General features: G+C 63.3%; 50 protein-coding genes and 3 tRNA genes (2 of these 53 running past the window's edge). 44 read left to right on the top strand and 9 right to left on the bottom strand.

Annotated features, from left to right (window positions below; genetic code table 11):
• The 4 genes from FCS99_RS02280 to FCS99_RS02265 form a co-directional block, all read left to right on the top strand.
• Nucleotides 1-892, top strand: the 3' portion of a protein-coding gene (locus tag FCS99_RS02280; RefSeq protein ID WP_325053211.1) for an NAD(P)H-hydrate dehydratase. The gene continues 665 nt to the left of window position 1, outside the view; only the last 892 of its 1,557 coding nucleotides appear in the window; its start codon lies beyond the left edge, outside the window; it ends in the stop codon at nt 890-892.
• Between the two features lie 69 nt (nt 893-961).
• Nucleotides 962-3,241, top strand: a complete 2,280-nt coding sequence (locus FCS99_RS02275) for an NADP-dependent malic enzyme (protein WP_138510113.1) — start codon at nt 962-964, stop codon at nt 3,239-3,241.
• A gap of 65 nt (nt 3,242-3,306) precedes the next feature.
• Nucleotides 3,307-3,786, top strand: coding sequence for a hypothetical protein (locus FCS99_RS02270; protein WP_138510111.1), 480 nt, complete (start codon nt 3,307-3,309; stop codon nt 3,784-3,786).
• 116 nt (nt 3,787-3,902) lie between these two features.
• Nucleotides 3,903-5,336: an MATE family efflux transporter gene (locus FCS99_RS02265; RefSeq protein ID WP_138510109.1), complete on the top strand. Its 1,434-nt coding sequence runs from the start codon at nt 3,903-3,905 to the stop codon at nt 5,334-5,336.
• On the opposite strand, the gene FCS99_RS02260 is transcribed toward FCS99_RS02265, so the two are convergent.
• Entirely contained in the window at nt 5,333-5,962 is a 630-nt protein-coding gene (locus FCS99_RS02260) for a class I SAM-dependent methyltransferase (protein ID WP_138510107.1), read from the bottom strand. The two genes, FCS99_RS02265 and FCS99_RS02260, sit on opposite strands and share 4 nt — an antisense overlap.
• Before the next feature lie 31 nt (nt 5,963-5,993).
• Complete coding sequence (locus FCS99_RS02255) at nt 5,994-7,205, bottom strand: hypothetical protein (protein WP_138510105.1); 1,212 nt, start codon at nt 7,203-7,205, stop codon at nt 5,994-5,996.
• A gap of 140 nt (nt 7,206-7,345) precedes the next feature.
• Here FCS99_RS02255 and FCS99_RS02250 point away from each other — a divergent pair.
• From FCS99_RS02250 to FCS99_RS02205, 10 genes are all read left to right on the top strand, one after another.
• Nucleotides 7,346-7,430 (top strand) — tRNA-Leu (locus FCS99_RS02250).
• 313 nt (nt 7,431-7,743) lie between these two features.
• Nucleotides 7,744-9,294, top strand: a complete 1,551-nt coding sequence (tig, locus tag FCS99_RS02245) for a trigger factor (RefSeq protein ID WP_138510103.1) — start codon at nt 7,744-7,746, stop codon at nt 9,292-9,294.
• A 208-nt stretch (nt 9,295-9,502) separates the two neighbouring features.
• Nucleotides 9,503-10,132, top strand: a complete 630-nt coding sequence (locus FCS99_RS02240) for an ATP-dependent Clp protease proteolytic subunit (RefSeq protein ID WP_138510101.1) — start codon at nt 9,503-9,505, stop codon at nt 10,130-10,132.
• A 168-nt stretch (nt 10,133-10,300) separates the two neighbouring features.
• Nucleotides 10,301-11,572 (top strand): ATP-dependent Clp protease ATP-binding subunit ClpX, encoded by a 1,272-nt coding sequence (gene clpX / locus FCS99_RS02235; RefSeq protein ID WP_138510099.1) that lies wholly within the window; start codon nt 10,301-10,303, stop codon nt 11,570-11,572.
• A gap of 155 nt (nt 11,573-11,727) precedes the next feature.
• Entirely contained in the window at nt 11,728-14,133 is a 2,406-nt protein-coding gene (gene lon, locus FCS99_RS02230; RefSeq protein WP_138510097.1) for an endopeptidase La, read from the top strand.
• Between the two features lie 305 nt (nt 14,134-14,438).
• Nucleotides 14,439-15,593: a prephenate dehydratase gene (gene pheA / locus FCS99_RS02225; protein WP_138510095.1), complete on the top strand. Its 1,155-nt coding sequence runs from the start codon at nt 14,439-14,441 to the stop codon at nt 15,591-15,593.
• A 59-nt stretch (nt 15,594-15,652) separates the two neighbouring features.
• A complete protein-coding gene (locus FCS99_RS02220) occupies nt 15,653-16,309 on the top strand; it encodes a TetR/AcrR family transcriptional regulator (protein WP_138510093.1) in 657 nt (218 codons plus the stop codon).
• A 69-nt stretch (nt 16,310-16,378) separates the two neighbouring features.
• Nucleotides 16,379-16,454: transfer RNA gene (locus FCS99_RS02215), tRNA-Val, on the top strand.
• 151 nt (nt 16,455-16,605) lie between these two features.
• Nucleotides 16,606-18,189, top strand: a complete 1,584-nt coding sequence (locus FCS99_RS02210; protein WP_138510091.1) for a L,D-transpeptidase family protein — start codon at nt 16,606-16,608, stop codon at nt 18,187-18,189.
• Nucleotides 18,190-18,193: 4 nt separating this feature from the next.
• Nucleotides 18,194-19,183, top strand: coding sequence for a D-Ala-D-Ala carboxypeptidase family metallohydrolase (locus FCS99_RS02205; protein WP_171036207.1), 990 nt, complete (start codon nt 18,194-18,196; stop codon nt 19,181-19,183).
• Here the strand turns inward: FCS99_RS02205 and bioD are convergent.
• Nucleotides 19,180-19,830 (bottom strand): dethiobiotin synthase, encoded by a 651-nt coding sequence (bioD, locus tag FCS99_RS02200; RefSeq protein ID WP_138510087.1) that lies wholly within the window; start codon nt 19,828-19,830, stop codon nt 19,180-19,182. The genes FCS99_RS02205 and bioD overlap by 4 nt on opposite strands.
• Nucleotides 19,830-21,005, bottom strand: coding sequence for an 8-amino-7-oxononanoate synthase (gene bioF, locus FCS99_RS02195; protein ID WP_138510085.1), 1,176 nt, complete (start codon nt 21,003-21,005; stop codon nt 19,830-19,832). The genes bioD and bioF overlap by 1 nt, the downstream gene beginning before the upstream one ends.
• 74 nt (nt 21,006-21,079) lie before the next feature.
• On the opposite strand from bioF, the gene FCS99_RS02190 reads away from it, so the two are divergent.
• A complete protein-coding gene (locus tag FCS99_RS02190) occupies nt 21,080-22,345 on the top strand; it encodes an adenosylmethionine--8-amino-7-oxononanoate transaminase (RefSeq protein WP_138510083.1) in 1,266 nt (421 codons plus the stop codon).
• Between the two features lie 99 nt (nt 22,346-22,444).
• Nucleotides 22,445-22,521, top strand: a tRNA-Asp gene (locus tag FCS99_RS02185).
• Between the two features lie 403 nt (nt 22,522-22,924).
• Here the strand turns inward: FCS99_RS02185 and FCS99_RS02180 are convergent.
• On the bottom strand, nt 22,925-23,779 hold the full coding sequence (locus FCS99_RS02180) for a metal-dependent hydrolase (protein ID WP_138510081.1): 855 nt from the start codon (nt 23,777-23,779) through the stop codon (nt 22,925-22,927).
• Nucleotides 23,780-24,116: 337 nt separating this feature from the next.
• Between FCS99_RS02180 and FCS99_RS02175 the strand changes: the two genes are divergently transcribed.
• Nucleotides 24,117-25,589, top strand: a complete 1,473-nt coding sequence (locus tag FCS99_RS02175) for a DEAD/DEAH box helicase (protein ID WP_138510079.1) — start codon at nt 24,117-24,119, stop codon at nt 25,587-25,589.
• Here the strand turns inward: FCS99_RS02175 and FCS99_RS02170 are convergent.
• The 3 genes from FCS99_RS02170 to FCS99_RS02160 form a co-directional block, all read right to left on the bottom strand.
• Nucleotides 25,586-26,419, bottom strand: coding sequence for an EAL domain-containing protein (locus FCS99_RS02170; protein WP_138510077.1), 834 nt, complete (start codon nt 26,417-26,419; stop codon nt 25,586-25,588). The two genes, FCS99_RS02175 and FCS99_RS02170, sit on opposite strands and share 4 nt — an antisense overlap.
• Before the next feature lie 60 nt (nt 26,420-26,479).
• The gene (locus FCS99_RS02165) at nt 26,480-28,039 is read right to left on the bottom strand and encodes an AbgT family transporter (RefSeq protein ID WP_138510075.1); all 1,560 of its coding nucleotides are present in this window, start codon (nt 28,037-28,039) and stop codon (nt 26,480-26,482) included.
• Between the two features lie 73 nt (nt 28,040-28,112).
• Nucleotides 28,113-28,811 carry a DUF599 domain-containing protein gene (locus tag FCS99_RS02160; protein WP_138510073.1) on the bottom strand — a complete coding sequence of 233 codons (699 nt, stop codon included), beginning with the start codon at nt 28,809-28,811 and terminating at the stop codon, nt 28,113-28,115.
• A gap of 139 nt (nt 28,812-28,950) precedes the next feature.
• Here FCS99_RS02160 and FCS99_RS02155 point away from each other — a divergent pair, with 139 nt between their 5' ends.
• The 23 genes from FCS99_RS02155 (at nt 28,951) to FCS99_RS02045 (ending at nt 51,082) form a co-directional block, all read left to right on the top strand.
• Nucleotides 28,951-29,397, top strand: coding sequence for a hypothetical protein (locus FCS99_RS02155; RefSeq protein WP_138510071.1), 447 nt, complete (start codon nt 28,951-28,953; stop codon nt 29,395-29,397).
• Nucleotides 29,398-29,657: 260 nt separating this feature from the next.
• On the top strand, nt 29,658-30,026 hold the full coding sequence (locus FCS99_RS02150; protein WP_138510069.1) for an NADH-quinone oxidoreductase subunit A: 369 nt from the start codon (nt 29,658-29,660) through the stop codon (nt 30,024-30,026).
• 6 nt (nt 30,027-30,032) lie between these two features.
• On the top strand, nt 30,033-30,596 hold the full coding sequence (locus tag FCS99_RS02145) for a NuoB/complex I 20 kDa subunit family protein (protein ID WP_138510067.1): 564 nt from the start codon (nt 30,033-30,035) through the stop codon (nt 30,594-30,596).
• 9 nt (nt 30,597-30,605) lie between these two features.
• Complete coding sequence (locus FCS99_RS02140) at nt 30,606-31,208, top strand: NADH-quinone oxidoreductase subunit C (RefSeq protein ID WP_138510065.1); 603 nt, start codon at nt 30,606-30,608, stop codon at nt 31,206-31,208.
• Between the two features lie 4 nt (nt 31,209-31,212).
• Nucleotides 31,213-32,418: an NADH-quinone oxidoreductase subunit D gene (locus FCS99_RS02135; protein ID WP_138510063.1), complete on the top strand. Its 1,206-nt coding sequence runs from the start codon at nt 31,213-31,215 to the stop codon at nt 32,416-32,418.
• Nucleotides 32,415-33,080 (top strand): NADH-quinone oxidoreductase subunit NuoE, encoded by a 666-nt coding sequence (gene nuoE, locus FCS99_RS02130; protein ID WP_138510061.1) that lies wholly within the window; start codon nt 32,415-32,417, stop codon nt 33,078-33,080. Before FCS99_RS02135 ends, nuoE begins: the two co-directional genes overlap by 4 nt.
• A 3-nt stretch (nt 33,081-33,083) precedes the next feature.
• Nucleotides 33,084-34,397: an NADH-quinone oxidoreductase subunit NuoF gene (gene nuoF / locus FCS99_RS02125; RefSeq protein WP_138510059.1), complete on the top strand. Its 1,314-nt coding sequence runs from the start codon at nt 33,084-33,086 to the stop codon at nt 34,395-34,397.
• A 59-nt stretch (nt 34,398-34,456) separates the two neighbouring features.
• Nucleotides 34,457-34,861, top strand: coding sequence for a hypothetical protein (locus tag FCS99_RS02120; protein ID WP_233352624.1), 405 nt, complete (start codon nt 34,457-34,459; stop codon nt 34,859-34,861).
• Nucleotides 34,858-36,951 carry an NADH-quinone oxidoreductase subunit NuoG gene (gene nuoG / locus FCS99_RS02115; protein ID WP_138510056.1) on the top strand — a complete coding sequence of 698 codons (2,094 nt, stop codon included), beginning with the start codon at nt 34,858-34,860 and terminating at the stop codon, nt 36,949-36,951. Before FCS99_RS02120 ends, nuoG begins: the two co-directional genes overlap by 4 nt.
• Before the next feature lie 3 nt (nt 36,952-36,954).
• On the top strand, nt 36,955-38,028 hold the full coding sequence (gene nuoH / locus FCS99_RS02110) for an NADH-quinone oxidoreductase subunit NuoH (RefSeq protein WP_138510054.1): 1,074 nt from the start codon (nt 36,955-36,957) through the stop codon (nt 38,026-38,028).
• Nucleotides 38,029-38,033: 5 nt separating this feature from the next.
• Nucleotides 38,034-38,522, top strand: coding sequence for an NADH-quinone oxidoreductase subunit NuoI (gene nuoI / locus FCS99_RS02105; protein WP_138510053.1), 489 nt, complete (start codon nt 38,034-38,036; stop codon nt 38,520-38,522).
• A gap of 38 nt (nt 38,523-38,560) precedes the next feature.
• The gene (locus tag FCS99_RS02100; RefSeq protein ID WP_138510052.1) at nt 38,561-39,172 is read left to right on the top strand and encodes an NADH-quinone oxidoreductase subunit J; all 612 of its coding nucleotides are present in this window, start codon (nt 38,561-38,563) and stop codon (nt 39,170-39,172) included.
• Nucleotides 39,172-39,480 carry an NADH-quinone oxidoreductase subunit NuoK gene (gene nuoK, locus FCS99_RS02095; protein ID WP_138510553.1) on the top strand — a complete coding sequence of 103 codons (309 nt, stop codon included), beginning with the start codon at nt 39,172-39,174 and terminating at the stop codon, nt 39,478-39,480. Before FCS99_RS02100 ends, nuoK begins: the two co-directional genes overlap by 1 nt.
• Nucleotides 39,481-39,486: 6 nt before the next feature.
• Nucleotides 39,487-41,694, top strand: coding sequence for an NADH-quinone oxidoreductase subunit L (gene nuoL, locus FCS99_RS02090; RefSeq protein ID WP_138510051.1), 2,208 nt, complete (start codon nt 39,487-39,489; stop codon nt 41,692-41,694).
• Nucleotides 41,695-43,209 carry an NADH-quinone oxidoreductase subunit M gene (locus FCS99_RS02085; protein ID WP_138510049.1) on the top strand — a complete coding sequence of 505 codons (1,515 nt, stop codon included), beginning with the start codon at nt 41,695-41,697 and terminating at the stop codon, nt 43,207-43,209.
• A gap of 12 nt (nt 43,210-43,221) precedes the next feature.
• Nucleotides 43,222-44,664 (top strand): NADH-quinone oxidoreductase subunit NuoN, encoded by a 1,443-nt coding sequence (gene nuoN / locus FCS99_RS02080; RefSeq protein ID WP_138510048.1) that lies wholly within the window; start codon nt 43,222-43,224, stop codon nt 44,662-44,664.
• A gap of 7 nt (nt 44,665-44,671) precedes the next feature.
• Nucleotides 44,672-45,424, top strand: a complete 753-nt coding sequence (locus tag FCS99_RS02075; RefSeq protein WP_138510046.1) for a biotin--[acetyl-CoA-carboxylase] ligase — start codon at nt 44,672-44,674, stop codon at nt 45,422-45,424.
• A gap of 17 nt (nt 45,425-45,441) precedes the next feature.
• Complete coding sequence (locus FCS99_RS02070) at nt 45,442-46,224, top strand: type III pantothenate kinase (RefSeq protein ID WP_138510044.1); 783 nt, start codon at nt 45,442-45,444, stop codon at nt 46,222-46,224.
• Complete coding sequence (locus FCS99_RS02065) at nt 46,221-47,903, top strand: ribonuclease J (protein WP_233352622.1); 1,683 nt, start codon at nt 46,221-46,223, stop codon at nt 47,901-47,903. The genes FCS99_RS02070 and FCS99_RS02065 overlap by 4 nt, the downstream gene beginning before the upstream one ends.
• 170 nt (nt 47,904-48,073) lie before the next feature.
• Entirely contained in the window at nt 48,074-48,490 is a 417-nt protein-coding gene (gene mce / locus FCS99_RS02060; RefSeq protein WP_138510043.1) for a methylmalonyl-CoA epimerase, read from the top strand.
• Nucleotides 48,490-48,834 carry a DUF1467 family protein gene (locus FCS99_RS02055; RefSeq protein ID WP_138510042.1) on the top strand — a complete coding sequence of 115 codons (345 nt, stop codon included), beginning with the start codon at nt 48,490-48,492 and terminating at the stop codon, nt 48,832-48,834. Before mce ends, FCS99_RS02055 begins: the two co-directional genes overlap by 1 nt.
• Nucleotides 48,835-48,869: 35 nt before the next feature.
• Entirely contained in the window at nt 48,870-50,471 is a 1,602-nt protein-coding gene (locus FCS99_RS02050; RefSeq protein WP_138510040.1) for an AbgT family transporter, read from the top strand.
• 56 nt (nt 50,472-50,527) lie between these two features.
• Nucleotides 50,528-51,082, top strand: coding sequence for a hypothetical protein (locus tag FCS99_RS02045; RefSeq protein ID WP_138510038.1), 555 nt, complete (start codon nt 50,528-50,530; stop codon nt 51,080-51,082).
• Nucleotides 51,083-51,155: 73 nt separating this feature from the next.
• Here the strand turns inward: FCS99_RS02045 and FCS99_RS16375 are convergent, their stop codons facing one another.
• Nucleotides 51,156-51,293, bottom strand: coding sequence for a DUF1203 domain-containing protein (locus FCS99_RS16375; protein ID WP_407658268.1), 138 nt, complete (start codon nt 51,291-51,293; stop codon nt 51,156-51,158).
• Nucleotides 51,294-51,401: 108 nt separating this feature from the next.
• On the opposite strand from FCS99_RS16375, the gene proS reads away from it, so the two are divergent.
• The 4 genes from proS to dnaE all read left to right on the top strand — a co-directional run.
• Nucleotides 51,402-52,736, top strand: coding sequence for a proline--tRNA ligase (proS, locus tag FCS99_RS02035; RefSeq protein ID WP_138510036.1), 1,335 nt, complete (start codon nt 51,402-51,404; stop codon nt 52,734-52,736).
• Complete coding sequence (locus tag FCS99_RS02030; protein ID WP_138510034.1) at nt 52,729-54,066, top strand: lipoprotein-releasing ABC transporter permease subunit; 1,338 nt, start codon at nt 52,729-52,731, stop codon at nt 54,064-54,066. The genes proS and FCS99_RS02030 overlap by 8 nt, the downstream gene beginning before the upstream one ends.
• The gene (locus FCS99_RS02025) at nt 54,059-54,748 is read left to right on the top strand and encodes an ABC transporter ATP-binding protein (RefSeq protein ID WP_138510032.1); all 690 of its coding nucleotides are present in this window, start codon (nt 54,059-54,061) and stop codon (nt 54,746-54,748) included. The genes FCS99_RS02030 and FCS99_RS02025 overlap by 8 nt, the downstream gene beginning before the upstream one ends.
• A 704-nt stretch (nt 54,749-55,452) precedes the next feature.
• Nucleotides 55,453-57,671, top strand: partial view of a DNA polymerase III subunit alpha gene (gene dnaE / locus FCS99_RS02020; protein WP_138510030.1) — the 5' portion only. It continues 1,228 nt past the right edge of the window; the window shows 2,219 of its 3,447 coding nt (coding positions 1-2,219); it begins with the start codon at nt 55,453-55,455; its stop codon lies off the right edge, out of view.

Here is a 57,671-nt window from a genome sequence, read left to right as displayed (position 1 = left end):
CGTGACACCCCTGGCCCGGCTCAATCACCCCGATTTGTGGTGGGCGAGCCTGCCCGCGGCGTCGTCCGCGGATCACAAGCATGCCCGCGGGCGCCTCGTCGTCTTCTCCGGCGGGGCCAGCGCAACAGGCGCGGCCCGGCTGGCCGCCCGCACCGGACTGCGCAGCGGGGCCGGCCTGGTCACGCTGGCGACACCGCCATCAGCATTGCTCGTCCAGGCGAGCACCAATGAAGCCGTCATGGTCAGGCGCTGGCCGGAGGCGGAAGCGGCCGGCGATTTGCTGCAGGAATTGCGGGCCCATGCCGCCGTCATCGGCCCGGCCCTGGGACTGGATGGGCAATCGCGCACCACGGTCCTGTCCAGTAGCGCGGCCGCGTGCGCCCGCGTGCTCGATGCCGACGCGCTGACCGATTTCGCCGACGCGCCGGAGCGCCTGTTCGACACCCTCACACCCCGCGATGTCCTCACCCCGCACGAAGGCGAGTTCCGGCGTCTCTTCCCGGACCTGGATGATGGCTGGGGCCACAAGATTGCCCGTGTCGCGGCGGCGGCGGAGCGGGCGGGTTGTACCATCCTGCTCAAGGGCGCCGATACCGTGATTGCCGCGCCCCAACGCACCCCCGTCATCAACCGGCATGCCGACCCGGCGCTCGCCACGGCGGGCAGCGGGGATGTGCTGGCCGGCCTGATCGGCGGACTGTTGGCCCAGGGTGTGCCCGCCTTCGAGGCCGCCTGCGCAGCGAGCTGGCTGCATGGCGATTGCGGCCGCCATTTCGGGCCCGGTCTCATCGCCGAGGATTTGCCCGAAATCCTGCCGGCCCGCTGGCAGGCCCTGCAGCGCGAACAGCACAGACAGGCTGCACTCAGTCATCTTCTGGCGCATAGGAGCTAAGCGCCGGCAGGGGCTTGGCGATTGGTCCGGCTCAGTTCATCTTCGCCCGCTTGTTGAACGGATATTCCGATGGCTTCTGAATCCACGCTTCCCCCGAACCAGCAACTCGACGCCGACGCGCTCGCCTTCCACATGAAACCCGTGCCCGGCAAGCTGGGCGTGGCGCCGACCAAGCCGATGGCGACCCAGCGCGATCTGGCCCTGGCCTATTCGCCCGGTGTGGCCGCGCCGGTGCGGGCGATCGCGGAAGATCCGGAGACGGTCTACGACTACACCTCCAAGGGGAACATGGTCGCCGTCGTGTCCAATGGCACGGCCATTCTGGGGCTGGGCAATCTGGGGGCTGCTGCGTCCAAACCGGTGATGGAAGGCAAGGCGGTCCTGTTCAAACGCTTTGCCGATATCGACGCGGTCGATATCGAGGTCGACTATACCGACCCGGACAAGTTCATTGATTGCGTCCGCGGTTTCGGGGACACGTTCGGCGGCATCAATCTGGAAGATATCAAGGCGCCGGAATGCTTCGAGATCGAGCGGCGTTTGCGTGACGAACTCGACATCCCCGTCTTTCATGATGACCAGCACGGTACGGCCATCATCGCGGCCGCCGGCCTGATCAATGCCTGCGATCTGACCGGCAAACGGTTCGAGGATCTCAAAGTCGTCCTGTGCGGCGCGGGCGCGGCTGGTCTCTCCGTCCTGGAACTCATCGAATCCATGGGCGTGAAGTCGGAAAACACGACCGTCGTGGACATTGAGGGTGTCGTCTACACCGGTCGCCCGGGCGGGCATGAGCGCCTGATGAAACACGCCATCGACACGGACAAGCGTACCCTGGCCGAAGCGGCGGAAGGCGCGGACGTCCTGCTCGGCCTGTCGGCCGCCGGTGTCTTCACCAAGCAGATCGTCGCCTCGCTGGCGCCGGACCCGATCATATTCGCCATGGCCAATCCGACCCCGGAAATCACGCCGGAAGAGGTGAAGGATGTTCGGGACGATGTGATCATGGCGACGGGCCGGTCCGACTATCCCAACCAGGTCAATAACGTCCTCGGCTTTCCCTATATCTTCCGCGGCGCCCTGGATGTGCGGGCCCGTACCATCAATGAAGAAATGAAGATTGCCGCGGCACAGGCCCTCGCGGCGCTGGCGCGCGAGGATGTGCCGGACGAAGTGGCCAAGGCCTACCAGGTCGAGCGGCTGCAATATGGCCGCGACTACATCATTCCGACCCCGTTCGATCCGCGCCTGATTTCCTTCATTCCACCCTTTGTCGCCCAGGCCGCCATCGACAGTGGTGTCGCGCGCCGGCCCATGCCGGAGAGCGAGGCCTACCGCCAGGTCCTGGCCCGCCGTCTCGATCCCACCGCCGCCCTGCAGCAGCGGGTCGCCGGCTCCATCCGGGGCGATCAGAAAACCATCGTCTTTGCCGAGGGCGAGGAGCCGGCCGTCATACGCGCCGCCTATGGCTTCCAGACCCAGGGGCTGGGCAAGGCCATCCTGGTGGCGCGCGAGGATGTCGTCGCCGCCAACATGAAGGAGCTGGGCATTCCGGCGGGCTCGCTGGAAGTGTGTAATGCGCGCCTGTCCGAACACAACGAGCTCTACGCCAACTTCCTCTATGAACGCCTGCAGCGCGACGGCTATCTGCGCCGCGATGTACAGCGCCGGGTCAATAATGACCGGAATGTCTTCTCCGCCTGCATGCTGAAAATGGGGCATGCCGACGGCATGGTCACCGGCGTGACGCGCCATTCCAATGTCGTCCTGAAAGATGTCGAACTGGTGCTTGATCCGCTGGAGAACAGCCGCACGGTTGGCGTCACCGCGGCCGTGACGCGGGGGCGCACCCTGGTGATCGGCGATGTCTCCGTGACGGAATTCCCCGATCCGGAGGCCCTGGCCGAGATCGCCATCGCTACCGCCCATTCCGCGCGTCGCCTCGGCCTGACGCCGCATGTCGCCTTCCTGTCCTATTCCTCCTTCGGCAACCCGCCGGGCGAGCGGACTGCCAAGATCCAGCATGCCGTGTCGATCCTCGACGAGCTGGGCGTCGACTTCGAGTATGAGGGCGAGATGGCGGCCGATGTCGCGCTCGATCCCGACCACCACCAGCTCTATCCCTTCTCGCGCCTGACCCAGCCGGCCAATGTCCTGATCATGCCGGCCGTCCACTCCGCCTCCATCGCGGTGCGCCTGCTCAAGGCGGCGGGCGGGGCGACCGTGATCGGCCCCATGCTGGTCGGGCTGGAAAAGCCGGTCCAGATCGCCCGTCTCGGCGCTTCGGTCAGCGATATCGTCAATCTCGCCGGCATCGCCGCCTTTGATCTCAACAAGGGACTGGCCTGATCACCCGGTTTTAAGCCTTGGCGTGTAGTCTGCCCCCGTGACATCTCGCTCACGGGGGAAAGACCATGCGCAAACTGATGACAGCCGCCCTGGCCCTGGCAGGCCTATCCTCGTCGGCCTTGGCCGACGACACATCCGTGGAGGCGCTGGTCGGGCTGACATTCCCCGTGACGGTCGCGCCCGCCGGGAATACGCCGGAGTATGCGGAACAGGTCTTCTCGGTCCAGTTCGCCCCGAATGGCGAGATGCTGGTCACGCCACCTGCGGGAAATCCGGTCAATTCGGGGCCTCCCAGCACTTATTCGGTCGAGGCGGTGGATGACAGCGGTGACAGCGTGACCAGCTATCAGCTGACGCTGAATCTGAGCCTGATCTACATCAAGGATGTGCAGGAACCGACCGGTTCCGTGCCCACCCCCACGCCGTATTCAAGCAGTGCGGACTGCCGGTTCGACATGCAGATCGAAACGCGCCAATTCAGTTATGTCTATTGCGCATTCGCGTACCTGCCGGATGGTGGCCGGGTGGTCTTCGGCAACGACTAGCGAACGGGTGGCCGTTCGCCCGTCGCAAACAATTCACAGTCATTTGACGGCCTTCGGGTGCAGACAGGCCAGCCGCTTCCTATCTATGCTCCTTCCAAGCGAGTGAGGGACAGCTTATGGCCGGACGGTCTGCACACGACATGACGGATGGTCCGATCTTCGGCCATATCGTCCGGATGATCATGCCGATGAGTTTCGGCATCTTCGCCATGATGCTGGTCGGGATCATCGACACCTATTGGGTCGGCACGCTGGGCACGGCCCAGCAGGCGGCCGTCCAGATGAGCTTCCCGGTCACCATGCTGGTGATGAGCGTTTCCATCGGTCTGGGGGCCGGTGCCGTCTCCGCGGTTTCCCGCGCGGCCGGGCGCAAGGACGGCACATCGATTTCCCGAATCTCCACCGACGCGATGACCCTGACCCTGCTCTCGGTCGGGGCGGTCTCCCTGCTGGGCATGCTGTTTGTCGAGCCGATCTTCCGGGCGCTGGGTGCCAGTGCGACGATGTTGCCGCATGTGGTCGACTACATGACGGTCTGGTTCGCCGGTATCGCCCTCATCGTCGGACCGATGGTGGCCGGCAATATCCTGCGGGCCCTGGGCAATACGGTCGTGCCGTCCATCATGATGATGGCTGCCGCCGCCGTGAATCTCGTCCTCGATCCGATCTTCATTCTTGACGATGTCTTCGGTCTCTTCCCGGGCTTGGGCTGGGGCGTGTCCGGTGCGGCCCTGGCCACTGTGGCCGCCAATGCCGTCACCTTCCTCATGGTGCTCTGGTATCTCGTCGTCCGCGAAAAACTGATCGACTTCAAATGGGAGGATCTGGGCGAGGTCTGGCATCACTGGATGGACATTGCCCGCGTCGGCATTCCCGCCTGCATCTCCAACATCTTCAACCCGGTCGCCATGACCGTCGCCATGTCCGGCCTGGCCATGGCGCGCTTCGGCGACGCCGCTGTCGGTGGTCTGGGGGTGGCCGGTCGGGTCGAGGCTTTCGCCATCGTTCCGCTCTTCGCCCTGTCCGCCTGTATCGGCGCGATCACCGGCCAGAATGGCGGCGCGGACCGGCTTGATCGCGTGCGCGAAGCCTTCCGCAAGGCCTTCCTCTTCTGCATCGCTTGGGGGCTGGGCGTGGCCGCGATCCTGTGGATCGGTGCGGACTGGATCGCCGCCGCTTTCCTGCCGGGCGAAGAAGGCCGGGCGGCGGCTGTCGATTATTGGCGCATCGCCTCGCTGACCATTGGCGGTTATGGCATCACCATCGCGGCCAGTGCCGGTTTCAACGGTCTGGGTCGTCCGGCCCATGGCATGGCGATCACGGCCGGCCGGGCTCTCGGTCTGATGATCCCGCTCGTCCTCATCGGTTCCTTCGTCTTCGACACGCCGCAAGGTGTCATCCTGGGGATTGCGGCCGCCAATATCCTGGCCGGTTCGCTCACCGCGCTGTTTGTCTTCACGCGCGCCAAGATGACGGCCAAGCATGGCAAGGCGCGCCGGCGCAAAACGCCGGTTGTCGAGGAAACGCCTGTGGTGGAAGACCCGGCCTAGCGCCGGGTCAACACGCCCGCCAGTTCCGGCTTGCCGTTCAGGGAGGGGTGGGGGATGTCGATGAAATCCTCATCCTCGGGCCAGATCCAGAACCGGTCGGAGAACAATTCCCGCATCGCGTCCAGCGGACAGCCATAGGGCGGCCCGCCACGCTCCTCCTTCTGCATGAAGAGCGCCAGATACTGGCCGCCCGGCTTCATCCAGCAATGGGTCAGTCCGTAGACATAATGCTCGCGCAGCCGGGGCGGGATGGCGCACAGGAAGGTCTGGTCATAGACCAGGTCCACCGGGTCTTCCGGATACCAGCGCTGATCGCCGGGACGCAGGATGTCGCCCTCGATGAACTCGCCGCTGAGCTTCTCCTTCAGGAAAATGGATTTCTGCCAGGCCATCGCCGTGTCGGACAGGTCTGCCGCGATCACTTTCAGCCCGGCCCGGGCGAAAGCCGCGACCTCCGGACAGCGGCCGCAGCCGGGAATGACGACGGACTTGCCTGCCGCCAGGACGCCCTGATCCATCCACATCCGGGCCGCCGGGTGAAGATCGCCGCGTTCCCAAGGTGTGTCATTGTCGCGGAAACGGGTTTCCCACTCGAAGGCGGGCCGTTCATCGTCTGTCGTGCTCATTTCATTAAATTACGCGGTCTGTTCGCGCGGTCTAGGCCGCCTTGTGCGTCCGGTAGATATCCATCATGGACAAGGCTTGGTTGGGTGCCGGGATCTGCCGGTCCGTGATCACCGCCTGGCCGGAGAAATAGCGAATGCCGGCATCACGGGCGCTTTTCAGCACGTACAAATCCCGCACATCCTGCAGATAGGTATCCGCACCCTGTGCCGCTGCGGCGGCCACGAAACGCTTCAGCGCGGTCGTGTCATGATCCATCAGACCGCTGGAATTGGCATTCGAGGGCGGTTTGCAGCGCCAGCCGAACAGGTCGATCTCGACATCTTCGAAACCGGTCACATCGATCTCGCCGAAGGGCAGTTCCGCCATCAGGCCGACCCCGGTCCGGCCGATCTCGTCCAGCGCCTTGGCCATGTTGGAGACATCCTCGGTCATCCCGTCCATGCGGACGCGGAAGGCGCTGCGGACATTCTCCGGCAAGGCATTGAACCGGCGCAGGATTTCCTCGCGCTCCTCGCGGCTGGCCCAGGTTTCCGCGTGGATGGAGAGATAGATCTGCGTTTGGGATTTGGCCCGGACCGAGCGCATCAACGCATCGAATCCGGCGGTCTGGGCGAGATGATCGATCGCGGTCTGGTCGACCGGCACCATGCGCGTTTCCGCCACCCGCCGTCCGTCCAAGGGGCGTCCGCCGACCCAGACCTTGGGGCGGCTGGCATTGCCCGCAATGACCTGGTTCTTTCCATCCCACACCGGACGGAACCAGGCGGACATGGCACCGTCGGACCTGTCTTCCTCGGCCGGTGTTGAACGGGATACCTGGCGGCGTTCCACCGGCTTGTCCGCGGGTGGCGCCGCCGCAGAGCGGTCGGCCAGGGCGGTGAGGGCACCGGCATCCAGGCGTCCGGAACTGGCCTCGACAGCCAGTCCCTTCATGTCCGGATGTCCCAGAAAGAACTCGCGAAGCCGCCGGGCAACCGCATCCAGCCGTTCCGTGACAGCAGCGGCCGGGTCTGCCAGCACGACCAGAAATCCATCCCCGGCGGGTAGGACAACATCGGCCGGGGACAATTCGCGTTCAATGAGCTGGGTGGCAGCTGTGAAAACGCGCGTCTTGATCCGGGCCCAGGCCTCGCCGGCCTGTTCACGGATCTCGCCGAGCCCGACCAGTTTGAACTGGCCGACATCGAGATCGCTGCGTCCGGCCAGCGCTGCCTTCAGACGTGATTTCAGGTCAGCATTCAAGGCAGTCGGCCCCAACCGGCAGCTTCAGGTTAACCCTGATAACCCCTTGCGGATTAATACGGGATTGAGACGGGTGCGGAGCGGGCGGCGAGCCGTGCTTGCGCAGGCGCACCGCCCATGCCATGAGGCGTCATGGACCTGCGGATGTGGCGGAACTGGTAGACGCGCTGGATTTAGGTTCCAGTGCCGCAAGGCGTGGAGGTTCGAGTCCTCTCATCCGCACCATTCGAAGCCGGTCTGCCGCAGGCAGAGAAATCGATCCCGTGAATCGATTTCAGGCGGAGAATGCCCCGGCAGGGGCCAACGCCCTTTGGGCTTCGGTTGGCAGGCCACCCGGAGCACAAATGCGAGCATTGCGAGCGGGCGAAGAGGTGGCCTCCGAAGCCTTGGCGAAGGAGGGCGGGACGCCTTCCATGCTGCATTCCCTGCATGCGGACCGCTCCACAGCGTTGCACGCCACGAATCCCCATGACATAACGCGCGCTCGTTTTTGCTCGCGGATAGCATCCGCCCGAACTGTAACATCTAAGGCCAACCCATGAACGTCATCGAGAAATCCTCCGAAGGCTTGAGCCGCACCTATGAGATCACCTTTCCGAAAGATGATCTGAAAGCTCGCCTGGATGCGAAGATCGAAGAAATCCGTCCGGAAGTCCGCCTGAAAGGCTTCCGCCCGGGCAAGGTGCCCTCCAGCCACATCCGCAAGATGTTCGGCGAAAGCATCATGGGTGACCTGCTGAACGAGCTGGTCCCGGAAACCACGCAGAAGACGCTCGACGAGAAGAAGATCCGCCCGGCCACCCAGCCGGACGTGAATGTCGTCAGCGAAGCCAAGGACGTGATGGCCGGCAAGTCCGACTTCACCTTCGAGATCTCGCTGGAAATCATGCCGGACTTCGAGCCGGCCGACCCGGCGAAGCTGGAAATCAACCGTCCGGTGGCCGAAGTCGAGGATGCCGAGATCAATGAGGCGCTCGAGCGTCTGGCCAATGAAAACCGCGAATTCTCCGCCAAGAAGGGCGGCAAGAATGCCAAGGCGGAAGAGGGCGATGTCGTCGTCATCGATTTCGTCGGCAAGCTGGACGGTGAGCCGTTTGAAGGCGGTTCGGCCGAGGATGCCCGCGTCGCCATCGGCGATGGCGCCTTTATCCCGGGCTTTGAAGAGCAGCTGATCGGTGCCAAGGCCGGTGAAGAGCGCGAACTGAACGTGACCTTCCCGGAACAGTACCAGGCCGCGCATCTGGCCGGTAAGGACGCTGTCTTCGAGGTGACCGTGAAGGGTGTTGAAGCCCCGGGCGAAGCCAAGATCGATGACGAGCTGGCCAAGCGTCTCGGCCTGGAAGACCTGGATGGTCTGAAGGAAGCCCTGAAGTCCAATTTCGAGCGTGAGCACGCCCAGCAATCCCGCCAGAAGACCAAGCGTCACCTGCTGGATGCCCTGGATGCCGCGCACACCTTCGATCTGCCGCCGAAAATGGTGGAAGCCGAGTTCGAGAATATCTGGCGCGAAATCCAGCACGCCATCGAGCACGACCATCTCGAGGAAGAAGACAAGGGCAAGTCGGAAGACGAGCTGAAGGCCGAGTACAAGGGCATTGCCGACCGCCGCGTGCGCCTCGGCCTGGTCCTCGCCGAGATTGGCCGTCGCAACAATGTCGACGTGACCCAGGAAGAACTCTCCCGCGCCATCAACCAGGAAGCCGTGCGCTATCCGGGTCAAGAACGCCAGGTTGTCGAATTCTACCAGAAGAACCCGCAGGCCGTCGCGCAGCTGCGCGCGCCGCTCTACGAGGAAAAAGTCGTCGACTACATCCTCGAGCTGGCCCAGGTGACCGATGTGACCGTGTCCAAGGACGCGCTCTATTCGGACGAAGACGAGGCCCCGGCGCCGGCCAAGAAGAAGGCTCCGGCGAAGAAGAAGGCCCCGGCCAAGAAAGCCGAAGCCAAGGCGGAAGACGGTGAGAAGAAGTCGGCTGCCAAGAAAAAGGCTCCGGCCAAGAAGGCGGCTGCCAAGTCTGACGACGCCGAGAAGAAGCCGGCCGCCAAGAAGAAGTCTCCGGCCAAGAAAGCGGCCAAGAAGGACGCCTGATCAGGCCGTCATCCAGACCCGTGAAAACGCCGGTGCCACCCGCACCGGCGTTTTTCATTTGTGTGATTGTCCGGGGATATTAACCGCGCTTGCACAGGGCTTCCTGCAGACCGTGCCTTGCACAGCGGCCCGGGCACCGCAATATTTGTAATACCCGTCTGAAGTGAATCGGCGCCATCCGGCAGCCGGTAGCCCCAAGGAGCGCGACATGTATGATCCCCAGGACGTGACGATGAATCTGGTTCCGATCGTCGTCGAGCAGACCAGTCGGGGCGAACGCTCCTACGACATTTATTCGCGGCTTCTCAAAGAGCGCATCATCTTCGTGACAGGTCCGATCGAAGATCACATGGCGAGCCTGATCATCGCGCAGCTGCTCTTCCTGGAATCCGAGAACCCGAAAAAAGAAATCTCCATGTACATCAACTCGCCGGGCGGTGTGGTCTCTGCGGGCCTGGGGATTTACGACACGATGCAATACATCCGCAGCCCCGTCTCGACGATCTGCTTGGGCATGGCGGCCTCGATGGGCTCGCTCCTGCTGACGGCCGGCGAGAAGGACATGCGGTTTGCGACGCCCAATGCGCGCATCATGGTGCACCAACCCTCGGGCGGTTTCCGCGGCCAGGCCTCGGACATTGAACGCCACGCGGCGGACATCATGAAGATCAAGCGCCGGCTGAACGAAATCTACGTGCACCATACCGGTCGCAAGTACGAAGAAATCGAAGCGGCTCTGGACCGCGACAACTTCATGTCGGCTCAGGAAGGCCTGGAGTTCGGCCTGATCGACAAGGTCCATGACGTCCGCGGAACGGATGAAAAGGAAGGGTCCTGACCTCTGGCCTGATCAGATGAGGAGGCTTTGGTGGTTGATCACCACTGCTTCTGTGTGATCGAATGCGCAGGGTTGGAAACCTTTCGCTAAAGTTCGGCCCTGATTTTGCAGGATGCTGAACGCGAAAGCGGGCATAATGAAGTGCCTGCGGGTTGAATTGGAGCTGTCATGAGTAAGACGACAGGCGGAGACGGCGAGTCGAAGAACACCCTCTACTGTTCTTTCTGCGGAAAGAGCCAGCATGAGGTTCGCAAACTCATTGCCGGGCCCACCGTGTTCATCTGTGATGAATGCGTCGAACTCTGCATGGACATTATCCGCGAGGAGAACAAATCCTCCCTGGTGAAGTCCAAGGAAGGTGTGCCAACCCCGCAGGAAATTTTCAACGTTCTCAATGATTACGTGATCGGCCAGGCGCATGCCAAGCGCGTGCTTTCGGTGGCCGTGCACAATCACTACAAGCGTCTCAACCACGCCTCCCAGAACGCCGATGTGGAATTGGCCAAGTCCAACATCCTGCTGATCGGCCCGACCGGTTGCGGCAAGACGCTGCTGGCCCAGACGCTGGCCCGCATCCTCGACGTGCCGTTCACGATGGCCGATGCGACCACGCTGACCGAGGCCGGCTATGTCGGTGAGGATGTCGAGAATATCGTCCTGAAACTGCTTCAGTCCGCCGATTACAATGTTGAGCGCGCCCAGCGCGGCATCGTCTATATCGACGAGATCGACAAGATTTCCCGCAAGTCCGACAATCCGTCCATAACGCGCGACGTGTCGGGTGAGGGCGTGCAGCAGGCCTTGCTGAAGATCATGGAAGGCACGGTTGCCTCCGTGCCGCCGCAGGGTGGCCGCAAGCATCCCCAGCAGGAATTCCTGCAGGTGGACACGACCAATATCCTCTTCGTCGTCGGCGGCGCCTTTGCCGGTCTCGACAAGGTGATTTCCCAGCGCGGGCAGGGCTCCTCCATCGGCTTCGGTGCCGATGTGCGTGAACCGGATGCCCGCCGCACCGGCGAAATCCTGCGCGAAGTGGAACCGGATGATCTCCTGCGCTTCGGCCTGATCCCGGAATTCGTCGGCCGTCTGCCCGTCATTGCGACGCTGGAGGACCTGGACGAGGATGCCCTGGTGCAGATCCTGACCGAGCCGAAGAACGCCCTGGTCAAGCAGTACCAGCGCCTGTTCGAGATGGAAGGCGTCGGCCTGACCTTCACGGAAGATGCGCTCAAGGCGATTGCCAACCGCGCCATCGCCCGCAAGACGGGGGCCCGTGGCCTGCGCTCGATCATGGAAGGCATCCTGCTGGAGACCATGTTCGAACTGCCGGGCCTGGAAGGTGTGGAAGAGATCGTCGTCAACGGCGAAGTCGTTGAAGGCAATGCGAAACCGCTCTTCATCTATGCCGAACGTCAGGACGACAAGCGCACCGGCGCTTGATTTCGGGTCACAGCGTATCCACCTTTTGAGTCAGAAAGGGTGAGGGGCCGGTACCGGCAAAGTCCGTCCGTCACCTCACCCGGTTTTGAGTCACGATCCCGCGGGTGTGCCGCGGGTCACGCCGCGCCCGATGCAAAGGGTGCGCAGGAGTTATAATGTCCGATACCAAGACACTTCCGCTTCTCCCCCTCCGGGACATTGTCGTATTTCCGCACATGATTGTGCCGCTCTTTGTCGGCCGCGAGAAATCCGTCAAGGCGCTGGAAGAGGTGATGAAGGCGGACAAGCAGATCCTTCTGGCGACCCAGAAGAGTGCGGCCGACGACGAGCCGGCACCGGATGCGATCCATTCCACCGGTGTGATCGCCTCTGTCCTGCAATTGCTGAAACTGCCCGACGGGACGGTGAAAGTCCTGGTCGAGGGCGGTGTACGCGTCGAAATTACCGGCTATGGCACGCGTGACGATTATTACGAGGCCGAATGCAGCGTGATCGACGAGGACGCGGGCGACAATGCCGAAATGGAAGCGCTGATGCGCACCGTGGCGGCCAAGTTCGACGATTATGTCAAACTGAACAAGAAGGTCCCGCCGGAAGCGCTGGCCTCCCTGTCCCAGATCACCGATGCCGCCAAGCTGGCCGACAGTATCTCCGCCCATCTCGCGGTGAAGATCGAGGACAAGCAGGCCCTTTTGGAAGAGCCCGACGTCACGCGCCGGCTCGAGCGCGTGCTCGGCCTGATGGAAGGCGAGATCGGCGTGCTTCAGGTCGAGAAGAAGATCCGCTCGCGCGTGAAGCGCCAGATGGAGAAGACCCAGCGCGAATATTATCTCAACGAGCAGATGAAGGCGATCCAGCGCGAGCTGGGCGAAGGCGATGACAGCCGCGAGGAACTCGCTGAGCTGGAAGACCGCCTGGCCGAAGCCAAACTGCCCAAGGAGGCCCGCGCCAAGGCGGATGCCGAGTTCAAGAAGCTCCGTCAGATGAGCCCGATGTCGGCCGAGGCCACCGTTGTGCGCAATTATCTCGACTGGATCCTGGCGCTGCCCTGGAACAAGCGGAAGCGTCTGAAAAGCGACCTCAATCGCGCCGAGGACATTCTCGAATCCGATCATTACGGGCTGGAGAAGGTCAAGGAACGCATTCTGGAACATCTGGCCGTCCAGGCGCGCACCAAGAAGATGCGGGGCCCGATCCTGTGCCTGGTCGGCCCTCCGGGCGTCGGCAAGACCTCGCTCGGCCGTTCCATCGCCAAGGCGACGGGTCGTGAATTCGTCCGCATGTCGCTGGGCGGCGTGCGGGATGAAGCCGAGATTCGTGGCCACCGCCGCACCTATATCGGCTCCATGCCGGGCCGCATCATCCAGTCGATGAAGAAGGTGAAAGCGGCCAATCCGCTCTTCCTGCTCGACGAGATCGACAAGCTCGGCGCGGACTATCGCGGCGATCCGGCCTCGGCCCTGCTCGAAGTGCTCGATCCGGAACAGAATTCGACCTTCAACGACCATTATCTGGAAGTTGATTACGACCTGTCCGACATCATGTTCGTGACCACGGCCAACTCGCTCAACCTGCCGCAGCCGCTCCTCGACCGGATGGAGATCATCCGTATCGCCGGCTACACGGAAGACGAGAAGGTCGAGATCGCCAAGCGCCACCTCATCCCCAAGACGCTGAAAAACCATGCGTTGAAGGAGGGCGAGTGGGCCCTGGAAGAGGACGCCCTGCGCGACCTGATCCGCTATTATACCCGCGAAGCCGGGGTGCGGAGCCTGGAGCGCGAGATCGCCAATCTGGCCCGCAAGTCCGTGCGCAAGATCCAGAGCGGCAAGGCGGACAGCATCACCATCACGCCGGAGAATCTCGGTGATTATGCCGGGGTGCGCAAATTCCGCTTCGGCGAAACCGACAAGGAAGACCAGGTCGGCATCGTCACGGGCCTGGCCTGGACGGAAGTCGGCGGTGATCTCCTGACGATCGAGGCCGTGCGCATGCCGGGCCGCGGCAATATGAAGGTCACGGGCAATCTGAAGGACGTCATGAAGGAGTCCATCTCCGCGGCGAATTCCTTCGTCCAGTCCCGTGCGCCCTCGCTGGGCATCAAGCCCACCGTGTTCCGCTCTTCGGACATCCACGTGCACGTGCCCGAAGGCGCCACGCCCAAGGATGGTCCCTCCGCCGGTATCGGCATGATGACCGCCATCGTTTCCGTGCTGACCGGCGTGCCGGTGCGCAAGGATATCGCCATGACCGGCGAGATCACCCTGCGCGGCCGTGTCCTGCCGATCGGCGGTCTGAAGGAGAAGCTTCTGGCAGCCCTGCGCGGCGGCGTGAAGACGGTCCTGATCCCGCAGGAGAATGAAAAGGATCTCGCCGAGATCCCGGACAATGTGAAGGCGGGCCTGGAGATCATCCCGGTCGAGACCGTCGACCAGGTCCTGCGCCACGCCCTGACCGAAGCCGTCGAACCGGTCGAATGGACCGAAGCCGACGAGGCCGCGCTGGCGGCCCTGGCTTCACAGCAGTCCGGTGAAGCCGGCGGTCCGGCCGTCGCGCACTAGGCGGCTGGCCTCAAGCGTTTGGAAAAAGGGGCGGCTCCGGCGGCCCCTTTTTTGTACCGCGCATCACAGGGCGAACACATTTCTTGCACCACCCACTGCATGTTTCGGGTTTTGCGCATTGACCTTGCGTGAAACCGCCGCCAAGGTGCCGGCATGACTTTCGCGACGTTTTATTTTGCTGGCTATTTTACCCACGCAACCCGTTTGGGGGCGGTGGCCGGCTGACGCGCGCGAAAGCGACGAGTTTACCAGGGCCTCCCCCACGGGGAGGCCCTTTTCTTTTGCCTGAATGAAGGACGAGCATCATGGCGAGTGGGAAGAGCCGGGACGAGATCCGGGACGAGATTTCGGCGATCGACCGGCAGTTGATCGAAGCGATTGCACGGCGGTCGGAACTGGTCGAGGAAATCCTCGAGGCGAAGGTGCGCAGCGGACAGCCCGTTCGTGACCGTGAGCGCGAGCAAGCGGTTTTGCGCGGAGCTCTGGAGTTGGGCCGCAAAAAGGGCGTGCCGGACAAGGTTGTCGAGAACCTGTTCCAGGACCTGTTCGAGATTTCCATCCGCCGCCAGCGCGAACGCTTCGACAGCATGCGCAATGAGGAGCTCAATGAGGCCAGCGTCGCTTATCTCGGCGGGCCGGGCAGTTACAGCCATATCGCGGCCCAGAAGGTCTTCGAGCGGCGCAATGCGACCGTCGTCCCGTCGCCCAAGCGTGATTTCGTCTCGATCTTCCGCTCTGTCGAGAATGCCGAAGTGGATTTCGGCGTGATCCCGATCGAGAACACGACCACCGGTTCGATCAATGAAGTCTATGACATCCTGATCAATTCCAAGACCCAGATCATCGGTGAATTCTTCCTGCGCGTGGATCACTGCCTGGTCGGCAAGGCCAGCGGGCAGGGGCGTCTCAACCGCGTCTATGGTCACCCGCAGGCGCTGGCCCAGTGCCGCCGCTACATTGCCTCCCATCCGGAGCTGGAAACGCATATGGCAGCTTCCACCACGCGGGCGCTGGAGCGGCTTCTGGAGGATGATGACACCGCCTGTGCCGTGGCCGGTGAAGACGCAGCCCGCCTGTTCGGCATGGATATCCTGGAGCGCGGCATCGGTGACCACGAACAGAATATCACCCGTTTCATCGTGATCGGCCGCAAGACCTCCTTCCCGACGCGGGAAGTGGAGAGCAAGACCTCCATGATGTTCACAACGCGCGACACGCCGGGCTGTCTTGTCGATGCCCTGCTGGGTTTCCGCGACCATGGCATCAATCTGGTGAAGCTGGAATCCCGGCCGATTGCCGGCAATCCCTGGGAAGAGATGTTCATCATGGATGTCGAGGGCCATGTCGAAGACAAGGCCATCCGGGAGTCCATGTCGGTGCTGGAGGAGCATACCCGGGAGATCAAGCTGCTGGGTTGTTACGCGGCCGATGCGATCGACCGGGTCAGCGTGGCGGAATAGGTGCGCAGCGCGACGACTGAACATTGTTCGTCTGCGCAAACCAGCCTAGTTTGAACGGTATGGAAACGTCGTCGAATTCACAGGCCGGGGCGGCACCGCGTTCGCGCGGTCGCCCGGGCCTGACGCCCGAAGTCCGCGAGCAGGCGCTCGCGGCCGCCGGGGAATTATTGGCCGAAGAAGGGCTCAACGGCATGCAGGCCCGTACGATTGCGCGCCGGGCCGGCCTGTCCGTGGGCTCCATCTACAAATTGTTCGGGGACATCCAGGACCTGATCCGGGAGCTGAACTACCAGACCTATCAGGCGATTGCCGATCACCACCAGGCGGCGCTGACCCAGGCCGATCTGCCGGAAAACGCGGTGCATGACCGTCTCATGGTGCTGGCCCGGGCTTATATCGAGTTCGTGGTCACCCAGAATGCGCGCTGGACGGCGCTGCTGACCTTCAATGCCCGGCATGGCACCGCCTTGCCCCGCGAATACCGCGAGGTCGAGGACGACCTGCTCGACATCATCGCCAATGAGCTCGCCAAGGCGCCGGGATTTGAAGATCCGGAATTCCGGGCCCGGTCCTCGCGGGCCCTGTGGGCAGCGGTCCACGGCATGATCACGGTCGGGCTTCCCAATGCCCGGGTCAGCGATCCGGTGGCGGAAGTCGTGGCGCAGATCGACCTCGTCGCGACCGGCATGCTGTGTCAGGCTGCGCAACGGCTCTGACAGGGCCTTGCCTCGGCCGGGGCAGACAGACTAGAAAGCGCGTCCCCGCTGCGGCGGGGCGACAGGTTCGGGCGGTTAGCTCAGTTGGGAGAGCATCTCGTTTACACCGAGAGGGTCGGGGGTTCGAGCCCCTCACCGCCCACCATTTCCCCATCTTTGCCGGGAACAGCTTGGCTCTGCGTCCCCACGGGACAGAGCGCCGCATGGCGGCGTGCGGGCGAAAACGCCAGACTGGCACTTGCCCCGGTCCCGGGGTCCGGCTAGTCCGGTTTCATGATCAAAATGAGTGATCCGGCGTGTCCCTTTTCCTGACCGCATTACTGGCGTCCGGCCTGTGCAGTGCCGATCCGCTCGTGCCGGCCGAGCGGCCGGTGCAGGAGACAGCCGGCGTCACGGAGCCGTCTGCCTGCGCGGTCTGTGATGCGGTCTCGCGCTTCTATCTCATGCGCGACGGGGCGCTGGCCTGGACCGGCCCCGACAATCGCGTGCATTACGACCAATTGCTGGATGCCATCCGCGCGGCCCGGTCGCACGGGCTTGATCCGGAGCATTACCGGCTCTCCCTCCTGAGCGCCGCGGATCCGCTGCACGCGGACCCCGGGCTGGACAGTCAGGCGACGCAGGCCTGGCTGGACCTGGCGCATGATCTCGCCCTGGGACGCCTTGATCCGCACGCTCATGAACCGGGCTGGAACCTGCCGCGCCGCCAGCTGGACCTGGCTGCCCGCCTCTATCTCGCGCTGGAACTGGGCGAGGTGGGCGCCAGTCTGGAAGCTTTGGCCCCGCGGGATGAGGCCTATCAGCGTCTTCGCCTGGGCCTGCAGGCCTGGCGTGATGTCGCGGAGAAGAATGTTTGGCCGGTCCTTGAGAACGGACCAGCCCTGCACCCCGGCGATGAGGGGCCGCGCGTGGCGCAATTGCGGGCGCTGCTGGAAGCCCAGGGGCAGATATCGCTTCAGGTCAATGCCGCCGACCGGGATGTGTTCGACGCCGACATGGCGGCCGCCATCCTGCGCATGCAGCGCTCAGCCCATCTGGAGGATGACGGCATTGTCGGGGCCGGCATGCAGGCCTGGCTGGCCATCCGGCCTGAGGCGCGGGTGGCGCAGATTGCCGCCAATCTGGAACGGCGCCGCTGGCGTCCGGCGCTCGAAGCAGGGCGGGTGCTGCGGGTGAACATCCCCGATTTCCGGCTCGATCTGCTGGAGGATGGCCGGATCATCGATCAGCATCGGCTTATCGTCGGGCGGACCAGCCGTCCAACCCCGATCTTCTCCGCCGAGCTTGCATATTTTATCATCAATCCCTGGTGGGAGACGCCATACTCCCTCGCGGTCCGGGATGAGCTGCCGGCCTTCCGCCGCGATCCGGACATGGTCGAACGGCTCGGCTTCCAGGTGCTGGATCGCGAGACAAACACGGTCGTGGATGCCAGCGAGATCGACTGGAACGAGGTGCCTGCCAACCCGTTTCCCTATCGTCTCCGCCAGGCGCCAGGTCCTCATAACGCATTGGGAGAAATAAAGTTTATCTTCCCCAATCCGCATAATACCTATCTTCACGACACGCCCGGACGCCATCTCTTCCAGGAAAGTCGGCGGGCGTTTTCCTCCGGCTGCATGCGGGTCGACCAACCGATTGATCTGGCCCATTGGGTCGCCCAGGGGCTGACCGGCTGGAGCCCGGAACGCATTGATGAAGTCGCCGCCGGTGATGCCGAAACCCGGGTCGATCTGACCCGCCGGATTCCGGTTCACACTGCTTATAGGACGGTCATTCCGTCGCAGCTAGCTTATATCCGGTTTGTCGCGGACCTATATGAAAAGGACGACGCGATTATCAACGGACTATCGGGGGGTAGTCAGACAGACCCGGAGTAAGCGAGTGCCCTTGTTCATGGTATTGGCCGCCAGCGCCGCGGCGAGTGTGAATGATGCCCCGTCCGCCGACACGGTGGCCGCGGCGACCGCCCCCATCACCATCGAGGAATATGTAGCCCCCTTTGACCCGGGTCGCACCGGTTTCACCATCACGACCCCGGACGGGATCGAAGTTGGTTTCGAGGAATTCGCGCTTTTTGTTCGGCCGGGCCAGCAGCTTGATCTGACAGCCAGTACGCCGGTCCGCTGGAGCCATGAGGAAACGGCGCTCGGTGATGGCGAAGCCCGGCTCTCTCTGGACTGGTCCGCCCCGGACGATCCCGGCCACCATCACCTGGTTGCGACCAGTGAGAGCGGCGAGACCATGCATCTGCACCTCGTGGTGATGCGGCGTCGCGAGGCGGGCGATGACGCGATCAATGGTTATCGCATCGGCGAATATCCGGCCGAACCCTATCGCGGCCAGGACAATTACCGCGCGCCGGAATATTTCGTCGAAGTCGGGGAGGGCGTCGAGGACATCCCGCTCTCGCCCCATTTCCGCCTCGGGCAATTCCTGTGCAAGCAGGAATCCGGTGAAGGCCCGGAATATCTGGTCGTCTCCGAACGCCTCGTGGTGAAGCTGGAAAACATCCTGGAAGCCGCCAATGAAAATGGCTGGCGCACGGACGGTTTCACCGTGATGAGCGGTTATCGCACGCCGGCCTATAATGCCGGTCTGGGCAATGGGCGCCACTCGCGGCACATCTATGGCGGGGCGGCCGACATCTTCATCGATACCGATGGCAATGGCGTGATGGACGATCTCAACGGCGATGGCCGACTGGACCGGCAGGACGCCGCCGCCCTGTATGACCTGGTCGATGGCATGGCCGCGTCCGGTCATGAGGACTGGCGTCATGGTGGTCTGGGTGAATACGGCCCCAACGCCTATCACGGCGCCTTCGTGCATGTGGATGAGCGCGGCTGGCGGGCCCGGTGGGGCCGCAGCTAGGCGGAATTCACGTTCAGCAGGTCCAGCAGGACCGTCGCATCCCCGTTGAAGACCCGCACATCGGCCCGCGGTGCAAAGCGCATCAGGGCTTGGGCGTTTTCCTCGGCGGGGACAGCGCCATCGCCCTGGTCATTGATGATCACGGCACAGCGCCCGTCCAATACGCGGATCGCGGTCAGCGTATGCGAGATCGTGCCCAGATAATTTCCGGCCACCAGGATGGGGTGGGCATCCAGTTCGCGGATCAGGTCGAGATTGAGACCGTCCTCGGCAATCGGGGACATCACGCCGCCCGCCCCTTCGATAAGGGTCGGCATGTCGCGCGAGATGTGGTCCAGGCACCAGCTCACCACCCGGTCGATCGGCAGGCTGCGGCGCTCACGCCGCGCGGCCATGTCCGGTGACAGGGCCGGCTTGAACCGCCAGGGCGAGACCGCCTGCACATTCTCCGCCGTCAGCGAATCGCCATTGGCGCGCATCAGGCGGATCGTGTCCGTCTCATTGGCCTGGGCCGGATCGAATCCGGAGATCACGGGTTTGAGCACGCGGGCCTGGCCGCCTGCGGCGCGGTGCGCACTGAGCAGGGCGCACAAGACATGGGTCTTGCCGATATCGGTTCCGGTTCCGGTGACGAAGAGCGGTCGCATTACTGCGCAGCTTCAACGGTCTCGGTCAGGCTGGCAAGGCTTGCCGCCAGCCGGTCGACGTCCGCCTCGCTGTGGGCCGCGGAAAACGTGATCCGAAGCCGGGCCGTCCCCTCGGGAACCGTGGGCGGGCGGATGGCGGTGACCAGGAAGCCGCGCGCTTCCAATTCCCGCGAGACGGACAGGGCGCGCTCGGCTGATCCCAGCACCACCGGCACGATGGGCGAGGCCGGCCGGGCCAGGCCCAGCGCCATGCAAAAACGCTCCGCCAGCGCCAGCGGCCGGGCGCTCAGCGCCGCATCGGCCTCGATCAGGTCCAGCGCCTTCAGCGCCGCCGCCGCACTGGCCGGGGGCAGGGCGGTGGTGAAGACAAAGGGGCGGGCCCGGCTGCGCAGGAGTTCGCACACCGTGTGTGAGGCACACAGATAGCCGCCATAACTGCCCAATGCCTTGGACAGCGTCCCCATCTGCAGCGGGGCCGTCGCTGGCGGTGTGAAGGCATGGGCCGAGCCTCGGCCGCCGCCGAGCGTGCCGATGCCGTGCGCATCATCCACCAGCGTCCAGGCATCATGCTGCTCGGCCAGTGCCAGGATCTCCGGCAGCGGGGCCAGATCACCATCCATCGAGAACACACCATCGGTCAGCACCATGGCATGGCGCGCAGATCGGCGATGGTCCGACAGCAGCTCGGCCAGGTGCGCCGTGTCATTGTGCCTGAAGACCTCGATGCGGGCGCCGGACAGGCGCGCCCCGGCATAGAGACAGGCATGGGCCAGCTGGTCGATCAGGACGAGATCCGCCTGGCCCGCCAGCGCCGGCGTGATGGCCAGATTGGCCAGATAGCCCGAGCCGAACACCAGACAGTCCTCCGTACCCTTGAAGGCCGCCAGGCGCGCTTCCAGTTCGAACAGGAGCGGGTGACCACCCGTGACCAAGCGCGAGGCGCCGGAACCCGTTCCCCAACGCGCCGTGGCCTCGCGCGCCGCTTCGATCACCTCGGGATGGTGCGCCAGGCCCAGATAATCATTGGAACAGGCATTGATCAGGGATTTCCCGTCCCGCTCGACCGTCACGGCATCGCTGTGACGGGTCTCGCGCGGACGGCGGCGCAGGGCCTTGCGGTCCAGCGCGTCCAGCTTGGCTGACGCAAAATCATCCAGGGAGCGATGCGATGTCATGCCAGCCCTGTTGCACAGAATTGAGGCCTGCTAAAGCCCAGCCCTGACATCCGCCGCATGCATGTGTGAAGCCCATGACCGATTATCCCCATCTCTGGCGCCCCTATACCCAGATGAAGACCACGCCGGACGCCCTGCCGATCCGGTCGGCCGAGGGCGTCCGCCTGCATCTGACCGATGGCCGTACCCTGATCGATGGCGTCTCCTCCTGGTGGACGACGGTGCATGGCTATTCCCATCCCCATATCGTCTCGGCGATCCAGGAGCAGGTGGCGACCCTGTCCCATGTCATGCTGGGCGGGCTGACCCATGAACCGGCCGAACGCCTGGCCCGCCGCCTGGCCGATCTGGCACCGGGCGATCTGGATCACGTCTTCTTCTGCGAATCCGGATCCGTCTCCGTCGAGATCGCCATGAAGATGGCGGTCCAGTCCTTCCTCAATCGCGGCGAGCGCGGCCGGACCCGTTTTGTCTGTTTCCGCGGCGGCTATCATGGCGACACCATCGCCACCATGTCGGTCTGTGATCCGGAGGAGGGGATGCACACCCTGTTCGCCGGCGCGCTGCCGCAACAGATCATCGCCGATCTGCCCGTGGACGAAGAGAGTGCGGCCCGTTTCGAGGCGTTGCTGACGGAGCAGGGCGACCAGATCGCCGGTGTGATCACCGAACCCCTGGTCCAGGGCGCAGGCGGGATGCGCTTTTTCTCAGCTGAAACCCTGCAGCGCATCCGCGCCGCCTGCGACCGGCATGGCCTGCCGCTCATCCTCGACGAGATCATGACCGGGTTCGGCCGTCTGGGCACGATGTTCGCCTGCGAGAAGGCCGGCGTGGTGCCGGACATCATGACCGTGTCCAAGGCGCTGACCGGCGGCACACTGCCGCTCGCTGCCGCCATCGCCTCGCGCCGGATTTTCGAGGATTTCTGGTCCGACGACGCCTCCGCCGCCCTGATGCACGGGCCGACCTATATGGGCAATCCCGCCGCCTGCGCGGCGGCCAATGCCTCGCTCGACCTGTTCGAAACCGAGCCGCGCCTGGAGCAGGTCGCCGCCATAGAGGCTGCCTACGCGGAGGGACTGCCGCAGGCCCGGGATATTCCCGGCGTGGTGGATGTGCGCTGGCAGGGCGCGATCGGCGTGATCGAGATGGAAAGCCTGCCGGATCTGGATGGTCTGAAGGCGGCTTTTGTTGATTCCGGCCTCTGGGTGCGTCCCTTCGGCTCGATCATCTATTTCATGCCGCCCTATGTGATATCCGAGGCTGATCTCGACCGGCTCCTGCAGACCGGTCTGGGCGTGATCCGCCAATGGGCACAGGGGCATTTCCCGGCGCGCTGACAAAGCCGCTGCAATATCTGCAGATCGCTTACATTCGCCGCTTGACCCAAATTCGGTCTGCTCATAAACAACGCACCTCGCTTCGGCGAGCCGCATCAAGCGGGTGTAGCTCAGTTGGTTAGAGCGCCGGCCTGTCACGCCGGAGGTCGCGGGTTCGAGTCCCGTCACTCGCGCCATTTCCTTCCAGGAATTGGCGACATGCACAGCGAAAAACGGCCGCTCCATACGGGGCGGCCGTTTTCGTTTTGGGTTTTCTTCCCCACTCTGTGGGGAAGTGGGCCGAAGCAAAGCTTCGGGTCGATGGGGCGGCGCGCCAGCGCCGACTACCGGCTCCGCCGGCCAGCCTTTCAACAGACCGCGTTGATCAGGAAAAACTTGTCATCCCTGACGAATGCCCGGCCTCGTGCCGGGCGTAGATCAGGGACCCATTTCCGAGAGCCGCTCTTGTTCAGGCATGGGTCCCGGATTTGCGCCCCGCTTTCGCGAGGCATCCATCCGGGATGACAATGAAAGGCAGGAAGCACAACTGCCTTCTCCACAGGGAGAGGGAGTCGAGAAATGCCTTCGGCTGACGCTGCTTCACTCCGCCGCCACAGCCTCGTCCTCAAGCCCGTAGCGCGCCTGCGCATCACCGATCAATGCGCGATCATCCACCTCCCACGGATGAAACCCCGGGCGCAGGAAGGCCAGCCAGGGCAGGATGATGCGGCGGACGACGCCGGGATTGCCCAGCAGATAACCCAGCAGTTTCCAGCGCGCCGACCAGCCGGTGATCCCGTCCTGCTCCAGCAGGCGCAGGGTTTCGGTCCAGCGGCTGGTGATGAAATTGCGCGAGACATTGAGGAAGACGAGACAGCGAATGCCCCAGCGCTTGCGGGCGGGGACGTCGCGCATCACATGCACATAGGTGTCGAAGGCGACGCTCTTGTGCTCGATCTCCTCGATCGCGTGCCAGGCCCACATGCGCTGCGAGTCCCGGTCCGTTTCGGCCATCAGCGCCGGGTTTTTCAGCGCGGAATGGGCGAAGATGGCGGTGAAATGCTCCAGCGCCACGGTCATGGCCAACTGGCCCACCGGATGCTGGTCACGCGCTTCCCGCAAGCGTTCCTCCACCCGGGCGACTTCCGAGGCGATCTCATAGCCATCGGCCTCAACTCGCGCATTGAACTCATTGTGCTCGCGGGTGTGAAAGGCTTCCTGCTTTGCGAAGTCCTTGATCTGTTTGGCCAGGTCTTCGGGGACTTCCTTCTGGAAGCGCCGCACGCTCTCGATGAAGAAGGTTTCGCCAGCCGGGAAGGTGATCGAAAGCGCATTGTGCCAGGCCGTCGCGACGGGATCCCCGTTGAGCCACCAGCGTTGGGGTTTTCCCTCGGTCCCGAAACGCAGATTGCGCGGATGGATGACCAGGTCGTCGGGGGCGTGCGTGGAGGGCATGGCGTGGCAATCCCGTGAAGTGAACGCTGTTCAAGTGTTGCGTTCGGGACGGTCGAGTCAATCGTCCGGGCCTCAAACCACGCGAGAAATTAGTTTGCACTGCAGCATGAAACGTGAGACACGGAGCTCACATCCAGCCGGGGTGTAGGCCGTTTTCACGCGGCGACCGGTCGGATGTTGGCGAGACTTTCCGCTGAACCCAGCGCGTATTGATCCTGCCACCTCGGGCGCCAGGAAGGCGTCGACGAACCGGCGGCTGATCTACGCAAGCTTCCTTTTTGAATTACCATAGCTGTCGCGGTGACGCCGTGCGCAGCGTTTTGAAAGATTTGACTATTTGACCCAGTTTTCCGAACTCGGCCTGGCCGACCCGATTCTGCGTGCCCTCGATGATGCGGGCTATCGCGAACCGACCCCGATCCAGGCTCAGACCATTCCCGCCCTGTTGGGCGGACGCGATGTCCTCGGTATTGCCCAGACGGGCACCGGCAAGACGGCGGCCTTTGTCCTGCCGATCCTGCACAACCTGGCCAATCTGCCCAAGCGCCCGTCTCCCAAGACCTGCCGTGCGCTCATCCTGTCGCCGACCCGCGAACTCTCCGCGCAGATCCGTGAGAACCTGCAGAATTATTCCGCCCATATGCGCCTGTCCTCGGCCCTGATCGTCGGCGGGCTGAAAATCGGCCCGCAGATCAAGGTCGTGGCGCGCGGTGTGGACGTCATTGTCGCCACGCCGGGCCGCCTGCTCGACCTGGTCAAGCAGCGCGCCCTGCGTCTGGACGAGGTGAAGACCCTGGTCCTGGACGAGGCCGACCAGATGCTCGATCTCGGCTTCTTCCCGGCGATCCGCGAAGTCGTGTCCATGCTGCCCAAGGAGCGCCAGACGGCGCTGCTCTCGGCCACCATGCCGCCGCAGATCAAGAAACTGGCGGAAGACCTGCTCGATGATCCCCAGCGGATTTCCGTCTCGCCGGTCTCGCGCCCCATCGAGCGCATCACCCAGTCGGCGATCCTGACGCCGAAGAATGCCAAGAAGGATCTGCTCCTGTCCGTGCTCAGCGCCAAGGACATGGAGCGCGCCATTGTTTTCACCCGCACCAAGCGCGGTGCCGACAAGGTCAACCGGATCCTCGTCGATTACGGCCTCAAGTCCGCCGCCATCCATGGCGACAAGTCCCAAGGCCAGCGCGTCAAGGCGCTGGCGGGCTTCAAGGACGGCACGATGAAAATCCTGGTCGCGACGGACATTGCCGCGCGCGGCATTGATGTCGACGATGTCTCCCACGTCGTGAACTACGAGCTGCCGAACATTCCGGAGAGTTATGTTCACCGGATCGGCCGGACCGCCCGGGCCGGCAAGGCCGGCATTGCGGTCTCATTCTGCGATCCGACCGAGTATGATTATCTGCGCGATATCGAACGCCTCACCGGGATCGAGATCGACAAGGGCATTGTCGGTGAGGAAGAGGATTTCTACGCCGAAGCGAAGAACGCCACACCGGCCGCCTCCAAGGCCAAGAAGCCGCGCAGTCGCCGTCCGCAAGCCGGGGGCAAGCCGCGCAACAAGGCCAAGGGCAAGCCGAAAGGCGCGCGGGACGGCCAGCCGGCCCAGGCCCCGCGTGAGGATCGTCCCCAGCGCGAGGGTCAGTTCCAGTCCGGACCGAAGTCAGGCGGCAAGCCGGGCGGGCAGAAGGGTGGAAACCGGAACGGTCAGCGCAGCGGCCAGGGTGGTCGCGGCAAGCCGGGTGGGCAGGCCGGTGGCAATCGTCCGCCGCGGCGCCAGCGCCGTCCGGCGGCCAGCAATGCCTAGGCTGAAGCGCGCAGGGTCGGGCCAGCCTGGATGTCTTGTGACATCCGGGCCGGGCCGGTCAGGAAGGCTTTCAGGATCTCGCTGTCGCGGAAGCATTCTTCCAGACGCGGCTCGCTGAACACATAGCCCTGGATCAGGCTGATGCCCGTATCGCGGACGGCAGCCAGTTCCGGCAGGGTTTCGATACCTTCGGCGATCACCTTGATCCCCAGATCATCGCACATCTGCTTGGTGTGCCAGACCAGGGTGCGGCGCCGGGCGTCCTGATCCAGATTGCGCGTCAGGTCCATGTCCAGCTTGACGTAATCGGGCTGTAGCTGGGCCAGACGGTTGAGGCCGGAATAACCCGCACCGAAATCATCGATCGCGGTGCGGAGGCCATGACGGGCATATTCCTGGACAATCTCGTTGAGCTTGTCGGAGCTCGTCAGGTCTTCATTCTCGGTGAATTCGAAGATGATGCGTTCCAGATCGAAGCCGGTGCGCTCGGCGGCGCGCAGCGTGGCCTGGATGCAATTGGCCGGTTCATAGACGGCGTTGGGCATGAAATTGATGCTCAGCGCGGTGGTCATGCCGATCTCGCTGGCGGTCTCGATGGCCGTGGTCCGGCACAATTGGTCGAAATTGTACCGGTTGCCATCATCGACCCGGCCCAGAACACTGCCGGCAGACTGGCCCTCAGGTCCGCGTACCAGCGCTTCATGGGCGAAGACCTGCCCGGCTTCCACATCGATGATGGGATGGAAGGCCATGCGGATCGGCAGGTCGAATTTCGTCTTGCCGCGGCTCTTGCACAGATCGCAACCGGTCCGCTTGTGTTGTTCGGGCATGTCAGGCCTCCCAGGAAAGGAAGGCGCAACATGCCCGAACCGGTTTAAAAATCCGTGTCCCTACGAATGGTTGGGTGATGAAACCAGTTGCGCTGTCTCGGCCGCAGCCGGGATTTCATAGTGGAAGCTGGCTCCGTCCGGACCCAGTGGCAGACCCAGGGCGAACCAGAGGGCCAGCATCAGCAGGGACGAGACCAGGATCGCGATGGAATAGGGCAGCATCGTCGCGATCAGGCTTCCCAGTCCGAACTCCGGAACATAGCGCTGCGCGAAGATGAGGATCAGCGGCAGATAGGGCATCAGCGGCGTGATGATATTCGTCGCCTGGTCACCCATGCGGTAGGCGAGGGTGGAGCCTTCCGGCGAAATGCCCAGCAGCATCAGCATCGGCACGAAGATCGGCGCGATCAGCGCCCATTTCGCCGAAGCCGAGCCCATGAACAGGTTCAGCACGGCCACCAGCAGCACCATGCCGACAATCAGCAGCGGGGCGGGCAGGTTGAGGGCGCGCAGGCTTTCCGCACCGCCAATCGCGATCACCGTGTCGATTTCGGATGCGCCGAACAGGACGATGAAGTGCGCCATGACGAAGGCGAGAATGATATAGCCGCCCATGTCGGCCATCGAGCTCGTGCCCAGCTTGACCAGGTCGCGGTCCGATTTCACCGAGCCCACGGCCATGCCGTAGAGCGCACCGGAGACCAGGAAGGCGATCATCAGAATGCCGACAATGGAGCGGAAGAAGGGGCCGAGCCCGCCATTGGCGTCGCGAAGGATGCCGTTTTCCGGCACCGTCATGAACAGGACGAGGGCGATCATCACCACCAGGGAAATGCCGGCCCAGCGCAGGCCCTTGTTCTCGGCGGCCGACAATTTGCCGCTGTTTTCCGGCTCGGCGAAGTCGGCCGGGCGTTCCCATGTGCCCAGGCGCGGCTCGACGATGTAATTGTTGACCAGCGTGCCGACGACGACGAGGACCGGCGTCAGCGCCGCCGTGAAGTAGAAATTGTCCAGATTGTTCAGCGTCCAGCCCGGCTCGATGGATTGTGCGGCGGTCTGCGTGATGCCGAACAGGAGCGGTTCCAGCGAGGTCACGACCAGATTGGCCGAGAAGCCGGCGGAGACGCCGGCGAAGACGGCGGCCAGGCCGGCAATCGGGTGACGGCCGACAGCGGCGAAGACCACGGCACCCAGCGGCACCATGACGATATAGCCGGAATCCACCGCCAGATTGCCCATGACGCCGGCAAAGACCAGGGTCGGGGTGAGCAGGGCATTGGTCACGCCGGACACCATGGCGCGCAGGCCGGCGGCCAGCAGGCCGGTCTTTTCGGCGATGCCGGCACCGATCATCACGACCAGGACCATGCCCAGCGGGGCAAAACCGGTCAGCACGGCGGGCATGTTGACCAGCAGGGTCTGCAATTGCGCCCCGGTCAGCAGATTGACCACTTCGATCGTTTCCCCGGTGACCGGGTGTTCGACCGAGGCCCCCAGGCTGGACATGACCAGCGAGGCCAGCATGACGACACCGATCAGGATCACGAAAATGGTCACCGGATCGGGAAGCTTGTTGCCGGCCTTTTCGACCGCATTGAGGATGGAATTACCCAGACTCATTTGGTTTTCCCCCTGAATTGGAATTTGCCCGGGAGAGTGGACGCGTTTGCCGCCCCGGCGCAACACAAACCGGTCAGTGTGTGTCGTCGGCCATGTCCGGTTCCCGCAGCGCGGCAAGGGCGGGGCTGGCGAACTGGCGGTAGGACAGGATGCCGGCAATGCCCAGCGTCACCAGGATCTGCGCCAGCGGGCCGCCGATCCAGGCCAGATAGCCGATCGACATGAAGAGGGCGCGCAGGCCGCGATTGAACTGGCGGCCCGCCACCACATTCATCGCCCCCGCCCGGTAGGCCCCGGCCAGTGCCTGCGGCGTGGTCTCGCCATCGCGCGGGGTTTCCTGCGTCGCGCCCAGCAGCATGGCCGAGTAATTCACCAGCCGGTAGGACCAGCCGAACTTGAAGAAGGCATAGGCATAGATCACCAGCAGGCCCAGGCTCATCACCTCCCACTGCGTGCGCGATCCGGTATCCAGAAAGGGCACATCACTCACGGCCGTCATCACCGGATCGAGCGCCGTGATCAGGGTGAAGGCGGCACCGATGCCTAACAGGGCGGTGGAAGCAAAGAAGGCGATCCCGTTCTGCAGACCGGCAATGATCTGGCTGTCCACAATCCGAACGGACCGGCCGGCCATGCCGATCATCCAGTAGCGCCGGTGCTCGTCCATGGCCCGCGACAGGGTGTGCCGCGCCAGCGGCGAATGATCGACCAGGAAGGAAAATCCGGCCGCGATCACAAAAAACCCGATGACGCCATAATACTCAGACAGCATGGTCCGCTCTCCCCGATTGACGGCAATCTAGGCAGATTCCGGGGCTGGCGCATCCATTCGCCTTGCGAAAGGCGGAAGAGGGGACGGCGCCGCAGCCTGTCCCTCTGTCCGAGATGTCCGCGCCGGGCATTCTGGCGCCATGACGGCTCTTCTTCTGCGCACGCGGTCCGGCCTGTGGTCGCTTCTGGCGATCTGGCCGCCCCTGTTTCTGGCCCTGCTGTGCCTCGCCATCCTTTTGGTCTCGCCGCCCCTGTGGCTCGGTCTGGCAGCGCTGGGCGGATTTGGCATTCTGCTCCTGGATGCGGCGGCAAGGTTGCGCCAATACAAGGACTTGCGCGCGGTGTTTCGTGTGGCACGCGGCCTGTCAGGCCGCGCGCTGGTCGAATTTCGCCGGGCGCGGACCTCCTGGTGCACACGCAGTGCCGCCCTGGCCGCCGCGCAAGCGGAAGGGCTGGGGCGCGAGGCGCGCCGGCTGATCGCGAAATGGGGTTACAAGCCCTGGCATGTCTTTCCGGACAGGGCCTTCACGCGGCATTCGCCCTTCCTCAAGCCGGCCTTCTGGCGTTCGGTTCTGGGGTTGCGCTGAACCGGATATCAACTTCACCCCTGAATGCGCTACTTGCAAATCAGTCGCAACTGACTGATCTTATGCACGGTTCACGCGTCATCGAACTGATAGAAGGCCGCCTTTAGGCCTTGCAGCCAGCGCCGCTGCGCTCTAGCTTCCGCGCCAAATCGGGCAGGGGGCCCGTAGGCGCTATCCGATTCGCTTCCCGGCGTTTCCTGCCTTACAAATTGGCCCCGGTTCCCGAGCGGAAAACCGACGCGAAAAGGCGAGGCTTGGCGATGGACGCGATGCTTCTCGATTACTTGCCCATCCTGATCTTCTTCGGCATTGCCGCCGTGATCGGCCTCGGCTTCATGCTGGCGGCCTTCGTGATCGCGCCGTCACGGCCGGATCCGGAAAAGGTGTCGACCTATGAATGCGGCTTCAACGCGTTCGACGATGCCCGCATGAAATTCGACGTGCGTTTCTACCTCGTCGCCATCCTCTTCATCATCTTCGACCTGGAAGTGGCCTTTCTCTTCCCCTGGGCCGTGACGCTCGGCGAGCATCTGGGCCCGTTCGAGTTCTGGTCGATGATGGTTTTCCTCACCGTTCTCACAATCGGCTTCATTTACGAGCTGAAAAAAGGCGCGCTGGACTGGGAGTAGACCACAATGGCATCTGACCTGACCCCCGCCGGCATGGCCGGCCGCGCAGCCGTTCCCGGCTACGATCCGAAGAAACACGATCCCTTCTTCGACGGCGTTTCCGATGCGCTGGCGGACAAGGGCTTTGTCGTGGCTGCGGCCGACGACCTCGTCACCTGGGCCCGCACCGGCTCGCTGATGTGGATGACGTTCGGCCTGGCCTGCTGCGCCGTCGAAATGATGCAGGCGTCCATGCCGCGTTATGATGTCGAGCGCTTCGGCTTTGCGCCCCGCGCCTCCCCGCGCCAGTCTGACGTGATGATCGTCGCCGGCACGCTCACCAACAAGATGGCGCCGGCCCTGCGCAAGGTCTACGACCAGATGCCCGAGCCGCGCTATGTGATCTCGATGGGCTCGTGCGCCAATGGCGGCGGCTATTACCACTATTCCTATTCGGTCGTGCGCGGCTGTGACCGCATCGTTCCGGTGGACGTCTATGTCCCGGGTTGCCCGCCCACCGCGGAAGCCCTGGTCTACGGCATTCTGCAATTGCAGAAGAAGATCCGCCGTGAAGGCTCGATCGAGCGCTAGGAGAGAATGATGAGTGAAGCGCTCAAAGTCCTCGGTGAACACGTCGCCTCGGCCCAGCCCGAAGCGGTCACCGGTTGGGACATCGCCCATGGCGAGCTGACGATTGCGATTTACCGGGACCGCATCGAAGAGGTGCTGACCTGGCTGCGGGATGACCCGGCCTGCAAGTTCACGACGCTGATTGATATCTGCGGCGTCGACTACCCGCAGCGCGCCGAGCGTTTCGAGGTCGTCTACCACCTGCTCTCCATGCACCAGAACCACCGCATCCGCGTGAAGCTCTCCACGGATGAGGAAAGCGCCGTGCCGTCCGTGCATGGCGTCTATCCCGTGGCCGACTGGTTCGAGCGTGAAGCCTTCGACATGTACGGCATCATCTTCTCCGGCCACCCGGACCTGCGCCGTCTGCTGACGGATTACGGCTTCGAGGGCTACCCGCTCCGCAAGGACTTCCCGCTCACCGGCTATGTCGAAGTGCGCTGGGACGAGGAAGAGAAGCGCGTCGTGTACGAGCCGGTCGAGCTCGTCCAGGAATACCGTGACTTTGACTTCATGAGCCCGTGGGAAGGCGCCAAATACGTCATCCCGGGTGATGAGAAGGCGGAGGGCTGAGAGAATGGCTGACGATCAGATCACCAATGAAGCCCCGCGCAAGTTCACGCTGAACTTCGGTCCCCAGCACCCGGCCGCCCACGGCGTGCTGCGTCTCGTGCTGGAACTGGATGGCGAGGTCGTCGAGCGCGTCGACCCGCATATCGGCCTGCTTCACCGCGGCACCGAGAAGCTGCTGGAGCACAAGACCTATCTCCAGGGCATCGGCTATTTCGACCGTCTCGACTATGTCGCGCCGATGAACCAGGAACACGCTTTCTGCATGGCCGCCGAGCGTCTCGCCGGCATCACCGTGCCGAAGCGGGGCCAGTATGTCCGCGTGCTCTACTGCGAGATCGGCCGCGTCCTGAACCATTTGCTCAACGTGACGACCCAGGCCATGGATGTCGGCGCCCTGACGCCGCCGCTCTGGGGCTTTGAAGAGCGCGAGAAGTTGATGGTCTTCTATGAGCGCGCCTCGGGCTCGCGCATGCACGCCCATTATTTCCGTCCGGGCGGTGTGCACCAGGACCTGCCGCCGCAGCTCATCCAGGACATCCGTGACTGGTGTGACCAATTCCCGGCCAAGCTGGACGATATCGACGCCCTGCTGACCGAGAACCGCATCTTCAAGCAGCGCAATGTCGATATCGGCGTTGTCACCAAGGAAGACGTGCTCGCCTGGGGCTTCTCCGGCGTCATGGTGCGCGGTTCCGGCCTCGCTTGGGATCTGCGCCGCTCGCAGCCCTATGAGGTTTATGACGAGCTCGATTTCCAGATTCCGGTCGGCAAGAATGGCGACTGCTATGACCGCTATCTCTGCCGCATGGAAGAGATGCGCGAGAGCGTGAAAATCATGATCCAGTGCTGTGACTGGCTCATGAAGGAAGAGAATGCGGGTGAGGTGCTGGCCACCGACTCGAAATTCTCGCCGCCGCGCCGCGCCGAGATGAAGCGTTCCATGGAAGCGCTCATCCAGCACTTCAAGCTTTACACCGAGGGTGTCCATGTCGACGAGGGCGAAGTCTATGCCTGCGTCGAGGCGCCCAAGGGTGAATTCGGCGTCTATCTGGTCGCCGACGGCACCAACAAGCCGTATCGCCTGAAAATCCGCGCCCCGGGCTTCCCGCACCTGGCCGCCATGGACTTCATGAACCGGGGCCACATGCTGGCGGACGTCTCCGCCATCCTGGGCTCGCTCGACATTGTGTTCGGGGAGATCGACCGATGAGCGTTCGTCGTCTCGCGAAAGAACAGCCGGAAAGCTTTGCCTTCAACAAGAAGAGCGAAGCCGAGATCAAGTTCTGGCTGGCGAAATATCCCGAGGCCAAGAAAGCCTCGGCCGTCATCCCCATGCTCTGGATTGCCCAGAAGCAGGAGGGCTGGGTGTCCGAACCGGCGATCCGCGACATCGCGACCCGGCTGGAAATGCCCTATATCCGCGTCTATGAGGTCGCGACCTTCTACACCATGTTCAACCTGGCTCCGGTCGGCGAGAACCTGGTCCAGGTCTGCGGTACGACGCCCTGCATGCTGCGCGGTGCGGAAGACCTGATCTCGGTCTGCAAGAAGCGCATCGGCAAGCAGCACGAGATTTCCGAAGACGGCAAGTTCACCTGGGTCGAGGTGGAGTGCATGGGCGCCTGCGCCAATGCCCCGATGATCCAGCTCGCGAACAAGGATGGCGACCACTACATCGAGGATCTCGATGCAGAAAAGTTCGAAGCCCTGCTCGACGATCTCGCCGCCGGCAAAAAAGTGAAATTCGGCCCGCATTCGGAGCGCAACGCGTCCGAACCCCACGGCACCGAGGCGCTGACCGATCCGTCGCTCTATGACGGCTCGAAGGCCAAGCCGATCAAGCTGCCGAACACCGAAAAAGAGGAGGGCTGATCCATGGGTACGCAACTCCTCCAGGACAAAGACCGCATCTTCACCAACCTGTTCGGTCATCATGACCCGGGTCTGGACGGCGCCAAGCAGCGCGGCTGCTGGAATGGCACCAATGAGATCCTGCAACAGGGCCGTGACTGGATCATCGACCAGATGAAAGCCTCCGGCCTGCGCGGCCGGGGCGGCGCCGGTTTCCCGACCGGTCTGAAATGGTCCTTCATGCCCAAGGAAGTGGGGGCTCGCCCGCACTATCTCGTCGTCAATGCCGACGAATCCGAGCCGGGCACGTGCAAGGACCGCGAGATCATGCGGCACGACCCGCACCTGCTGATCGAAGGCTGCCTCATTGCCTCCTTCGCCATGCAGGCGCATGCCTGCTACATCTATCTGCGCGGCGAATACGTCACCGAGCGCCTGGCGCTCGAGAAGGCGGTCAAGGAGGCCTATGAGGCCAAGCTGATCGGCGACGACAATGTCCATGGCTGGGACTTCCACGTCTATGTCCACCATGGCGCCGGCGCCTATATCTGCGGCGAGGAAACGGCCCTGCTGGAAAGCCTGGAAGGCAAGAAGGGCCAGCCGCGCCTGAAACCGCCTTTCCCGGCCAATGCCGGTCTCTATGGCTGCCCGACCACGGTGAACAATGTCGAGTCCATCGCGGTGGCCGGCACCATTCTGCGCCGCGGCGCGCAATGGTTCTCCTCCTTCGGTCGCGAGCGCAATGTCGGCACCAAGATCTTCTCGATCTCCGGCCATGTGAACAAGCCGTGCAATATCGAAGAAGCCATGTCGATCCCGATGAAGACCCTCATCGAGACGCATGCCGGCGGTGTGCGCGGCGGCTGGGACAATCTGAAGGCCGTCATTCCGGGTGGGTCCTCTGTCTCTCTTCTTCCGAAAGACATTTGCGACGATGTGCTGATGGATTTTGATGCCCTGCAGGCGCACAAATCGGGCTTGGGCACCGCCGCCGTCATCGTCATGGACAAGTCCACCGATGTGGTGAAGGCGATTGCCCGCATTTCCTACTTCTACCGCCATGAAAGCTGCGGCCAGTGCACGCCGTGCCGTGAAGGCACCGGCTGGATGTGGCGCGTGCTGACCCGCATGGCAGCCGGCGAGAGCACGATCGAGGAAATCGACATGCTGCTCGACGTCGCCGGTCAGGTGGAAGGTCACACAATCTGTGCTCTGGGTGACGCGGCCGCCTGGCCTGTCCAGGGCCTGATCCGCCATTTCCGTGGCGAGATCGAGGAACGCATCAACAATTACCGCGCCGGCAAGCCCGTGTTTGTCAGCCAGGTTGCGGCGGAGTAGGGCGCACTGTGAGAACGCTCCTCACATACGTTCTGGCGGCTTTGGCGGCGGCATTGGCCGTGACGGTCATTGTCAGCGGCCTCTACAACTGGGACATGATCTCCGGTGTTCTGGAAGGTCGTTATCGGGCTCTGGCCGTGCTCAACCCGCTGCTCGAAGTGGGTTTTCGCGCCATGGGTTACTTTGCGGCCGTGGGGTTGGCGACGTTCGTGGCGGTACGGTTTTTTGGCGGGGCACAATTGTTCGGGTCTGCCATCCGGGCTCCGCTGGTTGGGATTTTGATCGTGGCCACGGTCGTGATCGTGACGTTCGCTGTGGCCTCGCCGTTTATGGAAGTTGGCAGTTTGCCCGCCTACCTTCGATCAATTTCGCTTTGGGGCGAGATCGTCCTGGCCGGCGCTGCCTGGGGCACAGTTTTTTGGATTCGGGCGCCTAAGCCCACAACAGCAGGGATCGCAGCATGAGCGACGACCTTCGCAAAATCATTGTCGACGGTGAAGAAGTCGAAGTACCGAACTCCTTCACGCTGTTGCAGGCTGCCGAAGCCGCCGGCCGGGAAATCCCGCGTTTCTGCTATCACGAGCGCCTCTCGGTCGCCGGCAATTGCCGGATGTGCCTGGTCGAACTCGTCGGGGCGCCGAAGCCGGCCGCTTCCTGCGCCATGCAGGTGCGCGACATGCGCGGCGGGCCGAATGGCGAACCGCCGGCCATGAACACGCTGTCGCCGATGGTGAAGAAGGCGCGCGAAGGGGTGATGGAATTCCTGCTCATCAACCACCCGCTCGATTGCCCGATCTGTGACCAGGGCGGCGAATGCGACCTGCAGGACCAGTCCGTCACCTATGGCCGTACCGGCTCGCGCTTCCCGGAAAACAAGCGCGCCGTGGAAGACAAGGAAATGGGTCCGATCGTGAAGACGGAGATGACGCGCTGCATCCAGTGCACGCGCTGCGTCCGCTTCATCACGGAAGTCGCGGGCGTGCCGGAGATCGGCATGATCGGCCGCGGCGAGGATGCCGAGATCACCACCTATCTGGAACAGGCCGTGACGTCGGAACTCTCCGGCAATGTCATCGATCTCTGCCCGGTTGGCGCGCTGACCTCCAAGCCCTACGCCTTCAACGCCCGCCCGTGGGAGCTGAAGAAGACCGAGACCATCGATGTGATGGACGCGGTCGGCTCGAACATCCGCGTCGACAATCGCGGCCCGGCCGTGCTGCGCATCCTGCCGCGCGTGCATGAGGGCGTGAATGAGGAGTGGATCTCCGACAAGACGCGCTATGCCTGGGAAGGCCTGTCCAAACAGCGCCTCGACAAGCCCTATGTCCGCGAGAATGGCAAGCTGCGCGCCGCCTCCTGGGGGGAAGCCCTGGGTGTGGCCGCCGAGAAGCTCTCCGGCGACGCCTCCAAGATCGGCATGATTGCCGGCGACCTCTGCTCCGCCGAGGAAATGAAGGCCGCCAAGGATCTCGCCGACGCGCTCGGTGTCACCTCGATCGATTGCCGCCAGGATGGTGCCAAGATCGGTGGCGGTGCCCGTCAGGAATACCTGTTCAACGGCACGATCGCCGGCATCGAGGAGGCCGATGCCATCCTCATCGTGGGCGCCAATCCGCGCACCGAAGCCGCGATCATCAATGCCCGCATCCGCAAGACCTGGCTGCACAATGACACCCAAGTCGGCGTCATCGGTGAGCCGGTCGACCTGACCTATGATTACGAGCATGTCGGCACATCCGCCAAGGATCTGGCCGGCCTCAAGAAGAAGCGCTCCGGCTTCATCAAGATCCTGAAAGACGCCAAGCGCCCGATGATCATTCTCGGCGCCGGGGCCCTGACGGGTGAGGATGGTGGTGCCATCCTGCGCGCGGCCGGCGATCTGGCCGCCTCTGTCGGTGCCGTGTCGGAAGACTGGAATGGTTTCTCCGTCCTGCACACGGCGGCCAGCCGTGTTGCCGGGCTCGATCTCGGCTTCCTGCCGGGTGAGGGCGGTCAGGACACGACCGGCATGCTGTCGGGCGGCATGGACACGGTTGTCCTGCTGGGCGCCGACGAGATCGACATGGCCAAGCTGGATGGCGCCTTCGTCATCTATGTCGGTTCGCACGGCGATGCCGGTGCCCACCGCGCCGACCTGATCCTGCCGGGCGCCGCCTGGACCGAACAGGACGGCATCTTTGCCAATACCGAGGGCCGGGTTCAGCTCGCCTTCCGCTCCGTCTTCCCGAAAGGCGAAGCGAAGGAGAACTGGGCCATCTTCCGCGCCCTGTCGGACCGCCTCAACAAGACGCTGCCCTACAACAATCTCGTCGAGCTGCGTCAGAAACTCTTCGCCGACACGCCGGTTCTGGGCGGGATCGACCACGCACCGGGCGCTGAAGGCGCCGCTGAGTTCGATGCCAAGTCCATCGGCACGGATGGCGAGGTCGGTGACACGCCGCTCGGCTCGGCCGTGTCGAACTTCTACTTCACCAACCCGATCGCCCGGGCTTCGGAAGCGCTGGCCGCCTGCGCCGCGCTGAACGACGCTCCGGCAGCCGTAGCCGCGGAGTAAGTGATGAGCGACCTGGTTTCACAATTCGGACCGCTCTGGGGCACGCTGGCCGTTCTCGGCCAGATCCTCGGCTTCGTGATCGTCCTGCTGATCTCCCTGGCCTTCCTGCTCCTGATGGACCGGAAAGTCTGGGCGGCGGTGCAGATGCGCAAGGGGCCGAACGTCGTCGGTGCCTTCGGTCTGCTGCAATCCTTCGCGGACTTCTTCAAGTTCGTGTTCAAGGAAATCGTGGTGCCGGCCGGGGCGGACCGTTCGCTCTACCTGCTGGCGCCGCTGATCACGCTGATCCTGGCTTTCGTGACCTGGGCCGTGGTGCCGGTCGCGCCGGGCTGGGTGATCGCGGACATCAATGTCGGCATTCTCTATCTCTTCGCCATGTCCTCGCTGGGTGTCTACGGCATCATCATCGGCGGCTGGGCGTCCAACTCGAAATATCCCTTCCTCGGCGCCCTGCGCTCGGCGGCCCAGATGGTGTCCTATGAAGTCTCCATCGGCTTCATCATCGTCACCGTCCTGTTGTTCGCCGGCTCGATGAGCCTCAGCGACATCGTCGCGATCCAGGATGGCGGTTTCTGGAACTGGAACGTCCTGTCCTTCCATGCCTGGCCGATGCCGATGTTCCTGGTGATGATCCCGATGGCGGTGATCTTCTTCATCTCGGCCCTGGCCGAGACCAACCGTCCGCCGTTTGACCTGCCGGAAGCCGAGTCCGAACTCGTCGCCGGTTACCAGGTCGAGTATTCCTCCACGCCCTACCTGCTCTTCATGGTGGGTGAGTATCTCAACATCGTGCTGATGTGCGCGATGACGACGATCCTCTTCTTCGGCGGCTGGAATTCCCCGATCCCGGACGGTTTCGTCGACAACTGGCCCTATCTGGCGGCCCAGGCGTGGCACTTCTTCTGGTTCGCCGCCAAGGTTGTCTTCTTCTTCTTCATGTTCGCGATGGTGAAGGCGCTGGTGCCCCGCTACCGCTATGACCAGCTGATGCGTCTGGGCTGGAAGATCTTCCTGCCGACCTCCCTGGTGGCTGTGGCCCTGGTGGGCGCTGCCGTCGTCTACGGCCCGCAAGGATAAGTCCGATGAACAGACTGACACAGGCCATTCGCGGTGCACTCCTGATGGACTTCTGGTCCGCTTTCGGGATGGGCTTGCGCTATTTCTTCGCCAAGAAGGCGACGCTGAACTACCCGTTCGAGAAGGGTCCGCTCAGCCCGCGCTTCCGCGGCCAGCACGCCCTGCGCCGTTATGCCAACGGTGAAGAGCGTTGCATCGCCTGCAAACTTTGCGAGGCGATCTGCCCGGCCCAGGCGATCACGATCGAGGCCGAGCCGCGCTCGGACGGCTCGCGCCGGACCACGCGCTACGACATCGACATGACCAAATGCATCTATTGCGGTTACTGCCAGGAGGCATGCCCGGTGGATGCGATCGTGGAAGGCCCGAACTTCGAGTTCGCCGCCGAGACCCGCGAAGAACTTTTCTACGACAAGGCAAAACTGCTCGAGAACGGCGATCGCTGGGAACGGGAAATTGCCAAGAACCTGGAACTCGATGCGCCGTACCGCTAGGGCGCGCATTGGCTGAATAACAAACGGAAGAGGGCATCATGCTCGCAACACTGGCCTTCTGGGCCTTTTCCGGAGTGGCAATCGCCTCGGCCTTCATGGTCGTCATTGCCCGTAACCCGGTCAGGTCCGTGCTGTTCCTGATCCTGGCCTTCTTCTCGGCTGCGGGTCTGTTCGTCCTGCTCGGCGCGGAGTTCCTGGCGATGCTGCTGATCGTCGTCTATGTCGGCGCGGTCGCGGTGCTCTTCCTCTTCGTCGTGATGATGCTGGACATCGATTTCGCCGAGCTGAAACAGGGCTTCCTCAGCTATCTGCCGCTGGGCGGGGCCTTCGCCCTCGTGCTCGCCGCGCTGCTCGCCATGACCGTCGCCACCTGGCAGGCCTCCGATCAGGCCCAGTCGCTGCGCGCGGCCGCCATGCCGGACGGGATGAGCAATATCGAGGCGCTCGGTACGGTCATCTACGACCAGTATGTCTATTTCTTCCAGGCCGCCGGCCTGGTGCTTCTGGTCGCCATGATCGGCGCCATCGTGCTGACCCTGCGTCACAAGGACGGCGTCAAGCGCCAGTCCGTGACCGCGCAGGTCGGCCGTGATCGCAAAGAGGCGATCGAAATGCTGGATATCAAGCCGGGACAGGGGATTGGAGAATGATGGAGATCGGGCTGGGGCATTACCTCGCCGTCGCCGCGGTGCTCTTCACCATCGGTGTGTTCGGCATTTTCGTGAACCGCAAGAACGTCATCATCCTTTTGATGTCGGTCGAGCTGATCCTGCTCTCGGTGAATGTGAACCTCGTCGCCTTTTCCGCCTTCCTGGGCGATCTGGCAGGGCAGGTGTTCGCCTTGTTCGTTCTGACCGTCGCCGCAGCGGAAGCCGCTGTGGGTCTGGCCATTCTCGTCGTCTACTTCCGCAACCGGGGCGATATCTCGGTTGAGGGCGTCAACCTGATGAAGGGCTAGGGGATCATGGCACCTATTATCGTCTTCGGGCCGCTCCTCGCTTCGGCCTTTGCCGGTCTGTTCGGCAATTATATCGGCCATCGCGCGGCGCAGATCGTCACCACGGCGACCGTCGTCCTGTCGGCCATCCTGTCCTGGATCGTCTTCTTCGACGTCACCATGGGCGGCAACACATACACGATCCAGGTGCTGCAATGGATGAGCGTCGGCGATTTCGACGTCTCCTGGGCGATCAAGATCGACAATCTCTCCGCGGTCATGCTGGTCGTGGTGAACACGGTCTCCTCGCTCGTGCACATCTATTCCTGGGGCTACATGTCCCACGATCCGCACCGGGCGCGCTTCTTCTCCTACCTGTCGCTCTTCACCTTCGCCATGCTGGCCCTGGTGACCGCCGACAACTTCCTCCAGCTCTTCTTCGGCTGGGAAGGCGTGGGGCTGGCCTCCTATCTGCTGATCGGCTTCTGGTACAAGAAGAAGTCCGCCAATGACGCCGCCATCAAGGCCTTCGTGACCAACCGGGTTGGCGATTTCGGCTTTGCGCTCGGCATCATGGCGATCTTCTCGGTCTTCGGCAGCGTCAATTTCGAGACCGTCTTCAGCGCGATCAGCAATAACGAGCTGGTGACTGTGGCCGGCAGCACGCTGGCTGTACCGGCGCAGGACGCGGCCCTGAGCTTCTTCGGGATGAGCTTCAATGCGATCGAACTGATCGCCTTCCTGCTCTTCATCGGCGCGATGGGCAAGTCGGCCCAGTTCTTCCTCCATGTCTGGCTGCCGGACGCGATGGAAGGCCCGACGCCGGTCTCCGCCCTGATCCACGCCGCCACCATGGTGACCGCCGGTGTCTTCCTGGTGTGCCGCAGTTTCGAGATCTATGAACTGGCCCCGGCCGCCTCGGCCGTTGTCACCGTGATCGGGGCCATCACAGCCCTGTTCGCCGCCACGGTCGGTCTGGCCCAGAACGACATCAAGCGGGTCGTCGCCTATTCGACCTGTTCACAGCTGGGCTACATGTTCTTCGCGGCGGGCCTGGGCCTCTACTCGGCTGCCATGTTCCACCTGTTCACGCACGCCTTCTTCAAGGCGCTCTTGTTCCTCGGTTGCGGCGCCGTCATCCACGGCCTGCACGACGAGCAGGACATGCGCAAAATGGGTGGCCTCTACAAGATGATGCCCATGACGTGGGTGCTGATGCTGATCGGTACGCTGGCCCTGACGGGTGTCGGCCTGCCGCCCTTCACCCTGTTCGGCATGGAATTGGGCGGGTTCGGCTTCGCCGGCTTCTACTCCAAGGACATGATCATCGAGGAAGCCTTCATGATGGGGCAGGAGGGGCTCTTCTTCGGTCTCCCGGCCTTCTGGATCGGTGTCGTCGCGGCCCTGCTGACCAGCTTCTACTCCTGGCGCCTGATCTTCATGACCTTCCACGGCTCCTTCCGGGGCAAGCAGGACGATTATGATCACGCCCATGACAGTAATTGGGTGATGACCGGTCCGCTCGTCCTGCTGGCGATCGGCGCCGTGTTCGCCGGCGCCTTCTTCAAGGACAGCTTCGTCGGCAAGGACGCCTTCAACTTTTGGGGCGACGCGCTTCCGGCCGGTCCCTATGCCGAGGGCAATTATCCCGAATATGCCGACGGTTATCCGGGCACGAGCGAGTATGCCGATGTGGCCCATGCCACGGACGACCATGCCGCCCCGACCAGCGATGCGGCCAGCGATGACCACGCCACCGACACGCATGCCGATGCGGGTCATGGCGAGGCCGTGGCGGATGCCGGCCATGGCGATGAGGAGCATCATGGCGGACACCATCCGCCGGCCTGGGTCCTCTGGGCGCCCTTCATCGTGACCTGGACCGGTTTCTTCGCGGCCATCTGGTTCTACCTGGTCAAGGAAGGCATGGGCGCGCGCATCGCGGCTCGCGGTGGTCCGCTCCACAGCTTCCTGTCCAACAAGTGGTATTTCGACGAGATCTATCACTTCATCTTCGTGCGCGGCGCGAAGGGGCTGGGTGACCTGTTCTGGAAAATCGGTGATGTGCGCATCATCGATGGCTGGGGCCCCAATGGCGTCGCCGGCACCACGCTGGCTTTTGCCAAGCGCATGGCCAAGGCCCAGTCGGGTTATCTCTATCACTATGCATTCGTCATGCTGATCGGTGTCGTGGGGCTTCTGCTCTGGGCGCAGGTCAGTGCAGGAGGCCAATAGATGTTTGGCGAGTTCGAAGCCTTTCTTTCGATCCTGACCTTCGTCCCGGCCCTGGGTGCGCTGGTTATCGCGATCTTCCGATTCACTGCCCGGGCTGAAGACCAGGCGCAGATCGACAAGAATTCGCGCATGGTGGCCTGGGTGGCGACCATGGTGACGCTGGCCCTGTCCCTGATCCTGCTGTTCAGCTTCGATCAGGACACGGCCGGCTTCCAGTTCGTCCATGAGATCGAATGGCTGTCCCAGATCGGTCTGGGCTACCGCCTCGGTGTCGACGGCCTGTCCGTGCTCTTCGTCGTGCTGACCGCTTTCCTGATGCCGCTCTGCATCATGGCGTCCGGCGCGATCCAGAAGCGCGTCGCGGATTACATGATCGCCTTCCTGCTGCTGGAAACCCTGGTCATCGGCGTGTTCTGCGCGCTCGACCTGGTGGTCTTCTACATCTTCTTCGAAGGTGGCCTGATCCCGATGTTCATCATCATCGGTGTCTGGGGTGGCCAGAACCGCGTCTATGCCGCGTTCAAATTCTTCCTCTACACCCTGCTGGGCTCCGTGCTCATGCTGGTGGCGATGATCTACATGTTCCTGCAGGCCGGCACGACCGACATCACCGTGCTGCTGGATCACGAGTTCGCGCGCAATGCGCAGATGTGGATGTGGCTGGCCTTCTTCGCCTCCTTCGCGGTGAAGATGCCGATGTGGCCGGTCCATACCTGGCTACCGGACGCCCACGTGCAGGCCCCGACGGCGGGCTCGGTCATCCTGGCCGGCATCCTGCTGAAAATGGGCGGCTATGGCTTCCTGCGCTTCTCGCTGCCCATGTTCCCGGAAGCCTCGGACTATTTCGCCCCGCTGGTCTTCGCCCTGTCGATCATTGCCATCATCTACACCTCGCTGGTGGCCTTCCGGCAGACCGACATCAAGAAGCTGATCGCCTATTCCTCCGTCGCCCACATGGGTTTCGTGACGATGGGCCTGTTCGCGATGAACGAGACCGGGGTGCAGGGCGCCATCTTCCAGATGATCTCCCACGGTTTCATCTCCGGCGCGCTCTTCCTCTGCGTCGGCGTCATCTATGACCGCATGCACACCCGCGAAATCGCCTTCTATGGCGGCCTCGTGCATCGCATGCCGGTGTTTGCGGTGATCTTCGGCCTGTTCACCATGGCCAATGTCGGCCTGCCCGGCACATCCGGCTTTGTCGGCGAGATCATGACCATGGTCGGGGCCTTCCAGGTGTCCTGGTGGATCGCCACCGGTGCCGCCGTCGGCGTCATCCTGTCGGCCATGTACATGCTGACCGTCTATCGCAATGTCGTGTTCGGTGAGATCACCAATCCCAAGCTGGAAAACATCACCGACATCAACCGCATGGAATGGGCGATCTTCATCCCGCTCATCATCATGACGCTGTGGCTCGGCATCTCGTCGACCATGGTCACCGACATCACCGCGGCTTCGGTCGAGAATCTGATCAACCAATACCAGGCGGCTCTGCCCGCCGCGGCCCAGTAGGAGAGGCGAGCCATGACGGCGGACATGCTTTCTCAGGACCTGTCCCTGCTCATTCCGGAACTGCTTCTGGCAGGCGGCGCCATGGCGCTGCTCATGTTGGGCGTGTTCATGAAGGGCGAGGGCGCCAACAAGCTGGTGCAATGGCTGGCTGTGGTCCTGCTCGCCGGGGCCGGTCTGGCCTCGCTCTTCCTGGTCACCGGTGAAGGCCAGGCCTTCGATGGCGGCTTCATCTTCGACGGTCTGGCGCGCTTCTCGAAAGTCGCGATCGGTGTCGTGGCGGCCATCGCGCTGCTGCTGGCCATGCCCTATCTGAAGGCGGAAAAGCTCGGCAAGATCGAGTATTCCGTGCTGATGACGCTCGCCGTCACCGGCATGTTCATGATGGTGTCCGCGAACGACCTGATCTCCATGTATATGGGCATCGAGCTGCAATCCCTGTCGCTCTATGTGCTGGCCGCCTTCAACCGCGACAGCCTGCGTGCCTCGGAAGCCGGCCTGAAATATTTCGTGCTCGGCGCCCTGTCTTCCGGCCTGCTGCTCTACGGCTCCTCCCTGGTCTACGGTTTTGCCGGTGCCACGGGATTCAACGAGATCGCGATCGCCGTCCAGTCCGGCCCTTCGGTCGGCCTGACCTTCGGCCTGGTCTTCGTGATCTGCGGCCTGGCCTTCAAGGTCTCCGCTGCGCCCTTCCACATGTGGACGCCGGACGTCTATGAAGGTGCCCCGACCCCGGTCACGGCCTTCTTCGCGACGGCTCCGAAAATGGCGGCCATCGTGCTGCTGGCCCGCGTCCTGATCGAGCCCTTCGGCGGCATGGTCGAGCAATGGCGTGACGTGATCTGGATCGTCGCGGTCCTGTCCATGGGCATCGGTGCCTTCGGCGCGCTGACCCAGACCAATATCAAGCGTCTGATGGCCTATTCCTCGATCTCCAACATGGGCTATGCCCTGGTGGCGATCGCCTCGGCCAGCCAGACCGGTCTGTGGGCGCTGCTGGTCTACATGATCCTCTACATGATCGGCGTGATCGGCTCTTTCGGCGCCATCCTGTCCATGCGGACGCGTGAAGGCATGGTCGAGCAGATCTCCGACCTGGCCGGCATTGCCCAGCGCAATCCGGGCCTGGGCTGGTCGATCACCGCGCTGATGTTCTCCATTGGCGGTCTGCCCTTCATGGTGGGCTTCTTCGGCAAGTTCTTTGTCGTCTTCGCCGCCGTGCAGGAAGGCATGCTGATCCTCGCCGTCCTGGCCGTTCTCTTCTCCGTGGTGGGCGCGGCCTACTATCTGCGGGTCGTGAAGACGGTCTGGTTCGATGAGGGCGAGGTGGAATTCGTTCCCGCTGCTGTCAGTGTCTACTGGGTGACGCGCCTGGCCGGCCTGGCCACGGTCCTGCTCCTGCCGGTCATCGGCTGGCTGGTCTTCCGCGCCTATTCCGTCGGCCTGGCCACGCTCTGACGCTGGTGTGACCCCGGCTCCAACGCCTCGTACCGACTGGCTCGACACCTGCGCTTCGACGAATGCCGAAGCGCGGGAGCGGGCCCTGTCGGGCGAGCGCGGGCCGCTCTGGATCGCCACCCGCGAACAGACCGCCGGCCGCGGTCGGCGCGGCCGCGCCTGGACCGGGCTGGACGGCAATCTCTTCACCACCGGGCTCTACACCCTGTCCGGACCGGCAGCCTTGGCCGGAGAATTGTCCTTCCTCGCCGCCCTGGCGGCGGCCGAGGTCTGTGATATCGCCCTGGGCGACCGGGCTCGCACAAAAGTGAAATGGCCCAACGACCTCCTGGTCGATGGCCGCAAGGCCTGCGGCATCCTGCTGGAAAGCGGTCCGGCTCCGGGCGGCGGGCTGTGGGTCGCGATCGGGATCGGTCTCAATCTCGTCCATCATCCCGATGATGCCGAACGTCCCGCGATTTCCCTGAAAGCTGCCGGCGCCAGCCTGGACAGGGAAACCGCCCTGGGCCATCTGGTGGATCGCTTCGAAACCTGGCGCGAGCGCTGGGTCAGCAACGGGTTCGGCCCGGTCCGCGATGGCTGGCTGGTTCGTGCCCACGGCCTGGGCGAAGCCTGTGAAGTGCGGCTGTCCAGCGAAACCCTGCATGGCACATTTGCCGACCTGGGACCCGATGGCGCACTGCGGCTGGACTTGGACGGCGGCGGCCGACGGTATATCTCGGCAGGGGACGTGTTTTTCCCGACCGGGCACACGACATAACCACAAGGACGACCGGCATGCTGCTTGCCATCGATTGCGGCAATACCAATACGCTGTTTGCCATCCATGACGGTACAGACTGGGTCGCTCATTGGCGCTCCGGTACCGACTCGACCCGCACGGCGGACGAGCATGCTGTCTGGCTGTCCCAGCTCATGGCGCTGCAGGGCCGCAAGCTTGAGGACATCACCGATTGCGTGATCTCCACCGTGGTGCCCCAGGCCCTGTTCAATTTGCGCAATCTCTCGCGCCGTTATTTCAGTGCCGAGCCGGTCATCGTCGGCGAACCGGGCGTGGTGATGGATATCGAAGTCCGGCTGGAACGGCCCCAGGATGCCGGCGCCGACCGTCTCGTCAACGCGCTGGGAGCGCGCGCCGCCTATACCGGCCCGTTGATCATCATCGACAGCGGCACCGCCACGACCTTCGATGTGATTGCGGCCGATGGCGCCTTCGAGGGCGGCATCATCGCGCCGGGCATCAACCTCTCCATGCAGGCCCTGCACGGCGCGGCGGCGAAACTGCCGCGTGTGGCCATCGCCAAGCCCCAGTCCGTCATGGGCAAGGACACGGTGACGGCCATGCAGTCTGGCGTGTTCTGGGGCTATATCGACCTCATCGACGGTCTGGTGTCCCGTCTCAAGACGGAGATGAACCAAGCCTGCACCGTGATCGCCACCGGCGGGGTTGTCTCCCTGTTCGAAGGCGCATCCAAAACCATCGATCATTATGACCCCGACCTGACCATTCGTGGCCTGTTGGAAGTCTGGAAACTCAACGGCGGACGCCTCACATCGTGACAGATACCAACCCCGACAGCCTTTGCTTCCTGCCCCTGGGCGGGTCCGACGAAATCGGCATGAATCTCAATCTCTACGGCTATGGGCCGGAGCGTGATCGCAAATGGATCATCGTCGATTGCGGCGTGACCTTCGGCGATCTGTCGACGCCGGGTGTCGATCTGATCATGCCCGATCCGCGCTTCATCGAGGAACGCGCCGGGGATCTGATCGGCATGGTTCTCACCCATGCCCATGAAGACCATATGGGCGCCGTGGCGCATCTCTGGCGGCGTCTGCGCTGCCCGATCTGGGCGACGCCCTTCACCGCCTGGCTGGTCCGCGACCGCCTGCATGAATACGGTCTGGAAGACGAGGTCGAGCTGCACGAGATCGCACTCGACAGCCGTTTCGATCTCGGCCCCTTCGACATCCAGCTGGTCACGCTGACCCACTCCATTCCGGAACCCAATGGTCTCGCCATCCGCACGCCGGCCGGTCTCGTCCTGCACACGGGCGACTGGAAGATCGATCCCGATCCGCTGATCGGGGAAAGCACCGACGTCTCCGCCCTGACCGCCATGGGCGAGGAGGGGGTGCTGGCCATGGTCTGCGACAGCACCAATGTCTTCTCCAAGGGGGAAAGCGGTTCCGAAGCCGGGGTGAAGGAGGAGTTGGTCAAGGTCGTGTCTGAGAACACGACCGGCAAGGTCGCCATCGCCGCCTTTGCCTCCAATGTCGCGCGCCTCCAGTCCGCCATCGAGGCCGCCGAGGCCAATGGCCGCCGGGTCTGCCTGATCGGCCGCTCCATGCACCGCATGACCGCCGCCGCCAAATCCGTCGGCCTCTTGCAGCATGTGCAGGATTTCGTGTCCGAAGAGGAGGCCGGCTTCTTCCCGCCGGAGAAAATCCTCTATCTGTGCACCGGGTCCCAGGGCGAGCCCCGCGCCGCGCTCTCGCGCATTGCCGAGGGCAATCATCGCAATGTAAATCTCGGCCCGGGCGATACCGTCATCTTCTCCAGCCGCGTGATTCCGGGCAATGATCTGGGCATTTTCCAGCTCCAGAACCGGCTCGCCGAGCGTGGCGTGGAGATCATCACCGAGAAGGACCGCCCGGTTCACGTCTCCGGCCATCCCTGCCGTGACGAGCTGGCCCAGATGTATCAATGGGCCCAGCCTTCCGTGGCCATCCCGGTCCATGGCGAGCGCCGCCACCTCATCGAGCACGCCGCCTTCGCCCGCGAACTCCAGGTCCCGCATTCCGTCACCGTGCGCAATGGCGACATGGTGGAAATCCGGTCCGACGGCACCGCCTCCATCATCGATGAAGCTCCCGCCGGCCGCCTCCACGTCGATGGCAATTTCCTCACCGATGCCGATGCGAACTCCATGCGCGAGCGCCGCAAACTGGCCTATGCCGGTGAAATCACTGTCGCCATGGCCGTGTCCCGCAAAGGCGAGCTTCTCTCCGGTCCGGACCTGCGCTGCATGGGCGTTGCCGAAGACGCCAACCTCTCCAATGAGGAATTCATGGACGCGCTCGCCGACGAGGCCGAGCGCACCTATGACCGGCTCAGCCCGCGCAATCGCCGCGATCTGGAATACGCCGAAGAGGAAATCCGCCGCGCCGTGCGCCGCGAAGCCAACCGCATCTGGGGCAAGAAACCCTGGATCGACGTCATGCTGCTGGAGATTTGATGTTTTTCCTCCCCATGAAAATGGGGAGGGGGACCGCGAAGCGGTGGAGGGGCGCCGCTTCAGCGGCGAGTATTCAGGTGCTGCGCGCCACCCCATCGACCCGCGGCGAGCCGCGGCCCACTTCCCCATGCTATGGGGAAGAAAGACATAGAGTGCTGGAGATCTGAGTGATGAAAATCGGACGTTTGAACCATGTCGGCGTGGCCGTGCCCGATATCGAAGCGGCCAAGAAGACCTATGCCGATCTCTATGGCGCCACCGACGCCACCGAGACCAAGGATTTCCCGCATCTCGGTGTGAAAGTCGCCTTCGTGCATCTGGACAATTCGGAGATCGAGCTGCTGGAACCCTCGGGCGCCGACAGCCCGGTCCACAAATTCCTCGAGCGCAATCCCAAGGGCGGCCAGCACCATTTGTGCTTTGAAGTGCCGGACATCACCACCGCGCGTGATGCGATGGTGGCCAAGGGCGCCACCGTGCTGGGCACGGGCGAGCCCTATATCGGCGCCCATGGCGTGCCGGTCATCTTCATCCATCCCAAGGACAGTCATGGCCAGCTCATCGAGCTGATGCAGGAGCCGGCCTGATGCTCTGGCGGATCACCCAATACGGCCTGCCGGGCCTGGCCTTCCTGCTTTGGCTGTCGCGCTTCATCATCCGCGATGACGGGGTCGGCGTGGTCAACGGGCTCGTTGTCTTCCTGATCGTGTGGTGGCTGGTCTTCTTCATGATGCTGCCCGTCGGCGTGCGCTCCCAGGAGGAGGAGGGCGATATCGTCGAGGGCTCCGAACCGGGCGCACCGGTGGCGGCCAATCTGGTGAAGAAGGGCTGGTGGACGACCATTGCCACATCAGGGGTGTGGATCGTCTATTACGTCATCAATGAAAGCGGCCTCGTCGCGCAATACATGCCGACCGGCGGTCACTGGTAATCAGACGGCGCGTCAGCGCCGCCAAGGGGGAAATCATGAGCAACAGCCCGTCCACACCGGAGCAGCCGCGCCGCAGCGCCTTCACCCGTTTCCTGGACGGGGTGGAATGGTTGGGCAATCTCCTGCCGCATCCGGTCACCCTGTTCGCCCTGCTGGCCGTTGGTATCGTGCTGCTGTCCGGCCTGTTCGGCTGGATGGGGCTGGCGGTCGAGGATCCGCGTCCGGCGGGCGCCCGCGGTGTCGCCGAGGACGGCATGATCCGCGCGGTCAGCCTGCTCGACGGTGACGGCATCCGCCGTATCTGGACCAATCTGGTCACCAATTTCACCGGTTTCGCCCCGCTCGGCGTCGTGCTGGTCGCCATGCTCGGCGTCGGTGTGGCCGAGAAGTCGGGCCTCCTGTCCGCCGCCGTGCGCGCCATGGTCCTGTCTGCCCCGCGCCATGTTGTGACCGTGGCCATCGTCTTCGCCGGCATCGTCTCTAATACGGCGTCGGAAGTGGGCTATGTCGTGCTCATCCCGCTGGCCGGCGCGATCTTCTACGCCCTGGGCCGCCACCCGCTCGCCGGCATGGCCGCCGCCTTTGCCGGTGTCTCCGGCGGCTATAGTGCCAATCTCCTGATCGGCACGATCGACCCGCTGCTGGCCGGCATCACCCAGGAAGCCGCCCGCCTGATCGATCCGGATTATGAGGTCGTGGCCACGGCGAACTGGTATTTCATGTTCGCCTCCACCTTTTTGATCACGGCGATCGGCTCACTGGTCACCATTTTCATCGTCGAGCCCAAGCTCGGAAATTACGATTCCTCGCGCGCCGACGAGACCGTGCTGGACAAGCACATGATGCAACCGCTCGAAGCCATCGAGCGCAAGGGCCTGATGTGGGCCGGCATCGCCATTCTCGGCGTCTTCGCCCTGATGGCGCTGACCCTGGCACCGGAATGGGGCGTGCTGCGCAATCCGGAGACCGGTGACCGCATTGCCTCGCCCTTCTTCCGCGGCTTCGTCGTCTGGATCCTGATCTTCTTCATCGCCGCGGGCTATGCCTATGGCCGCGCCACCGGCGTCATGAAGACCGACCGGGATGTCATCCACGCCATGTCCGGCGCGATCAGCGCGCTGGGCCTCTATATCGTACTGGTCTTCTTCGCCGCCCAGTTCGTGGCCTTTTTCGGCTGGACCAATCTGGGTGCCATCACCGCCGTCACCGGCGCGCAATTCCTGCAGGATACCGGCATGACCGGCCCGCTGGTCTTCTTCCTCTTCATCCTGATGTGTGCGGTGATCAATCTGTCGCTGGGCTCGGCCTCGGCGCAGTGGGCGGTGACCGCTCCCATCTTCGTGCCCATGCTGATGCTGATCGGCTATGCCCCGGAAGTCATCCAGGCCGCCTACCGGATCGGCGACAGCACCACCAATATCATCACGCCCATGATGAGCTATTTCGGCCTCATCCTCGCCTGGGCGACGCGCTATGACAAAAACCTGGGCGTCGGCACGCTGATCGCGATGATGCTGCCCTACACGATCTTCTTCATCCTGATCTGGTCGAGCTTCTTCTTCCTGTGGGCCTTCGGCCTCGACCTCCCGGTCGGCCCGGGCTCGCCGACCTACTATCCGGCGGAAGGGGCCGGGTAGGTGGCTAAACCGGCTTCTCTTGATACCGAAAATCGGGAACCGGTAGGCGTGAGAGCATGATGGCTGGCCCGGTCGAGTACGATGGCTTGTTCGGTGAGGCAATCCAGCACTTGGAGACGTTTGTCATTGAATTCGACTTGTCTGCGGTCCCGAACGGTCAGGATCCGGAGGCATTCTTTTCTGATTTTTCTGAACAAGTGTATTCAGGGAAACTCTCGGCAAAAGCGTATCCCCAAACAGCTGGGTTGGCTCTGTTTTTTGAGTTTATGCGGTGCAGGCGGCCCAACAAGGATGCCGAGAAAATATCACAGCTTCGGGCAGACTTTATCCGGCTGAAATCGCGATTTTACTATGCGAGTGCAGACGAATGCGTGCTTCAGGCGATTATGGATGAACTCGCGGGATTCGGCGAGGGCAAGGACATGACGGTTTTCAACTACACGGTCAGCCAGGCGCATCCCGCCATCGCCGGAATGTGGGAGAAGTTTGAAGAACAAGGGAAACGCGTTCGCAAAGGCCCTGCTCGATGGGCTTATTGGCTCAGTCCCACCGTCTTATGGGCACGTGCGTCCGAAGCGTTCTTTGGATGGGTTGCCAAAGTGATGCGTTGAGACCTGACTTCAAAAATTGCCCCGCTAGGCATTGGCTTTTGACGTAACAAGCAGCTTTTCATGGTTGATGGAATCACCAACGGCGCACGCGCGCGGCGAAACAGCCATGCGCGGCATTTTGCACATCGATATAGGCCACATCCGAGCGGGCGAGGGCGCGTCCCAGTCCAGGCTTGACCGCGCCGTTCAGCACAAGCTCGGCCCCGGCCAGCAGCCCGTCCCCCTGCGTCCAGGCTGAGAATTACCCCCATCTATCCTTGTAATACCGGCGCTGACCGGTCTAATGGGCGGCAAACCTCAATCCACCGGAATCGCCCCCATGCGCCTCTCCCGTTATTTCCTGCCTGTCCTGAAGGAAACCCCTTCGGACGCCCAGATCGTCTCCCACCAGCTCATGCTGCGCGCCGGCATGATCCGCCAGCAGGCGGCCGGCATCTATTCCTGGCTGCCGCTGGGTCACAAGGTGCTGAAGAAGATCGAGCAGATCGTGCGCGAGGAGCAGGACCGGGCCGGGGCCGTGGAAATGCTGATGCCGACGGTTCAGCCCGCCGATCTGTGGCGCGAAAGCGGCCGCTATGATGATTATGGCGACGAGATGCTGCGCATCACCGACCGCCACAAGCGCGACATGCTCTACGGGCCGACCAATGAGGAGATGATCACCGAGATCTTCCGGTCCTATTGCAAGTCCTACAAGGATGTTCCGAAACTCCTCTACCACATCCAGTGGAAGTTCCGGGATGAGCGCCGGCCGCGTTTCGGCGTCATGCGCGGCCGCGAATTCCTGATGAAGGACACTTACTCCTTCGACATCGACGAGGACAGCGCCCGCAAATCCTATAACCGCATGTTCGTGGCCTATCTCAACACCTTCTCACGCCTGGGCCTGAAGGCCGTGCCGATGAAGGCCGATACCGGTCCGATCGGCGGCGATCTCTCCCATGAATTCATCGTCCTGGCCGAGACCGGCGAGAGCGAGGTCTTCTGCCATGCCGATCTGGTGGAGATGGGCGCGCCGGGCCTGGACGTGGATTTCGAGGGCGATCTCCAGCCGCTCGTCGACCAGCGCACCGCGCTCTATGCCGCGACCGAGGAAATGCACGACCCGGCCGAATTTGCCAAAGTCTCCGCCGACCGCCAGCTCTCCGCGCGCGGTATCGAAGTGGGCCATATCTTCTATTTCGGCACCAAGTATTCCGAACCCATGAAAGCCCTGGTCCAGGACCGGGACGGCAGGCCGCAACCGGTCCATATGGGCTCCTACGGGGTCGGCGTGTCCCGCCTGCTGGGCGCCATCATCGAGGCGCATCATGACGAGAAGGGCGTGATCTGGCCGGAAAGCGTCGCGCCCTTCGGTGCCGGCATTCTCAATCTGCGCGCGGGCGATGACGCCGCCGACGCGGCCTGCGAGGACGCCTATGCCAAGCTTTCTGCCGGCGGGCTCGACCCGCTCTATGACGACACGTCGGAACGTCCGGGCGGCAAGTTCGCCACCGCCGACCTGATCGGTCTGCCCTATCAGATCATCATCGGGCCGCGTGGCCTGAAAGAGGGCAAGGTGGAGCTCAAGGTCCGCCGCACTGGCGAGACCCATGAGCTGTCGCCGGAGGATGCGATCAACCGTTTGACCGAGGGCGCGTTCTTAAATGGCTGAACCGGCACAGGCTGACACCGCTGCACAGACCGGCGGGCCGGGCGGGGCACACCCGTTCAGCCCGTATGAATTCATGCTCGCCTTCCGCTATTTGCGGGCCAAGCGCAAGCATGGCGGTGTCGCCCTGATTGCCTCGATCAGTTTTGCCGGCATCACGCTGGCCGTGCTCGGCCTGATCGCCGTGATGTCCATCATGAATGGTTTCCGGGCGGAATTGTTCAATCAATTGCTGGGTTTCCAACCGCATGTTTATGTGGATACGCGCCAGGTCGAGGCCGGGCGGATCGAGGATCTCGTCCGCGAGATCGAAGCCCTGCCAGGCATCCACTCCGCCGATCCGGTGGTCCAGGGCCAGGTCATGGCGACCTCGGACCGGTCGGAAACCTTCCTCCAGGTGCTCGGCATCAGTCCGGAGGATCTGGGCCAGCTGGATGTCATTACCAACCAGACCCCGACCTCCTCGACCGGTCTCATGTTCGGCGATCTCACCGAATTCGGTGTCGGCAATCATGGCGGTGATACGATCGTGCTCGGTACGGGTGTGGCCCGCCGTCTCGGCGTCAATGTCGGCGACCGGGTGACTTTCACCACGGCACGGGCTGCGCCGACCGTGTTCGGGGCCCGGCCGCAGCAGAAAGCCTATTATGTCGGCGCCATCCTGGCCGCCGGGGTCTCCACGATCGATGACAGTCTCGCCTTCATGCCGCTGGAGCAGGGGCGTCTCTTCTTCGTGCGGGGCGAGGAGACGGACATGATCCATATCCGGCTCGACAATCCGGAACTGGCCACCGCCTTCCTCGAGCCGGTCCGGAACCTCGCCGGCTACAATGCCTCCGTCTACGACTACACCCAGCTCAATCCGGCCTTCTTCAACGCGCTCCAGTTCGAGCGCACCGCCATGCGGCTCATCCTCGCCATCGTCGTGGCGATTGCCGCCATGAACATCATTTCCGGCCTGGTCATGCTGGTGAAGAACAAGAGCCGGGATATCGCCATCCTGCGCACGATGGGCGCGACCCGGGCCGCCGTCCTGCGCGTCTTCCTGATCGTCGGCGCCGCCATCGGCCTGTCCGGCACGCTGGCGGGCATCATTCTGGGCATTCTCTTTGTGGTGAATATCGGCCCGATCCAGGACTTCATCACCTGGGTCACCGGGGCGCAGGTCTGGGATCCGTCCGTCTATTATCTCTACCGCATCCCGGCCAAGCTGGACTGGGGCGAGGTCGGGTTCATCTCGATCTTCGGCCTGGTCGTCTCGCTCCTGGTCACCCTGCCGCCGGCCCTGCGGGCCTCCGGCCTCGATCCGGTGGAGGCGCTGCGCTATGAGTAAGCCCGTCCTCGAACTCGTCGCCATCGAGCGCACCTATGTCACCGAGGCCGCGACCCTGCCGGTCCTGCGCGGGGCCAGCCTGGTCCTGAACCCCGGCGAGATTGTCGGCCTGGTCGGACCGTCCGGTTCCGGCAAGTCCTCGCTTTTGCATGCCGCCGGTCTGCTGGAACGTCCCGATGCCGGTGAAGTGAAAGTGGCAGGGCAGGCGACCTCGCAGCTCAAGGATCGCGATCGCACGGCGATCCGCCGCCGCGATATCGGCTTCGTCTACCAGTTCCACCATCTGCTGCCGGAATTCGATGCCCGCGAGAATATCGTCCTGCCCCAGCTCATCGCCGGTGTGAAACGCGCCGCTGCCGTCGCCCGCGCCGACGAGTTGCTCGCCATGCTCGGCCTGACCGATCGCGCCTCCCACCAGCCCTCCCAATTGTCCGGCGGTGAACAACAACGCGTCGCCATCGGTCGCGCCCTGGCCAATGACCCCCGCGTCCTCCTGGCCGACGAACCCACCGGCAATCTCGACCCGGACACGTCCGCCACCGTCTTTGACGCCTTCCGCGCCACCGTAAAAAAGGCCGGTGCCGCCGCCCTGGTCGCCACCCACAACCACGATCTCGCCTCCCGCATGGACCGGGTCGTGACTTTCGCGGATGGCGTGCTGACGGACTACGAAGCGGGATAGGTTTTCCTCCCCATGAGATGGGCAGGACAGGTCATTTCTCTCCCAAAAACGCACCCGTCATCCCGCGGTGCCCGCAGGGCGTCCGGGGGACCTGAGCGAAACTGTGGGCTGGCTAGGTGAGGTCCCCCGGACAAGCCGGGGATGACGGAGCTTATTGTGTGCACGGACATATTTCAGTTCCCACACCCCAATCCACTCACTTGTCATCCCGGACGGATGCCCGGCCTTGAGCCGGGCGCAGATCCGGGACCCGTCCCAGACCCATCCCAAACCCCTCCCGAACCCAAGCCGATCCCGTCCTGATCCCATCCCGAACCCGCCTTGAGCCCTGTTTCATTAAATTGCGCGATGATTGCGGACGGAACAAAGGTGGAACTTTTACGCTTGACGGCTGATTTTTTCACCCATAGAACAAAAACAGAACGGACGAGCCTGTCCGTCGGATTTCTGGACTTCGGGGAGGAAGTTATGCGCCGTGTTTTGCAAGATGTCTCAGCCGCCACCGCCATTCTCGGTTTCGCTTGGATGATCACTCTGTGGGGATCGGTTCTCGGCGCCGCCTGATCCGGTTACTCTGACGGTTCGCGACTCGCGGCCCGGGGCGTCCGGGCGGGTGAGGGCGCGGACTTTTAGATGCGTCGGGCAGGGGGCTATCCCCGAAACCGGCGATCTCAGGGGCAGGGATAAGCGGGCAGGAGCCGGACATGGCGCAGACACATCCTTTCGTACATCTGCGTGTCCGCTCGCCCTATTCGCTCCTGGAAGGCGCGATCCGCATGCCCCAGATGGTCTCTGCCTGCCAGACCCACGGCATGCCCGCCATCGCGCTGACGGACACCAATAATCTCTTCGGGGCGCTGGAATTCTCCGAGGTCATGGCCGGTGCCGGGATCCAGCCGATCGTCGGCTGTACGCTCTCGGTGCGCACGGTCGATCCGCATCCCGGCGAACGCGCCGAACCGGAGGGGACGATCGTCCTCCTGGTCCAGGATCGCACCGGCTATGAGAACATGATGGCGCTGACCAGCGCCGCCTTTCTCGATGTCGACGGGTCGGAAGAGGCGCATGTGCCGCTGTCCAGCGTGCTGGGGCATTCCGAAGGCCTGATCTGCCTGACCGGTGGTCCGGACGGCGTCCTCAACCGGATGATCGCGACCGGACGCCTGCCGGAGGCGGAGAAGACCCTGTCCCGCCTTCAGGAGAATTTCGGTGACCGGCTCTATGTCGAGCTGCAGCGTCACGGGCTGGAAACGGAGCTTCAGGCCGAGGACTGGCTGGTCGAGCAGGCCTATGCGCGGGATTTGCCGCTGGTGGCCACGAATGAGGCCTATTTTCCGGATCCGTCCATGCACAAGGCGCATGACGCGCTCCTGTGCATTTCCCAATCCTCCTTTGTCTCCGTGTCCGACCGGCGCAAGGTGACGGCCGACCATTACCTCACCACACCGCAGGAGATGAGCGAGCGCTTTGCCGATCTGCCGGAGGCGCTGGCCAACACCCTGGAGATTGCCCAACGCTGTGCCTATCGCGTGCGCACCCACAAACCGATCCTGCCCAGCTTCCCGACCCAGGGCGGGCGGGACGAGGCCGAGGAATTGGTGGCGCGGGCGCATGAGGGGCTGACCGAGCGCCTGGCAGCCGGGGCCAATGCTGCGCCGGAGGCGGAGTATCGCGAGCGGCTCGATTTCGAGCTCGGCATCATCAAGGAAATGGGCTTTCCCGGCTATTTCCTGATCGTGTCGGACTTCATCCAGTGGGCCAAGAACCATGACATTCCGGTCGGGCCGGGCCGGGGGTCGGGTGCCGGCTCGCTGGTGGCCTATTCGCTGACCATCACCGATCTGGATCCGCTGCGTTTCGGCCTTCTGTTCGAACGCTTCTTGAACCCGGAACGCGTGTCCATGCCGGACTTCGACGTCGACTTCTGCCAGGAGCGTCGCGGCGAGGTGATCCGTTATGTGCAGGAACGCTATGGGCATGACCGGGTGGCGCAGATCATCACGTTCGGAACCCTGCAGGCGCGCGCCGTGGTGCGCGATACCGGCCGGGTCCTGCAATTGCCTTTCGGCCTGGTGGACAAGCTGGCCAAGCTGGTCCCTTCCAATCCCGCCAATCCGGTTACCCTGGCCCAGGCCCTGGACATGGAGCCGCGGCTCAAGGAGATGCGGGCCGAGGATGATGCGGTCGACAGTCTCCTGACCATTGCGCTCAAGCTGGAAGGCTTTTTCCGGAACGCCTCCACACACGCCGCCGGCGTCGTCATCGGCGACCGCAAACTCTCCGAACTTGTGCCGCTCTATCGCGATCCGCGATCGGATATTCCCGCCACCCAATTCAACATGAAATGGGTGGAGCCCGCCGGCCTGGTGAAGTTCGATTTCCTCGGGCTTAAAACCCTCACCGTGATCGCCCGGGCGCTCGGCTATATCGCCTCAGCCGGCAAGGAAGTCCCTGATATTGAAGGGATTGATTTCGACGACAAGCCGACTTTCGAACTGCTCCAATCGGGTCACGCCATCGGGGTTTTCCAGCTGGAATCCTCGGGCATGCGGGACACGCTGAAGAAGATGAAGCCCGACGCGATCGAGGATTTGATCGCCCTTATCTCCCTGTATCGTCCGGGTCCGATGAAGAATATCGACGTCTATGTCGACCGGAAATTCGGCCGCGCCGAAGTGGATTGCCTGCATCCCGATCTGGAAGGCGTGCTGTCGGAAACCTACGGCGTCATCATCTACCAGGAACAGGTGATGCAGATCGCGCAGATCCTGTCCGGCTACTCCCTCGGGGAAGCCGACCTGCTGCGCCGGGCCATGGGCAAGAAGAAGAAAGAGGAGATGGACAAGCAGAAAGTCCGTTTCCTGGAAGGCGCGGAGAAGAAAGGGGTCAGCCGCGAGAAGGCGTCTTACATCTTCGAACTTGT

It is taken from the genome of Maricaulis alexandrii, assembly GCF_005871165.1.
GTDB lineage: Bacteria > Pseudomonadota > Alphaproteobacteria > Caulobacterales > Maricaulaceae > Maricaulis > Maricaulis alexandrii.
This window is presented reverse-complemented; position numbering and strand designations above follow the sequence as displayed.

Coding starts and splice junctions, on each gene's coding strand:
- FCS99_RS02275 (WP_138510113.1), top strand. CDS start 962: ATGGCTTCTGAATCCACGCTTCCCCCGAACCAGCAACTCGACGCCGAC.
- FCS99_RS02270 (WP_138510111.1), top strand. CDS start 3,307: ATGCGCAAACTGATGACAGCCGCCCTGGCCCTGGCAGGCCTATCCTCG.
- FCS99_RS02265 (WP_138510109.1), top strand. CDS start 3,903: ATGGCCGGACGGTCTGCACACGACATGACGGATGGTCCGATCTTCGGC.
- FCS99_RS02260 (WP_138510107.1), bottom strand. CDS start 5,962: ATGAGCACGACAGACGATGAACGGCCCGCCTTCGAGTGGGAAACCCGT.
- tig (WP_138510103.1), top strand. CDS start 7,744: ATGAACGTCATCGAGAAATCCTCCGAAGGCTTGAGCCGCACCTATGAG.
- FCS99_RS02240 (WP_138510101.1), top strand. CDS start 9,503: ATGTATGATCCCCAGGACGTGACGATGAATCTGGTTCCGATCGTCGTC.
- clpX (WP_138510099.1), top strand. CDS start 10,301: ATGAGTAAGACGACAGGCGGAGACGGCGAGTCGAAGAACACCCTCTAC.
- lon (WP_138510097.1), top strand. CDS start 11,728: ATGTCCGATACCAAGACACTTCCGCTTCTCCCCCTCCGGGACATTGTC.
- pheA (WP_138510095.1), top strand. CDS start 14,439: ATGGCGAGTGGGAAGAGCCGGGACGAGATCCGGGACGAGATTTCGGCG.
- FCS99_RS02220 (WP_138510093.1), top strand. CDS start 15,653: ATGGAAACGTCGTCGAATTCACAGGCCGGGGCGGCACCGCGTTCGCGC.
- bioD (WP_138510087.1), bottom strand. CDS start 19,830: ATGCGACCGCTCTTCGTCACCGGAACCGGAACCGATATCGGCAAGACC.
- bioF (WP_138510085.1), bottom strand. CDS start 21,005: ATGACATCGCATCGCTCCCTGGATGATTTTGCGTCAGCCAAGCTGGAC.
- FCS99_RS02190 (WP_138510083.1), top strand. CDS start 21,080: ATGACCGATTATCCCCATCTCTGGCGCCCCTATACCCAGATGAAGACC.
- FCS99_RS02180 (WP_138510081.1), bottom strand. CDS start 23,779: ATGCCCTCCACGCACGCCCCCGACGACCTGGTCATCCATCCGCGCAAT.
- FCS99_RS02170 (WP_138510077.1), bottom strand. CDS start 26,419: ATGCCCGAACAACACAAGCGGACCGGTTGCGATCTGTGCAAGAGCCGC.
- FCS99_RS02165 (WP_138510075.1), bottom strand. CDS start 28,039: ATGAGTCTGGGTAATTCCATCCTCAATGCGGTCGAAAAGGCCGGCAAC.
- FCS99_RS02160 (WP_138510073.1), bottom strand. CDS start 28,811: ATGCTGTCTGAGTATTATGGCGTCATCGGGTTTTTTGTGATCGCGGCC.
- FCS99_RS02155 (WP_138510071.1), top strand. CDS start 28,951: ATGACGGCTCTTCTTCTGCGCACGCGGTCCGGCCTGTGGTCGCTTCTG.
- FCS99_RS02150 (WP_138510069.1), top strand. CDS start 29,658: ATGGACGCGATGCTTCTCGATTACTTGCCCATCCTGATCTTCTTCGGC.
- FCS99_RS02145 (WP_138510067.1), top strand. CDS start 30,033: ATGGCATCTGACCTGACCCCCGCCGGCATGGCCGGCCGCGCAGCCGTT.
- FCS99_RS02140 (WP_138510065.1), top strand. CDS start 30,606: ATGAGTGAAGCGCTCAAAGTCCTCGGTGAACACGTCGCCTCGGCCCAG.
- FCS99_RS02135 (WP_138510063.1), top strand. CDS start 31,213: ATGGCTGACGATCAGATCACCAATGAAGCCCCGCGCAAGTTCACGCTG.
- nuoE (WP_138510061.1), top strand. CDS start 32,415: ATGAGCGTTCGTCGTCTCGCGAAAGAACAGCCGGAAAGCTTTGCCTTC.
- nuoF (WP_138510059.1), top strand. CDS start 33,084: ATGGGTACGCAACTCCTCCAGGACAAAGACCGCATCTTCACCAACCTG.
- nuoG (WP_138510056.1), top strand. CDS start 34,858: ATGAGCGACGACCTTCGCAAAATCATTGTCGACGGTGAAGAAGTCGAA.
- nuoH (WP_138510054.1), top strand. CDS start 36,955: ATGAGCGACCTGGTTTCACAATTCGGACCGCTCTGGGGCACGCTGGCC.
- nuoI (WP_138510053.1), top strand. CDS start 38,034: ATGAACAGACTGACACAGGCCATTCGCGGTGCACTCCTGATGGACTTC.
- FCS99_RS02100 (WP_138510052.1), top strand. CDS start 38,561: ATGCTCGCAACACTGGCCTTCTGGGCCTTTTCCGGAGTGGCAATCGCC.
- nuoK (WP_138510553.1), top strand. CDS start 39,172: ATGGAGATCGGGCTGGGGCATTACCTCGCCGTCGCCGCGGTGCTCTTC.
- nuoL (WP_138510051.1), top strand. CDS start 39,487: ATGGCACCTATTATCGTCTTCGGGCCGCTCCTCGCTTCGGCCTTTGCC.
- FCS99_RS02085 (WP_138510049.1), top strand. CDS start 41,695: ATGTTTGGCGAGTTCGAAGCCTTTCTTTCGATCCTGACCTTCGTCCCG.
- nuoN (WP_138510048.1), top strand. CDS start 43,222: ATGACGGCGGACATGCTTTCTCAGGACCTGTCCCTGCTCATTCCGGAA.
- FCS99_RS02070 (WP_138510044.1), top strand. CDS start 45,442: ATGCTGCTTGCCATCGATTGCGGCAATACCAATACGCTGTTTGCCATC.
- mce (WP_138510043.1), top strand. CDS start 48,074: ATGAAAATCGGACGTTTGAACCATGTCGGCGTGGCCGTGCCCGATATC.
- FCS99_RS02055 (WP_138510042.1), top strand. CDS start 48,490: ATGCTCTGGCGGATCACCCAATACGGCCTGCCGGGCCTGGCCTTCCTG.
- FCS99_RS02050 (WP_138510040.1), top strand. CDS start 48,870: ATGAGCAACAGCCCGTCCACACCGGAGCAGCCGCGCCGCAGCGCCTTC.
- FCS99_RS02045 (WP_138510038.1), top strand. CDS start 50,528: ATGATGGCTGGCCCGGTCGAGTACGATGGCTTGTTCGGTGAGGCAATC.
- proS (WP_138510036.1), top strand. CDS start 51,402: ATGCGCCTCTCCCGTTATTTCCTGCCTGTCCTGAAGGAAACCCCTTCG.
- FCS99_RS02030 (WP_138510034.1), top strand. CDS start 52,729: ATGGCTGAACCGGCACAGGCTGACACCGCTGCACAGACCGGCGGGCCG.
- FCS99_RS02025 (WP_138510032.1), top strand. CDS start 54,059: ATGAGTAAGCCCGTCCTCGAACTCGTCGCCATCGAGCGCACCTATGTC.